The 56,574-nt window shown below is 72.7% G+C and carries 46 protein-coding genes, 2 tRNA genes and 1 pseudogene; 28 read left to right on the forward strand and 21 right to left on the reverse strand.

The window, feature by feature from the left end; all coding sequences use genetic code 11:
• The first annotated feature begins 284 nt into the window (after positions 1–284).
• Complete coding sequence (gene erm / locus ABD343_RS27075; protein ID WP_344531943.1) at positions 285–1,094, forward strand: ErmE/ErmH/ErmO/ErmR family 23S rRNA (adenine(2058)-N(6))-methyltransferase; 810 nt, start codon at positions 285–287, stop codon at positions 1,092–1,094.
• Here the strand turns inward: erm and tesB are convergent.
• The 3 genes from tesB to ABD343_RS27090 all read right to left on the reverse strand — a co-directional run bounded on the left by tesB (position 1,069) and on the right by ABD343_RS27090 (position 3,844).
• Positions 1,069–1,959, reverse strand: a complete 891-nt coding sequence (gene tesB, locus ABD343_RS27080) for an acyl-CoA thioesterase II (protein ID WP_344531944.1) — start codon at positions 1,957–1,959, stop codon at positions 1,069–1,071. The two genes, erm and tesB, sit on opposite strands and share 26 nt — an antisense overlap.
• A 20-nt stretch (positions 1,960–1,979) precedes the next feature.
• Positions 1,980–3,137 carry an acyl-CoA dehydrogenase family protein gene (locus ABD343_RS27085; protein ID WP_344531945.1) on the reverse strand — a complete coding sequence of 386 codons (1,158 nt, stop codon included), beginning with the start codon at positions 3,135–3,137 and terminating at the stop codon, positions 1,980–1,982.
• An 83-nt stretch (positions 3,138–3,220) separates the two neighbouring features.
• Positions 3,221–3,844: an SACE_7040 family transcriptional regulator gene (locus tag ABD343_RS27090; RefSeq protein WP_344531946.1), complete on the reverse strand. Its 624-nt coding sequence runs from the start codon at positions 3,842–3,844 to the stop codon at positions 3,221–3,223.
• Positions 3,845–3,988: 144 nt separating this feature from the next.
• Between ABD343_RS27090 and ABD343_RS27095 the strand changes: the two genes are divergently transcribed.
• The 5 genes from ABD343_RS27095 (at position 3,989) to ABD343_RS27115 (ending at position 11,089) form a co-directional block, all read left to right on the forward strand.
• A complete protein-coding gene (locus tag ABD343_RS27095; RefSeq protein ID WP_344531947.1) occupies positions 3,989–5,650 on the forward strand; it encodes a carboxyl transferase domain-containing protein in 1,662 nt (553 codons plus the stop codon).
• Between the two features lie 125 nt (positions 5,651–5,775).
• Positions 5,776–7,974 (forward strand): acetyl/propionyl/methylcrotonyl-CoA carboxylase subunit alpha, encoded by a 2,199-nt coding sequence (locus ABD343_RS27100; protein ID WP_344531948.1) that lies wholly within the window; start codon positions 5,776–5,778, stop codon positions 7,972–7,974.
• Positions 7,974–8,930, forward strand: coding sequence for a hydroxymethylglutaryl-CoA lyase (locus tag ABD343_RS27105; RefSeq protein WP_344531949.1), 957 nt, complete (start codon positions 7,974–7,976; stop codon positions 8,928–8,930). The genes ABD343_RS27100 and ABD343_RS27105 overlap by 1 nt, the downstream gene beginning before the upstream one ends.
• A gap of 2 nt (positions 8,931–8,932) precedes the next feature.
• Positions 8,933–10,099 (forward strand): acyl-CoA dehydrogenase family protein, encoded by a 1,167-nt coding sequence (locus tag ABD343_RS27110; RefSeq protein WP_344531950.1) that lies wholly within the window; start codon positions 8,933–8,935, stop codon positions 10,097–10,099.
• Between the two features lie 66 nt (positions 10,100–10,165).
• Entirely contained in the window at positions 10,166–11,089 is a 924-nt protein-coding gene (locus ABD343_RS27115) for a DUF4429 domain-containing protein (RefSeq protein WP_344531951.1), read from the forward strand.
• Positions 11,090–11,122: 33 nt separating this feature from the next.
• Here the strand turns inward: ABD343_RS27115 and ABD343_RS27120 are convergent, their stop codons facing one another.
• Positions 11,123–12,754 (reverse strand): beta-N-acetylhexosaminidase, encoded by a 1,632-nt coding sequence (locus ABD343_RS27120; protein WP_425578279.1) that lies wholly within the window; start codon positions 12,752–12,754, stop codon positions 11,123–11,125.
• 187 nt (positions 12,755–12,941) lie between these two features.
• Complete coding sequence (locus ABD343_RS27125) at positions 12,942–15,614, reverse strand: M4 family metallopeptidase (protein WP_344531952.1); 2,673 nt, start codon at positions 15,612–15,614, stop codon at positions 12,942–12,944.
• Between the two features lie 273 nt (positions 15,615–15,887).
• Between ABD343_RS27125 and ABD343_RS27130 the strand changes: the two genes are divergently transcribed.
• Both ABD343_RS27130 and glmS read left to right on the forward strand, forming a co-directional pair.
• Positions 15,888–16,166 carry a hypothetical protein gene (locus tag ABD343_RS27130; protein ID WP_344531953.1) on the forward strand — a complete coding sequence of 93 codons (279 nt, stop codon included), beginning with the start codon at positions 15,888–15,890 and terminating at the stop codon, positions 16,164–16,166.
• A gap of 93 nt (positions 16,167–16,259) precedes the next feature.
• Positions 16,260–18,083, forward strand: coding sequence for a glutamine--fructose-6-phosphate transaminase (isomerizing) (glmS, locus tag ABD343_RS27135; RefSeq protein ID WP_344531954.1), 1,824 nt, complete (start codon positions 16,260–16,262; stop codon positions 18,081–18,083).
• Positions 18,084–18,371: 288 nt separating this feature from the next.
• Here glmS and ABD343_RS27140 read toward each other — a convergent pair whose 3' ends face one another.
• Positions 18,372–18,893, reverse strand: a complete 522-nt coding sequence (locus ABD343_RS27140; RefSeq protein WP_344531955.1) for a universal stress protein — start codon at positions 18,891–18,893, stop codon at positions 18,372–18,374.
• A 551-nt stretch (positions 18,894–19,444) separates the two neighbouring features.
• Here ABD343_RS27140 and ABD343_RS27145 point away from each other — a divergent pair.
• The 4 genes from ABD343_RS27145 to ABD343_RS27160 all read left to right on the forward strand — a co-directional run bounded on the left by ABD343_RS27145 (position 19,445) and on the right by ABD343_RS27160 (position 22,387).
• The gene (locus ABD343_RS27145; protein ID WP_344531956.1) at positions 19,445–19,720 is read left to right on the forward strand and encodes a hypothetical protein; all 276 of its coding nucleotides are present in this window, start codon (positions 19,445–19,447) and stop codon (positions 19,718–19,720) included.
• Positions 19,721–20,141: 421 nt separating this feature from the next.
• The gene (locus ABD343_RS27150) at positions 20,142–21,578 is read left to right on the forward strand and encodes a helix-turn-helix domain-containing protein (protein ID WP_344531957.1); all 1,437 of its coding nucleotides are present in this window, start codon (positions 20,142–20,144) and stop codon (positions 21,576–21,578) included.
• 28 nt (positions 21,579–21,606) lie between these two features.
• Complete coding sequence (gene orn / locus ABD343_RS27155) at positions 21,607–22,212, forward strand: oligoribonuclease (RefSeq protein ID WP_344531958.1); 606 nt, start codon at positions 21,607–21,609, stop codon at positions 22,210–22,212.
• A gap of 102 nt (positions 22,213–22,314) precedes the next feature.
• A tRNA-His gene (locus ABD343_RS27160) sits at positions 22,315–22,387 on the forward strand.
• Positions 22,388–22,449: 62 nt separating this feature from the next.
• Here ABD343_RS27160 and ABD343_RS27165 read toward each other — a convergent pair.
• Positions 22,450–22,935 (reverse strand): SSI family serine proteinase inhibitor, encoded by a 486-nt coding sequence (locus ABD343_RS27165; protein ID WP_344531959.1) that lies wholly within the window; start codon positions 22,933–22,935, stop codon positions 22,450–22,452.
• A 126-nt stretch (positions 22,936–23,061) separates the two neighbouring features.
• Here ABD343_RS27165 and ABD343_RS27170 point away from each other — a divergent pair, with 126 nt between their 5' ends.
• Positions 23,062–23,619, forward strand: coding sequence for a DUF6069 family protein (locus ABD343_RS27170; protein ID WP_344531960.1), 558 nt, complete (start codon positions 23,062–23,064; stop codon positions 23,617–23,619).
• A gap of 28 nt (positions 23,620–23,647) precedes the next feature.
• Here the strand turns inward: ABD343_RS27170 and ABD343_RS27175 are convergent, their stop codons facing one another.
• Both ABD343_RS27175 and ABD343_RS27180 read right to left on the reverse strand, forming a co-directional pair.
• Positions 23,648–24,205, reverse strand: a complete 558-nt coding sequence (locus tag ABD343_RS27175; protein ID WP_344531961.1) for a M23 family metallopeptidase — start codon at positions 24,203–24,205, stop codon at positions 23,648–23,650.
• 84 nt (positions 24,206–24,289) lie between these two features.
• Positions 24,290–25,372, reverse strand: a complete 1,083-nt coding sequence (locus tag ABD343_RS27180; RefSeq protein ID WP_344531962.1) for a LacI family DNA-binding transcriptional regulator — start codon at positions 25,370–25,372, stop codon at positions 24,290–24,292.
• 190 nt (positions 25,373–25,562) lie between these two features.
• On the opposite strand from ABD343_RS27180, the gene ABD343_RS27185 reads away from it, so the two are divergent.
• The 4 genes from ABD343_RS27185 to ABD343_RS27200 are packed head-to-tail and all read left to right on the forward strand — an operon-like array spanning position 25,563 to position 30,310.
• Positions 25,563–26,906, forward strand: a complete 1,344-nt coding sequence (locus ABD343_RS27185) for an ABC transporter substrate-binding protein (RefSeq protein ID WP_344532264.1) — start codon at positions 25,563–25,565, stop codon at positions 26,904–26,906.
• A complete protein-coding gene (locus ABD343_RS27190; protein ID WP_344531963.1) occupies positions 26,887–27,930 on the forward strand; it encodes a carbohydrate ABC transporter permease in 1,044 nt (347 codons plus the stop codon). Before ABD343_RS27185 ends, ABD343_RS27190 begins: the two co-directional genes overlap by 20 nt.
• A gap of 55 nt (positions 27,931–27,985) precedes the next feature.
• Positions 27,986–28,822, forward strand: coding sequence for a carbohydrate ABC transporter permease (locus ABD343_RS27195; protein ID WP_344532265.1), 837 nt, complete (start codon positions 27,986–27,988; stop codon positions 28,820–28,822).
• 51 nt (positions 28,823–28,873) lie between these two features.
• A complete protein-coding gene (locus tag ABD343_RS27200) occupies positions 28,874–30,310 on the forward strand; it encodes a GH1 family beta-glucosidase (protein ID WP_344531964.1) in 1,437 nt (478 codons plus the stop codon).
• A 186-nt stretch (positions 30,311–30,496) separates the two neighbouring features.
• Here ABD343_RS27200 and ABD343_RS27205 read toward each other — a convergent pair.
• The 3 genes and pseudogenes from ABD343_RS27205 to ABD343_RS27215 all read right to left on the reverse strand — a co-directional run.
• A pseudogene (locus ABD343_RS27205) lies at positions 30,497–31,423 on the reverse strand (chitinase); the annotation flags it as partial.
• 264 nt (positions 31,424–31,687) lie between these two features.
• Complete coding sequence (locus tag ABD343_RS27210) at positions 31,688–33,076, reverse strand: HAMP domain-containing sensor histidine kinase (RefSeq protein ID WP_344531965.1); 1,389 nt, start codon at positions 33,074–33,076, stop codon at positions 31,688–31,690.
• Entirely contained in the window at positions 33,073–33,780 is a 708-nt protein-coding gene (locus ABD343_RS27215) for a response regulator transcription factor (RefSeq protein ID WP_344531966.1), read from the reverse strand. Before ABD343_RS27215 ends, ABD343_RS27210 begins: the two co-directional genes overlap by 4 nt.
• A gap of 50 nt (positions 33,781–33,830) precedes the next feature.
• On the opposite strand from ABD343_RS27215, the gene ABD343_RS27220 reads away from it, so the two are divergent.
• The gene (locus tag ABD343_RS27220; protein WP_344531967.1) at positions 33,831–34,406 is read left to right on the forward strand and encodes a hypothetical protein; all 576 of its coding nucleotides are present in this window, start codon (positions 33,831–33,833) and stop codon (positions 34,404–34,406) included.
• Here ABD343_RS27220 and ABD343_RS27225 read toward each other — a convergent pair.
• Positions 34,396–35,649, reverse strand: coding sequence for an MFS transporter (locus ABD343_RS27225; protein ID WP_344531968.1), 1,254 nt, complete (start codon positions 35,647–35,649; stop codon positions 34,396–34,398). The two genes, ABD343_RS27220 and ABD343_RS27225, sit on opposite strands and share 11 nt — an antisense overlap.
• Before the next feature lie 72 nt (positions 35,650–35,721).
• On the opposite strand from ABD343_RS27225, the gene ABD343_RS27230 reads away from it, so the two are divergent.
• Positions 35,722–36,564 carry a LysR family transcriptional regulator gene (locus tag ABD343_RS27230; RefSeq protein WP_344531969.1) on the forward strand — a complete coding sequence of 281 codons (843 nt, stop codon included), beginning with the start codon at positions 35,722–35,724 and terminating at the stop codon, positions 36,562–36,564.
• A 19-nt stretch (positions 36,565–36,583) separates the two neighbouring features.
• On the opposite strand, the gene ABD343_RS27235 is transcribed toward ABD343_RS27230, so the two are convergent.
• The gene (locus ABD343_RS27235) at positions 36,584–37,474 is read right to left on the reverse strand and encodes a spermidine synthase (RefSeq protein WP_344531970.1); all 891 of its coding nucleotides are present in this window, start codon (positions 37,472–37,474) and stop codon (positions 36,584–36,586) included.
• A 20-nt stretch (positions 37,475–37,494) separates the two neighbouring features.
• On the reverse strand, positions 37,495–37,989 hold the full coding sequence (locus ABD343_RS27240) for a hypothetical protein (protein WP_344531971.1): 495 nt from the start codon (positions 37,987–37,989) through the stop codon (positions 37,495–37,497).
• A 176-nt stretch (positions 37,990–38,165) separates the two neighbouring features.
• Here ABD343_RS27240 and ABD343_RS27245 point away from each other — a divergent pair, with 176 nt between their 5' ends.
• Positions 38,166–39,767, forward strand: coding sequence for an NsdA family TPR-like regulatory protein (locus ABD343_RS27245; protein WP_344531972.1), 1,602 nt, complete (start codon positions 38,166–38,168; stop codon positions 39,765–39,767).
• Between the two features lie 28 nt (positions 39,768–39,795).
• Here the strand turns inward: ABD343_RS27245 and ABD343_RS27250 are convergent, their stop codons facing one another.
• Positions 39,796–40,389: a histidine phosphatase family protein gene (locus ABD343_RS27250; protein WP_344531973.1), complete on the reverse strand. Its 594-nt coding sequence runs from the start codon at positions 40,387–40,389 to the stop codon at positions 39,796–39,798.
• Between the two features lie 185 nt (positions 40,390–40,574).
• Between ABD343_RS27250 and ABD343_RS27255 the strand changes: the two genes are divergently transcribed.
• The 5 genes from ABD343_RS27255 to ABD343_RS27280 all read left to right on the forward strand — a co-directional run bounded on the left by ABD343_RS27255 (position 40,575) and on the right by ABD343_RS27280 (position 46,485).
• Complete coding sequence (locus ABD343_RS27255) at positions 40,575–41,618, forward strand: phosphatase PAP2 family protein (protein ID WP_344531974.1); 1,044 nt, start codon at positions 40,575–40,577, stop codon at positions 41,616–41,618.
• Between the two features lie 1,382 nt (positions 41,619–43,000).
• The gene (locus ABD343_RS27265; protein ID WP_344531975.1) at positions 43,001–44,545 is read left to right on the forward strand and encodes a hypothetical protein; all 1,545 of its coding nucleotides are present in this window, start codon (positions 43,001–43,003) and stop codon (positions 44,543–44,545) included.
• Positions 44,542–45,891 (forward strand): AAA family ATPase, encoded by a 1,350-nt coding sequence (locus tag ABD343_RS27270; protein ID WP_344531976.1) that lies wholly within the window; start codon positions 44,542–44,544, stop codon positions 45,889–45,891. Before ABD343_RS27265 ends, ABD343_RS27270 begins: the two co-directional genes overlap by 4 nt.
• A 57-nt stretch (positions 45,892–45,948) precedes the next feature.
• Positions 45,949–46,323 carry a hypothetical protein gene (locus tag ABD343_RS27275; protein WP_344531977.1) on the forward strand — a complete coding sequence of 125 codons (375 nt, stop codon included), beginning with the start codon at positions 45,949–45,951 and terminating at the stop codon, positions 46,321–46,323.
• Positions 46,324–46,411: 88 nt separating this feature from the next.
• A tRNA-Lys gene (locus ABD343_RS27280) sits at positions 46,412–46,485 on the forward strand.
• Positions 46,486–46,577: 92 nt separating this feature from the next.
• On the opposite strand, the gene ABD343_RS27285 is transcribed toward ABD343_RS27280, so the two are convergent.
• A complete protein-coding gene (locus ABD343_RS27285; protein WP_425578280.1) occupies positions 46,578–47,837 on the reverse strand; it encodes a M6 family metalloprotease domain-containing protein in 1,260 nt (419 codons plus the stop codon).
• Positions 47,838–48,212: 375 nt separating this feature from the next.
• Between ABD343_RS27285 and ABD343_RS27290 the strand changes: the two genes are divergently transcribed.
• The gene (locus tag ABD343_RS27290; RefSeq protein WP_425578281.1) at positions 48,213–50,033 is read left to right on the forward strand and encodes a putative bifunctional diguanylate cyclase/phosphodiesterase; all 1,821 of its coding nucleotides are present in this window, start codon (positions 48,213–48,215) and stop codon (positions 50,031–50,033) included.
• A gap of 212 nt (positions 50,034–50,245) precedes the next feature.
• On the opposite strand, the gene ABD343_RS27295 is transcribed toward ABD343_RS27290, so the two are convergent.
• From ABD343_RS27295 to ABD343_RS27305, 3 genes are all read right to left on the reverse strand, one after another.
• Positions 50,246–51,304 carry an LLM class flavin-dependent oxidoreductase gene (locus ABD343_RS27295; RefSeq protein ID WP_344531980.1) on the reverse strand — a complete coding sequence of 353 codons (1,059 nt, stop codon included), beginning with the start codon at positions 51,302–51,304 and terminating at the stop codon, positions 50,246–50,248.
• 98 nt (positions 51,305–51,402) lie between these two features.
• Positions 51,403–52,146, reverse strand: a complete 744-nt coding sequence (locus ABD343_RS27300; protein WP_344531981.1) for a maleate cis-trans isomerase family protein — start codon at positions 52,144–52,146, stop codon at positions 51,403–51,405.
• A gap of 56 nt (positions 52,147–52,202) precedes the next feature.
• Positions 52,203–53,114 carry a maleate cis-trans isomerase family protein gene (locus tag ABD343_RS27305; protein ID WP_344531982.1) on the reverse strand — a complete coding sequence of 304 codons (912 nt, stop codon included), beginning with the start codon at positions 53,112–53,114 and terminating at the stop codon, positions 52,203–52,205.
• 288 nt (positions 53,115–53,402) lie between these two features.
• Between ABD343_RS27305 and ABD343_RS27310 the strand changes: the two genes are divergently transcribed.
• Both ABD343_RS27310 and ABD343_RS27315 read left to right on the forward strand, forming a co-directional pair.
• A complete protein-coding gene (locus ABD343_RS27310) occupies positions 53,403–54,401 on the forward strand; it encodes a D-2-hydroxyacid dehydrogenase (RefSeq protein ID WP_344531983.1) in 999 nt (332 codons plus the stop codon).
• On the forward strand, positions 54,401–55,813 hold the full coding sequence (locus tag ABD343_RS27315) for an amidase (protein ID WP_344531984.1): 1,413 nt from the start codon (positions 54,401–54,403) through the stop codon (positions 55,811–55,813). The genes ABD343_RS27310 and ABD343_RS27315 overlap by 1 nt, the downstream gene beginning before the upstream one ends.
• Positions 55,814–55,942: 129 nt before the next feature.
• On the opposite strand, the gene ABD343_RS27320 is transcribed toward ABD343_RS27315, so the two are convergent.
• Positions 55,943–56,464, reverse strand: a complete 522-nt coding sequence (locus ABD343_RS27320; protein WP_344531985.1) for a DUF3830 family protein — start codon at positions 56,462–56,464, stop codon at positions 55,943–55,945.
• Positions 56,465–56,574 lie beyond the last annotated feature (110 nt).

Genomic DNA, 56,574 nt, shown 5'->3' on the forward strand with positions numbered 1-56,574 from the left:
CGGCGGACGGTCGCGTGAAAAGAGTTTGCGGCGGACGGTGAACGCCCTTACGGTCACGCCCATGTCTGCATGTTTCGCGGCGTTCTCCGCGCTCACGCGTCTGCGTCAGGCCCCGGCCCTCCGCCAGGACGCCTGACCGTTCCTCCCGCCCGCTTCCCCGCGGGCCCCTTCTCACCACCTCATACGGCGATACGTCCTGCGCGCAGGGCCACCGATGTCTCCAGCGACTCGGGCAGGCCCTGGCTTCACGGCTCCGGCCTGTCCTCGATCAGAGGACCTCATCCGTGGCACGCCGCCGCAAGACGCTCTCCCAGAACTTCCTGAACAGCTCGTCCGCCGTCGACCTCGTCGTACGTCTCTCCGGGCTCGGCCCCCGCGACCTCGTGGTCGAACCGGGCGCGGGCGAGGGCACGCTCACCCGCGCCCTGGCCCGGCGCTGCCGCCGGGTCGTCGCCTATGAGCTCGACCCCGCGCTCGCCGCCCTGCTGCCCGAACGCACCCGGAGGTTCCCCAACATCCGTACGGTGCGCGGCGACTTCACCCGGGCGCGCCCGCCCCGCGAACCGTTCGCCGTCGTCGGCAACATCCCCTTCTCGCGGACCACGGACATCGTCCGCTGGTGCCTCCAGGCGCCGTCGATGACCTCGGCGACGCTGCTCACCCAGTGGGAGTTCGCCCGCAAACGCACCGGCGGGTACGGCCGCTGGACCCTGCTGACCGTACGGAGCTGGCCCGAGTACGAATGGCGGCTCCTGTCGCGCGTGGGGCGGCACCATTTCACGCCGGTGCCGCGTACGGACTCCGCGGTGCTCCGTATCGACCACAGGGCCGCTCCGCTGCTGCCGCGCGAAGCCCTGCCCGCCTACCGCGCCTTCACGGACCACGGGTTCACGGGTGTCGGGGGCTCGCTCTTCGCGACGCTCACCCGCCACCACCGCACACGGCGGGTCCGCGCGGCCTACACCTCGCTGGAACTCGACGAGTCCGCGCCCGTCGGACTGGTACGGCCCGACCAGTGGCTGGCCCTGTTCCGCGCCCTGGAGGGCGTGGAGGAACGGAAGGGCGGGTCTACGCCCGGTCGCGCGGCACCCTGACGACGCCCTCCTGGATGACGGAGACGACCAGCCGTCCGTCCCGGGTGAAGATGCGTCCCTTGCCGAGTCCCCGGCCGCCCTGCGCGGTCGGGGACTCCTGGTCGTACAGCAGCCATTCGTCCGCGCGGAACGGGCGGTGGAACCACATCGCGTGGTCCAGGCTCGCGCCCACCACATCGCCGACCGCCCAGCCGCCCCTGCCGTGCGCCAGCAGGATGGAGTCCAGGAGCGTCATGTCCGAGACGTAGGTGGCCAGGCAGATGTGGAGGGCCGGGTCGTCGAAGTCGCCGTCCAGCTTGCCGTTCGTACGGAACCACACCTGGGAGCGCGGCTCGCCCGGCCTGCCGACCCTGCCGAACGGGGGCTCCTCGACGTACCGCAGGTCCACCGCCTCGCGGGCCTTGAGCAGTCGCTCAGGCACCTGGGGATCGCGGAACAGGTCCGCGTAGCGCGGCAGGATCTCCTCGGCCGTCGGCAGCGTCTCCGGGTCCGGCGCCGCGGGCATCGGCTCCTGGTGCTCCAGCCCCTCCTCGTGGACCTGGAAGGACGCCGACAGATGGAAGATCGGCTGCCCGTGCTGGACGGCGACGACGCGGCGGGTGGTGAAGGAGCGGCCGTCGCGGATCCGGTCGACCGTGTAGACGATACGGGCGCCCGGGTCGCCGGGGCGCAGGAAGTACGCGTGCAGGGAGTGCGGCAGCCGTCCCTCGGGGACGGTGCGGCAGGCCGCGACGAGGGCCTGCGCCGCGACCTGTCCGCCGAAGACGCGGGGGACGACGGAGGCGCGGCTGTCGCCGCGGAAGATGTCCCGCTCGACCCGCTCCAGATCGAGTAGGGCGAGCAGGGACGTCAGTGCGTGGCTCATGGTGCTCAGGTCGTCCCGGCCTACAGGCCCATCGACTTCGCGACGATGGACCGCATGACCTCGCTGGTGCCGCCGTAGATGCGCGAGACACGGGTGTCCGCGTAGAGGCTGGCGATGGGGTACTCCAGCATGTAGCCGTAGCCGCCGTGGAGCTGGAGGCACCGGTCGATGACCTTGGCGGCCAGCTCGGTGGTGAACAGCTTCGCCGAGGCCGCGTCCGCCGGGGTCAGCTCGCCCGCGTCCAGCGCGTCGAGCGCGCGGTCGACGACGGCCTGCATGGCGTCGACGTCGGCCTTGCAGTCGGCGAGGACGAACTTGGTGTTCTGGAAGGAGGCGACCTCCTTGCCGAAGACCGTGCGCTCCTTGACGTACTCGTGCGCGAAGCGGACGGCGGCGGCCGACTGGGCGTACGCGCTGACCGCGATGCTGAGCCGCTCCTGGGGGAGGTTGTGCGTGAGGTACGAGAACGCCTTGCCCTCCTCGCCGAGGAGGTCCTCGACGGGCACCTTGACGTCGGTGAAGGAGAGTTCGGCCGTGTCCGAGGCGCGCAGCCCCAGCTTGTCGAGCTTGCGCCCGACCGCGTAGCCCTCGCTGCCGGTGTCCACGACGAGGATGGAGATGCCGCCGCGCCGGTCCTCGGGCGTGGGCGGTGCCGTACGGGCGCAGACCAGGACGCGGTCGGCCTGGACGCCGCCGGTGATGAACGTCTTGGCCCCGTTGAGCACGTAGTGCGTGCCGTCCTCGGAGAGCTTGGCCGTGGTCTTCATGCCCGCGAGGTCCGAGCCGGTGCCGGGCTCGGTCATGGCGATGGCCGTCATCATCTCGCCCGCCACGAAGGAGGGCAGCCAGCGCCGCTTCTGCTCCTCGTTCCCGTACTTGAGGATGTACGGCAGGCAGAGGGCGGTGTGGACGCTGGAGCCGCCGAAGCTGACGGCGGCCCGCGCGCACTCCTCGGCGATCACGGCGTTGAACTTGAAGCTCTCCTCGCCCGCGCCGCCGTACTCCTCGGGGACCTCGATGCCGAAGACGCCCAGCTCGCCGAGCTTCTTGTAGAGCTCCCGGGGGACGTATCCCTGCTCGGCCCACTGCGGGTAGTGAGGGGCCACCTCGGCCGCGATGAATTCGCGGATCGTCCGGCGGAACGCCTCGTGGTCCTCGTTGAACACCGTGCGACGCACAACTCGCCTCCCTGGATCCCGCTGCCCGGCAGCCCTCGTGGGCTAAGCGCTTGCTCAGCTCCTCGACTCAAGCTACCCAGGGGTCATACGGACTGTCCAGGGCCGGCGGCGGGCCCGGCCGCCGCCAGCGCCCCCCGCACGAGGCGGTGCAGCAACGCCGCGGTGGTCTCCCGGTCGGGCATCGCGGAGGGCCCGCTCAGATGCGGGGTCGAGTTGAGCAGCCCGAAGACCGTGTGCACCGAGACGCGGGCCTCCAGCTCCGTGAGGCCGGGATACATGGCCCGCACGGCGTCCACCCACAGCTCCACGTACTGCCGCTGGAGCTTGCGGACCTGCTTGCGGTCCTCCTCCTTGAGCCGGTCCAGCTCGCGGTCGTGGAGGGTGATCAGGGCGCGGTCGTCGAGCGCGAAGTCGATGTGCCCGTCGATGAGCGAGTCGAGCGCGTCCGCGGGCGGCAGACCGGCCGCCGCGGCCTCCTCGGTGCGCCGTCTCCCGCCCTCGTAGAGCCGCTCGCTGATGCCGACCAGCAGCTCGGCCAGCATCGCGTCCTTTCCGGCGAAGTGCCGGTAGAGCCCGGGGCCGCTGATGCCGACCGCCGCCCCTATCTCGTCGACCCCGACGCCATGGAAGCCGCGCTCGGCGAAGAGCCGAGCGGCCTCACGCAGAATCTGCTCGCGGCGCGTCAGCGCGGCCGTCCTGGTGCTCATGCGGACCATTCTAGACAGCCGCGTTAGTGAGCGTTAACCTGAAGGCGAGTGGTTAACGGTGACTAACTCGTCGGCCGGTCACGCCTGCCCTGCGGGCAGGGCCGTCCCGTCGGGCACGCACGTCGGGCAAGGGGGCTCAGCGGGATGAACGAGCAGACAGCGCACGCCACGTCGGCGCCCAGGCTGAAGACCGCCGTCGACCCCGCGTCCGAGGCCGCCCGGGCCCACGAGGCCGCGCACCGCGAGCTGGCGGCGACCCTGCGCGAGAAGCTGGCCCGCGCCCGGCTCGGCGGCGGCGAGCGCGCCCGCGCCCGGCACACCGCGCGCGGCAAGCTGCTGCCGCGCGAGCGGGTGGACGCGCTCCTCGACCCCGGCTCCCCCTTCCTGGAGCTGTCCCCCCTCGCGGCCGACGGGATGTACGAGGACGCGGCTCCGGCCGCCGGAGTGATCGCCGGCATCGGCAGGGTCGCGGGCCGCGAGGTCGTGATCGTGGCCAATGACGCCACGGTCAAGGGCGGCACCTATTACCCGATGACGGTCAAGAAGCACCTGCGCGCCCAGGAGATCGCGAAGGAGAACGCACTGCCGTGCGTCTATCTCGTCGACTCCGGCGGCGCCTTCCTCCCGATGCAGGACGAGGTCTTCCCCGACCGCGAGCACTTCGGCCGGATCTTCTACAACCAGGCGCGGCTCTCGGCCGCCGGCGTCCCGCAGATCGCCGCCGTCCTCGGCTCCTGCACGGCGGGCGGCGCCTATGTGCCCGCGATGAGCGACGAGGCCGTGATCGTGCGCGAGCAGGGCACGATCTTCCTCGGCGGCCCGCCGCTGGTGAAGGCCGCCACCGGCGAGGTCGTCACGGCCGAGGAGCTGGGCGGCGGCGAGGTGCACTCGCGGATCTCCGGCGTCACCGACCACCTCGCCGAGGACGACGCGCACGCCCTGCGGATCGTCCGCGACATCGTCGCCACCCTCCCCGCACCGCCGGGCGGCTCCGCGCTCCCCTGGCCGGTGACGGCCCCGGAGGAGCCCGCCGTCGACCCCGCGGGGCTGTACGGGGCGGTGCCGGTCGACTCCCGCACGCCGTACGACGTGCGGGAAGTCATCGCCCGCGTGGTGGACGGATCCCGCTTCCACGAGTTCAAGGAGGAGTACGGGACGACGCTCGTCACCGGCTTCGCCCGCATCCACGGCCACCCGGTCGGCATCGTGGCGAACAACGGCATCCTGTTCTCCGAATCCGCCCAGAAGGGCGCCCACTTCATCGAGCTGTGCGACCAGCGCGGCATCCCGCTCCTCTTCCTCCAGAACATCTCGGGCTTCATGGTCGGCAGGGATTACGAGGCGGGGGGCATCGCCAAGCACGGCGCCAAGATGGTCACCGCCGTGGCCTGCGCCCGGGTCCCCAAGCTGACGGTGGTCATCGGCGGTTCGTACGGCGCGGGGAACTACTCGATGTGCGGCCGGGCCTACAGCCCCCGCTTCCTCTGGATGTGGCCGAACGCGAAGATCTCCGTCATGGGCGGCGAGCAGGCCGCCTCGGTGCTCTCCACCGTCAAGCGGGACCAGTTGGAGGCGCGCGGCGAGGAGTGGAGCGCCGAGGAGGAAGAGGCCTTCCGCGCCCCGGTGCGTGCGCAGTACGAATCGCAGGGGAACGCGTATTACGCCACGGCCCGTCTCTGGGACGACGGCGTGATCGACCCCCTGGAGACCAGAGCGGTGCTGGGCCTCGCGCTCACCGCGTGCGCCCGCGCCCCGCTGCCGCACCGGGACCCGGACGCGCCGCGCTTCGGCGTCTTCCGGATGTGAGCCCGGCCCGACCCGGTCGGGCCAGGACAGCTCAAGACAGCTCAAGACGGCCGAGACGGCCGAGACGGCTCAAGAAGACCCTCAGACAACGACTCCAGGTGACCAGGCAGGCAGGAAGTGGGCTGATGTTCGACACCGTGCTGGTGGCCAACCGCGGTGAGATCGCGGTGCGCGTGATCCGTACGCTCCGGGCGCTCGGCATCCGCTCCGTGGCCGTGCACAGCGACGCGGACGCGGACGCCCGTCATGTGCGCGAGGCCGACACCTCGGTGCGGATCGGCCCCGCGGCGGCCTCCGAGAGCTATCTGTCGGCCGAGCGGCTGCTGGAGGCCGCGCGGCGGGGCGGCGCCCAGGCCGTCCACCCGGGATACGGGTTCCTCGCGGAGAACGCGCCCTTCGCGCGGGCCTGCGCCGACGCCGGGCTCGTCTTCGTCGGCCCGCCGGCCGACGCCATCGAGCTGATGGGCGACAAGATCCGCGCCAAGGAGACGGTCCGCGCGGCGGGCGTCCCGGTGGTCCCGGGCTCCGACGGCAGCGGCCTGACCGACGCCGAACTCACGGTGGCCGCACGGGAGACGGGCCTGCCCGTGCTGCTGAAGCCCTCGGCGGGCGGCGGCGGCAAGGGCATGCGGCTCGTGCGGGACGAGGCAGCGCTGCCGGACGAGATCGCGGCCGCCCGCCGCGAGGCGCGCGGCGCCTTCGGGGACGACACCCTGCTCGTCGAGCGCTGGATCGACCAGCCCCGGCACATCGAGATCCAGGTGCTGGCCGACGGGCACGGCGGCGTGGTGCACCTCGGCGAGCGCGAGTGCTCGCTCCAGCGCCGCCACCAGAAGATCATCGAGGAGGCCCCCAGCCCCCTGCTGGACGAGTCGACGCGCGCCGCGATGGGCGCCGCGGCGGTCGAGGCCGCACGGTCCTGCGGCTACCGGGGCGCGGGCACCGTCGAGTTCATCGTCCCGGGCGACGGCTCGGGGAGCTACTTCTTCATGGAGATGAACACCCGTCTCCAGGTCGAGCACCCCGTCACCGAGCTGATCACCGGGCTCGACCTGGTGGAGTGGCAGCTCCGCGTCGCGGCGGGCGAGCCGCTCGCCTTCGGCCAGGAGGCGATCACGCTGAACGGGCACGCGGTCGAGGCCCGTGTCTGCGCGGAGACGGCCCGGCTCAGCGGGGACCGGGTGGACTTCCTGCCGTCGGCGGGCCGCGTGCTCCTGCTGCGCGAGCCCGAGGGCGACGGCGTGCGGACGGACTCGGGCCTCACCGAGGGCACCGAGGTCGGGACGGTGTACGACCCGATGCTCTCCAAGGTCATCGCCTGGGCCCCGGACCGGGCCTCGGCGCTGCGCAAGCTGCGCGGCGCCCTCGCGGGGACCACGGTGCTCGGCGTGGACACCAACACGGCCTTCCTGCGCGGGCTGCTGGCCGTCCCCGAGGTCGTCTCCGGCGAGCTCGACACCGGCCTGGTCGACCGGGCGGCCCCGGACCTGGTCCGGCAGCACGTCCCGGACGAGGTGTACGCGACGGCGGCGCTGCTCCGGCAGTCGGCCCTGACCCCCTCCCCGGCCGGGGACGGCACGGGCTGGGTCAACCCGTTCGCGGAGCCCTCGGGCTGGCGCCTCGGCGGCGAACCGGCCTGGACGGTGCACCACTTCAAGGTCCCGGGCCACGAGCCGGTGGCCGTCCGGGTGCGCGCCCTCGGCGGGGGCGCGGCGGAGGTGAGCGTGGGCGGCGCCTCCCCGGTGTCGGCCCGGCTCGCCGAAGGGCCCCGCCCGCGCCTGGAGTTCGACGGCGTGACCCACACCTTCGACCGGGCGCCCTCGGACACGGGCTCCAGCACCGACTCAGGCTCAGGTCCCGGCACCGGCACCGGCACCGGCACCGGCACCGGCGTATGGCTGGGCCGGGACGGCGAGGCCTGGCACGTGGGGCCGTTCGACCCGGTGGAGGCCTCGCTGAGCGACGTCGCCGGGGCGCACGGGGCCGACGCGCTCACCGCGCCGATGCCCGGCACGGTCACGGTCGTCAAGGCGGCCGTGGGCGACCAGGTGTCGGCGGGACAGAGCCTCGTGGTCGTCGAGGCCATGAAGATGGAGCACGTCATCGCCGCGCCGCACGACGGGACCGTGATCGAGCTGGACGTCACGGCGGGCAGCACCGTCGCCATGGACCAGCTCCTGGCCGTCGTCGAGCCGCACGCGAAGGACGGCGGGAGCGGGGGCCCGAAGGGCGCGAAGGGCGCGAAGGGCGCGAAGGGCGCGAAGGGCGCGAAGGGCGCGAAGTGCGCGAAGGGCGCGAAGGGCGCGAAGGAGGCGCAGAGCTGATGGCAGCAGAGGGATTGCCGATGGTCTCCCCCCTGGAAGGCCTGCCGCCCCGGGTCCGTATCCACGAGGTCGGCCCCCGTGACGGCTTGCAGAACGAGAAGGCGGTCGTCCCCGTCGAGGTGAAGTCGGAGTTCATCCACCGCCTCGCCGAAGCGGGCCTGGGTACCATCGAGGCGACAAGCTTCGTGCACCCCAAGTGGGTCCCCCAGCTCGCGGACGCCGAGCGGCTCTATCCGCTCCTGGGCGATCTGCCGCGCGGGACCCGCCTCCCCGTCCTGGTGCCCAACGCGCGCGGGCTGGACAGGGCGCTGGAGCTGGGGGCCCGCGAGGTCGCCGTCTTCGCGAGCGCCACCGAGTCGTTCGCGCGGGCCAATCTCAACCGGACGGTGGACGAGGCGCTCGCGATGTTCGAGCCCGTGGTGGCCCGCGCCCGCGAGGAGAAGCTCACGGTGCGCGGCTATCTCTCGATGTGCTTCGGCGACCCGTGGGAGGGCCCCGTGCCCGTCGCGCAGGTCGTGCGCGTGTGCCGGGCCCTGTCCGACATGGGCTGCGACGAGCTGAGCCTCGGCGACACCATCGGCGTCGCCACCCCGGGCCACGTCACCGCGCTGCTGTCCGCGCTGCACGAGGCGGGCCTCCCCGCCCCGCGCCTCGCCGTCCACTTCCACGACACATACGGCCAGGCGCTGTCCAACACCCTGGCGGCGCTCCAGCACGGCGTCGCGACGGTGGACGCCTCGGCGGGTGGCCTCGGCGGCTGTCCGTACGCGAAGAGCGCCACCGGCAATCTCGCCACCGAGGATCTCGTCTGGATGCTCCACGGTCTCGGTATCGAGACCGGCGTCGACCTCGGCCGTCTGTGCGCCACAAGCGCCTGGATGGCCGGGCAACTGGGCCGCCCCAGCCCTTCCCGTACGGTCCGCGCCCTCACCGGCCCCTCCCACAAGGAGTCCTGATCATGGCCTTCGACCACCGCCTCTCCTCCGAGCACGAGGAACTGCGCCGCACCGTCGAGGAGTTCGCGCACGACGTCGTGGCCCCGAAGATCGGGGAGTTCTACGAGCGGCACGAGTTCCCGTACGAGATCGTCCGCCAGATGGGCAGCATGGGCCTCTTCGGCCTGCCCTTCCCCGAGGAGTACGGGGGCATGGGCGGCGACTATCTCGCCCTGTGCCTCGCCCTGGAGGAGCTGGCGCGGGTCGACTCGTCGGTGGCCATCACCCTGGAGGCCGGGGTCTCGCTCGGGGCCATGCCGCTGCATCTGTTCGGCACCGAGGAGCAGAAGCGGGAGTGGCTGCCGAGGCTGTGCTCCGGGGAGATCCTGGGCGCGTTCGGCCTCACCGAGCCGGGCTTCGGCTCCGACGCGGGCGGCACGGCGACGACGGCGGTGCGGGACGAGGCCACGGGCGAGTGGGTGATCAACGGCACCAAGGCCTTCATCACCAACTCCGGCACGGACATCACCGGCCTGGTCACCGTCACGGCGGTCACCGGCCGCAAGGAGGACGGCAGTCCGCTGATCTCCAGCATCATCGTGCCGTCCGGGACCCCGGGCTTCACCGTCGCCCCGGGATACTCGAAGGTGGGGTGGAACGCGTCGGACACCCACGAGCTGTCCTTCTCCGACGTCCGCGTCCCGGGGGAGAACCTGCTGGGCGAGGAGGGCCGCGGCTTCGCGCAGTTCCTCCGCATCCTCGACGAGGGCCGGATCGCGATCTCCGCGCTGGCGACGGGCCTGGCCCAGGGCTGCGTCGACGAGTCGGTGCGGTACGCCAACACCCGCGAGGCCTTCGGGCGGACCATCGGGACCAACCAGGCCATCCAGTTCAAGCTCGCCGACATGGAGATGCGGGCCCACACCTCGCGCCTCGCCTGGCGGGACGCCGCGTCGCGGATGCTGGCGGGCGAGCCGTTCAAGAAGCAGGCGGCGCTCGCCAAGCTGTACTCGTCGGAGAGCGCCGTGACCAACGCCCGCGAGGCCACCCAGATCCACGGGGGATACGGCTTCATGAACGAGTATCCGGTCGCCCGCATGTGGCGCGACTCCAAGATCCTGGAGATCGGCGAGGGCACGAGCGAGGTCCAGCGCATCCTGGTGGCCCGCGAGCTGGGCGTCGGGAGCTGAGAGAGCTGAAGGAGCTGAGTCTTTCTGGGGGATGACCCCCGCTCCCGCAGCCGAAATAATCAGGCTATGGCGGAAATCCTCCAACGCGCCGGGAGCTGGGCCTTCGACGGGGAGACGGTCCGGCTCGTCCCCGGCACCGACCGGAGCGTGCACCACCTGCGCAAGGCGCTCGGTGAAGTCGCCGTCCCGCTCCAGGCGGTGGCCGGTATCGCGTACGAGCCGGGCGGGAGAAAGGGAGGCAGGCTCCGGCTCCGGCTGCGCGACGGCGCGGACCCGCTCTCCCAGGTGGCCAGCGGCCGTCTGCCCGATGCCTCGGACCCGTATCAGCTCGCGGTCGAGAAGGACCGTACGGGCGTCGCCGAGTACGTCGTGGAGGAGGTGCGGAACGCGCTGCTGCTGGAGGAGGTGCCCGACACCCCCTGCGACCGCTATCTGCTGCCCGGCCCGTCCGTGCCGCTGACCGCCACCGGCACGGACGGCACGGTGACCTTCGACGGCGAGCGCATCCACATCGAGTGGAACTGGATCGCGGAGGAGAGCAAGACCTCCGGCGGCCCGCGCCGCCTCGCGCTCCAGGACCTCGCGGGCGTGGACTGGACCCCGGCCGCGGGCTGGGAGAACGGCAGCCTCCGCTTCCGTCCCCGCGGCACGCACCCCACGCTCAAGCCGCAGCACGACCCCAACTGCCTGCTGCTGTGGGGCGTGCGGCAGGCCCGCGAGACGGGTGGCTCCGTGCTGCTCGCCGCCGCCGTGGTCGCCCGGCTCCCCCATCCGCTCGCGCAGAGCGGCCAGGAGGAGCCGGCCGACGCCGTGCCGTCACCGCCGCCCGCACTGCTCAAGGGCGGCATCCCCGCTCCCGCGCCCGCCGAAGAGGCCGATCACGACGGCCTCCTGCGGCGGCTCCGCGAGCTGGGAGAGCTGCGCGCGAGCGGAGTGCTCACGGACGACGAGTTCAGGATGGCCAAGAAGGCGATCCTGGACCGTTTCTGACCGGGCCGCTTCCCGTCAGCGGCCGGCCGGCCCTCACTCGCCCGGCCACGGCACCTGCGGCGAGCGGTAGTAGTCCATGCCCAACTGGTCCCAGCGCGGCGCCTGCTGTGCCAGCCGCCCCTTGTACGCGTCCCAGTCGTGCGTGGCCCGCGGCGACCAGCCCAGCTCGGCGATGCCCGGGAGCCGGGGGAAGGTCATGTAGTCGAGGGGCTTGTTCTCGCCGAAGGTCTCCGACCACATGGGTGCCTCGACGCCCATCACCGAGTCGGCCGGGGCGCCCTCCAGATACGTCCCCGGGTCCCAGTCGTACGAGCGCTGCGCCTCGACGAACCCGGCCCACGAGAGGCCGTACGGCGTGTCCTTGGTGTACTTGTGGTCGATGTAGGCCCGGTCGGCGGGCGAGAGGATGAGCTTCGTGCCCTTCTTCGCGGCGTTCGCGACCTGGGCGCGCTCCTCGGCTGACGTGCCGTCGTAGCCCCAGTACTGGGCGATGGTGCCCTTGGCCGGGGACGCGGTGATCTGGTGCCAGCCGATGGCCTTCTTCCCGTACTTCGCGACGACCGGCTGCACCCGGTCCATGAACTTCACGAAGTCCTCGTGGCTCGTGGAGTGCGCCTCGTCGCCGCCGATGTGGAGGTACGGCCCGGGCGTCATCGCCGCCAGCTCGCGGATGACGTCGTCCACGAAGTCGTACGTACGCTCCAGCGGCACGCACAGCGAGCTGAAGCCGACCTCGGTGCCGGTGTAGAGCGGCGGGGCCTTGCCGTCGCAGTTCAGCTCGGCGTAGGAGGCGAGGGCCGCGTTGGTGTGGCCCGGCATGTCGATCTCGGGCACGACGGTCATGTGCCGGTCGGCGGCGTAGTCGAGGATCTCCTTGTAGTCGGCCTTGGTGTAGTAGCCGCCCTTGCCGCCGCCGACCTCGGTGCTGCCGCCGTACGTCGCCAGCTTCGGCCAGGAGTCGATGGCGATGCGCCAGCCCTGGTCGTCGGAGAGATGCAGGTGCAGCGTATTGATCTTGTAGAGGGCGAGCTGGTCGATCCAGCGCTTGACCTGGTCCTTCTCGAAGAAGTGCCGGGAGACGTCGAGCATCGCGGAGCGGTAGCCGTAGCGCGGCTTGTCGGTGATCGTGCCCCCGGCGAGCTGCCAGGGCCCGGGCCGCTCCGTCCGCGACTCGACCTCGGCGGGCAGGAGCTGCCGCAGGGTCTGTACGCCGTGGAAGAGGCCGGCCTTCTCGGGTGCCTTGATCACGGCGGCGCGCTTGCCGACCTCCAGCCGGTACCCCTCGTCGCCGAGCTTGGCGCCGCCCTCGCCCAGCCGGAGCTGGATGCCGTCCTTGCCGGGGCGGGTGGTGACGGGGAGGCGGTAGCCGGTGGACGGGCGGAGCAGCGCGGCCAGTTGCTCGCCGGTCGCCTGCGAGCCCTTGCTCACCCGGATGACGGTCTTCGCGGTGATCGTGTACGGCTCGCCCCCGGCGCGTACGGAAGCGGGCGCGGGGATGACCTGGTCCAGCGCCCTCGGCCCGCTGCCGGACGGAGCCCCGCTGTCGGTCGGAGCCCCGCTGCCGGACGGGGCGGAGTCTCCCCCGGTGTACGCGGAGGCGGCGGGAACGATGGTCACGGCGAGGAGCGAGGCGCAGATGAGGAGGAGCGGTCGGAATCTTCGCACGGAGTATCCCTTCGACGGGCCTGACGGGCCTGACGGGCCGATGCGGACCGGTGCCATGTCCCATGCCTCACGTGTCATGGGCCATGGGAATGACTGTTCGCATGGTGCACGCGAAGGCACCCGTGCCGGAAGAGGGCGGCGCGCCTGCGGGCTCGCGCCGCCCCCTCCTGGACCCGGAGTTCCTACGTCAGGCGCAGGACCCGGCCGGGGACCTGCGGGTCACCAGGTCCGTCTGGCCGCCCGTGCCGTCGATCCAGAGCACGCGCTTCCCCTCGTCGCCCGTCGCCGCGGTCTGCGTGCCGCGGTTGCAGGAGAGCCGTACGGGCTTCTCGCCGCCCCTGAACGGCACCTGGAAGAGCTTGCTCAGGTTCTCGTTGGCCCACTCCTGGCCGCCCTTGACGTCGATGTAGGTGACCGCCCTGTCGGTGGCCGTGAAGACCGTCGAGACCGGCGCGTACGGAGCGTCCGCCGGGATCACGTCCCTCACCTTCGGCCTGCCGCTCAGCGTGCCGGAGCGGATCGCGGTCTTCGCGCCCGCGGCCTGTGCGCGCTCGGTCCACAGGATCCGGTCGCCGGCCGTCTTCGTGTATCCGGCCAGCGGCGCCCTGTCGCCGTCCGTCTGCTTCGGCGGGTAGCGCACGGTGACCTTGCCGCGCTTGACGTCGTACGCGGTCGGCACGAAGACCGTGCCCTTCTCCGCCTTCCAGTACTCGGTCCACACGAGCGTGCCGTCGCGCAGGTCCACGCTCCACGCCTGGTGCCCGGCGGCCAGCTCGACCTTCTTCGCGGGCCTGCCCGCGCGCGAGAGGTAGACGTCGGAGACGCCGGTGGTCAGGTCGTAGCCGAGGAAGGCCACGTCACGGCCGTCGGCCACGATGTCCTGGGGCTGGACGGTGGTGGAGGAGAAGACGTTCCTCGGCTTCCCCTTGTCGAGGCGCCGGGTGAGCACGTCGTACGACTGGGCCCCGTCCCGTTCCCCGATCGCCATCCACGCCGCGTACGTCCCGTCGGTCGCCGGGAACTCGTGCCAGCGGCCGTCGTCGGGGCTCAGCCGCTTCGCCTCGCCGCCGCCCGTGGAACCGGTGTAGACGGAGGGCAGCTTCTCGCCGGTCGCGTCGGAGTTCGAGACGACGTACCGGCCGTCGCGGGCCGAGGGCGCGGCGAAGGTCGAGGTGATGTTCGGCAGCACGGTCTTCGAGTCGATGCCGAGGTGGTGTTCCCAGTCGCGGTGGATCATGTGGCCGTCGAAGGCGGCCGTCACCTTCTGGATGTCCTCCAGCGGGAGCCCCATCGCGTCGGCCGCCGCGACCATCGCGTTCCGCCCGTCCATGAAGCGGTCGAGCGGGGTCATGTACTCGGTGAGCGCCTTGTAGACCAGCTTGTCGGCGGTCGCCGGGTCGAGCTGCTCGCGGATGTCCCACAGGGCGCCGGAGTAGATCGTGGAGTTGAGGTGGACGCCGCCGGAGTCCTGGCCGACGGTGGCGCCTATGTAGTCGTCCATGGCGTTGCGCCCGTCGTTCAGATCGCGCAGGGCGCACTCTTTCGGCGTGCCCGTACGGCACAGGTCCTCGGCGAGCAGGCCCGCCTCGGGGTCGGACATGGGGGTGCCCTTGGCCTCGACGTCCATGGCGTTGCCGAAGTAGTCGGCTATCGCCTCGTTGATGGCGCCGGACTGGTTCATGTAGATCAGATTCGCGCTGCGCTCGATCACGCCGTGGGTCATCTCGTGCCCGGTGACGTCGAGCGCGGCGGCGAAGGAGTAGTAGTCGCCGCCACCGCCGTAGACCATCTTCTCGCCGTCCCAGAAGGCGTTGGCGAACGGCCGTCCGTTGGCCGTGACGTTGACGACGGAGGTCAGGGTGCCGCCCTTGCCGTCGATACCGTCGCGCCCGAGCCGCGACTTGTAGAAGTCGTACACCCGGGCGGAGTTGACGTGCGCGTTGACCGCCCCGGACTCGCCCGCCGAGGCCGGGTACTCGGCCGTCTTGTTCGGCACGGGGATCATGCCGTCCGGCATCTGCCCGAGGAACTCCCCGTAGTCCCGGCCCCCGGCGTCGTACGTGTCGACGCGCGCGCCGCGCGTCAGGTCCGACATCCGGTACGTGCCGTCGTCCTGCTTCGCCGCGTCGAAGGTCACCTTCGCGCCGCGTACGTCGGTCCCGGTGGCCTTCGCGGGCGTCTCCGCCTGCCGCGCGCTCTCGTGCTGGAGCGCGACGGCGCCGAGCCGGGCGTCGACGTACACCTCGCGGGCGACGGCCTCCCCGCCCGTGACGGCCCGTACGGTGTGGTGCCGCGCGAGCCGCCCCTTCTCTCCGGCCCCTCCGGCTCCTCCGGGCAGGACGACGAGCCCGTGGTCGCTCACCTCCGCCGCCGCCCGCTGCCGCGGGTCCTTGAGCGCCGTACGGGCGAGGGCCGCGCTCCGCTTCGCGGTGACGGTGGCCTTCGCGGGCGCGTCGAGCCGGGTGAAGTACGCCCCGCCCGCGCCGGTGACCTCGCGCTCGCCGCCCTTGCCCTTGAGGTGGACGAGGTAGTGGGCACCCAGCACGGGTATGCCGTGGTGCCGCTGCTGGAAGCGGACGGTGGAGCCCTCGGTGCCCAGCAGCGCGAGGTCCTTCTCGCCCGCCGCGACATGGAAGCGGTCCCGCTCCCCCGCGAGGTACGCGCGGGCGGCGTCCGCCGCGCTGCCGCCCGGAGCCGCGTCGGAGAGGCCGGTCACGAGGCGGGGCGCCGCCGTGCCCTGACCCGCGATCCGCTCGGGCACCGGGTCGGGCGGCGTGGCCGCGGCGTCGTCCGGCGGTCCGGCGAGCGCCTGCGGCGCCATCAGGGAAACGACGAGGGCCGCGGCGGCCCACGCCGCCACGGCCCTCGCTCTGCTGTGTCCCGGGGGACGTCTGGAACCTGACACGGGGCCTCCATGGAGGATGGATGGGACGCGTGCGTTGCCTGACGGCCCCACATCCTGGAGGGTCTAGACCTTTTGGTGAAGCCCGCGGACACGACTGAGGCGCCTCAGGTCCGGACCAGACCGAAAATGCACCCCGCGCTGACCCGAACTCACCGCAACCCGATCCGACCCTGCCCGGAATCGGGCAGATTTCTTGCGATCGGCGTCCCGACCCCGCAGTATCGATCCGTGCTCGAAGCCCGTACGCCCGTCCACGAGGACCTCATCGACCACCTGGTCCGCACCACGCCGCTCCAGCGCGGCGAGGCGGCCCGGGTCGTGCTCGACGTGCTGGCGTACTTCGACGAGACGACGACCGAGTTCGTCCGCCGCCGCCACCGCGAGATGCAGGCGAAGGGGCTGACGAACGCGGAGATCTTCGACCGCATCACGGAGGAGCTGCCGCATCGCGCCGTGGCGCCCCCGGAGCTCTCCCTGCGGCAGCTCCGCCGCATCGTCTACGGCTGACGGCCGGGCACCCACCAGCAGCGAACAGCGGCAGCAGCGACAACAGCGAAACCAGCGACAACAGCACCGACGGAGAGGCAGGCACGGGACAGCATGTGCGGAATCGTGGGATACATCGGGAAACGTGACACCGCACCTCTCCTCCTGGAGGGACTCCAGCGCCTGGAGTACCGGGGCTACGACTCGGCCGGTATCGCCATCCACGCGAGCGGGAAGACGACCCCGGGCCTCAAGACCGCCAAGACCAAGGGCCGCGTCCGCGACCTGGAGGACCGCCTCCCCAAGCGGTTCCAGGGCACGGCGGGCATCGCCCACACCCGCTGGGCCACCCACGGCGTCCCCAACGACGCCAACGCGCACCCGCACCTCGACGCCGCCGAACAGGTCGCCGTCGTCCACAACGGGATCATCGACAACGCCGCCGAGCTGCGCGCCAAGCTGGAGGCCGACGGCATCGCCCTCGCCTCGGACACCGACACCGAGGTACTCGCCCACCTCATCGGCCGCTCCGACGCCGAGACGCTGGAGGCCCGGGTCCAGGAGGCGCTGCGCCACATCGAGGGCACGTACGGCATCGCCGTGCTGCACGCCGACTTCCCCGACCGCATCGTCGTGGCCCGCAACGGCTCCCCGGTCGTCCTCGGCATAGGGGAGAAGGAGATGTTCGTCGCCTCGGACGTGGCGGCCCTCGTCTCGCACACCCGCCAGGTCGTCACCCTGGACGACGGCGAGATGGCCACCATCAAGGCGGGCGACTACCGCACCTACACGACCGAGGGCTCCCGCACCTCGTCCTCCCCCGAGACCGTCGAATACGCCGCCGAGTCCTACGACCTGGGCGGCCACGACACCTACATGCACAAGGAGATCGCCGAGCAGGCCGACGCCGTCGACCGCGTGCTGGCCGGGCGGATCGACGACCGGTTCGCCACCGTCCACCTCGGCGGCCTTAACCTCGACGCGCGCGAGGCCCGCGCCGTGCGCCGGGTGAAGATCCTCGGCTGCGGCACCTCGTACCACGCGGGCATGATCGGCGCCCAGATGATCGAGGAGCTGGCCCGCATCCCCGCGGACGCCGAGCCCGCCAGCGAGTTCCGCTACCGCAACCCGGTGGTGGACCCGGACACGCTGTACGTCGCCGTCTCCCAGTCCGGCGAGACGTACGACGCGCTCGCGGCCGTCCAGGAGCTGAAGCGCAAGGGCGCCCGGGTGCTCGGCGTGATCAACGTCGTGGGCTCGGCCATCGCCCGCGAGGCCGACGGCGGCGTGTACGTCCACGCGGGCCCGGAGGTCTGCGTCGTCTCCACCAAGTGCTTCACGAACACGGTCGTCGCCTTCGGCCTGCTCGCGCTGCACCTCGGCCGCATCCGCGACCTGTCGGTGAAGGACGGCAAGCGCATCATCGAGGGCCTGCGCAAGCTGCCGGGGCAGATCGCCGAGATCATGAAGCTGGAGCCGCAGATCGAGAAGCTGGCCCAGGAGTACGCCGAGGCCCGCTCGATGCTCTTCATCGGCCGGGTCCGCGGCTTCCCGGTCGCGCTGGAGGCCTCGCTCAAGCTCAAGGAGGTCTCGTACATCCACGCCGAGGCCTACCCGGCCTCCGAGCTGAAGCACGGCCCGCTCGCGCTCATCGAGCCCGCGATGCCGACCGTCGCGATCGTCCCGGACGACGATCTGCTGGAGAAGAACCGCGCGGCCCTGGAGGAGATCAAGGCCCGCAGCGGCCGCATCCTCGCCGTCGCGCACCAGGAGCAGGAGAAGGCCGACCGCACGATCGTCGTGCCGAAGAACGAGGACGAGCTGGACCCGATCCTCATGGGCATCCCGCTCCAGCTCCTCGCCTACCACACCGCACTGGCCCTCGGCCGGGACATCGACAAGCCCCGCAACCTGGCCAAGTCCGTGACCGTGGAGTGACGTTCGGGACGTGACGTCCCCACAGAACATGGGCGGGATCCCGCGCGGGCCACCAACCGCGCGGGATCCCGCCTCCCCTGTGCCGGCGTCGCCCATTACGCCGGCGGGTGAGCCGCCGTACGGGACCGTCACCTCCCGCCCGGCGGCACGCTGACTCTGTGCTTCCTGTATGCCCCTCACAAGCGCACAATCCACCCCTACGGCCGGGTAGGTTTATCGGCGGAGGGTGTGAACGGGGCGCTGCCCAGGGAGAGTTGACGCTGTCACGACAGATGCCAGGGGCAGCCGTCAGGGAACCACCACGACGGGCCGCTGCGCGCGCCGCGCCAGCCGCCCCGCGACCGAGCCGAAGATCCGGCCGACGAGCCCGTGGGTCGAGCCGACGACGATCGCGTCCGCCTCGTACTCCCTGCCGACCTCTTCCAGCTCGTGGCAGATGTCGCCGCCGCGCTCGACGAGGATCCAGGAGACCTCGGAGAGATGGTCGGCGCAGGCGAGCTCCAGCCCGAGCACCTCGGTGCGGTGGTCGGGGACGTCGACGAAGACGGGCGGCTCGCAGCCCGCCCACACGGTGGTGGGCAGCCGGTTGGCCACATGGACGATGATCAGGCCCGACCCCGAGCGGTACGCCATGCCGATGGCATAGGCCAGGGCCCGCTCGCTCGACATCGAACCGTCGAAGCCCACGACGACACCGTGCAGGAACGCGGGGTCGCAGGAGTGACGTGCCTCTTCCGCCGCCTCTGGCAGCGCCGTCGAATCGGCGACCTGCCTGCGGTCCGCTGGGTCAGGGATCTCGTGTCCAGCCATGTGTGTCTCGGCGAAGGGAGTCCTCTGTGCAGAGGGACGACGGACGGCTTGCTCTCTCTTCCGGCTCGCTTCGGGGTCTTCTCGGTGCCTCTGGGAATGACGACCGGGAATCGTCTTCCCAAGTCCCCTACCCCAAGGGTACGGCGGCACTCCCCACTTGCCCAGGGCATGAGAGGCGGTCACCGGACGCGCGCTGACCCCGGAGCATGCCTGAGCGCGGCGCGTATCGCAATGCCGCGTTACGCCCCTTACGCCCGCGAGAGGCCCTCAGCCGTACGGGTGCGCCGGGTGCCGCCGCATGGCCCACGCCCGCGTCAGGCCCCCTTGCGGCCCAGTGACCGGCACCTTCGGGGGGCGTTAGACACGGCGTGCCCGGCCCACCGCTCGCCCCCAGCGTTCCGTCCATCCCGACTACCGCACACACCGCACGTACGGCGTACGCCACACGGAGTGCACCCTCCGCACACACCCGGCCCACCCCCGGCCCCTCCTCCACCGGCGCCGCGCCCCGGCGCCGGGAGGCCGCCCCCTCGTCCGATCCGGTGGGCGACGTGGTGCGCTGGGCGGCCTTCAGCAGTGCGCTGGTCCCCGTGGTCCTGCTGGTGTGCGGCTCGTCCGTGGGGGGCGCGCTCGGCACGGCCGTGGGGCTCGCCGCCGTCACGACGGCCTGTCGTGCCCTCTTGCGCCAGTCGGAGCGCGGACAGGCACGGCTCGCCGGTGAGCAGGTCAGCCCGCACAGGGGCCGCCACAGCCGTACGGGAACCGGCGCCCACCGGGGCGGACGTCACCCGCACCAGCGAGGGGAAACAGCGCGCAGCCAGGCGTGACCATGCGTAGCTCGCGCCCCGGGGACCCCCTCTCATCACCGGCGTGCGCCCGCCGAGTGACCGGATCGCACAACTGATCCCCCGCGTTTTTCGGCCAACTTACGGCCGAGTCCCAGCCCTTGCCGCGCCCCTCCTCCAACCCCCTTGCCACCAGGGACGAAAGGAGCGCGACGCGGGTGTGCACCCTACGGTGACGGGGCAGAGAGGGCATGCGCACTTCCCAGCAGAGCCACAGAGTGAAACGCTTCGTGATCGAATGCTTCACGCCAAGTTGCCTTGTCGACATAGCGTCGGGTGCCGAACTTGCACCGCCACCCACATCCGACACAGTAGATTCGATCTTGGCTTTCGCTGCGGGGGAGAGCGGGGGAGATGTGCATGGACCGAGAGGAACACAACGATTGAGGGGGGCTTAGTTCCAATGAGCCAGGACTCCACGAACGGCCCAGTTGAGACGCGTAAGCTGGCCGCGCGCCGCCGGCGCGAGATCGTGGCGGTGTTGCTCTTCAGCGGTGGTCCCATCTTCGAGAGTTCCATCCCGCTCTCCGTCTTCGGAATCGACCGCCAGGACGCGGGAGTTCCCCGCTACCGGCTGCTGGTGTGCGCGGGTGAGGACGGACCGCTGCGTACGACGGGCGGGCTCCAGTTGAGCGCGCCGTTCGGACTCGAGGCGATCTCCCGTGCGGGCACGGTGGTCGTCCCCGCCTGGCGCTCCATCACCCAGCCGCCGCCGACCGCGGCGCTGGAGGCGCTCCGCCGCGCGCACGAGGAGGGGGCGCGCGTGATCGGACTGTGCACGGGCGCTTTCGTGCTCGCGGCGGCGGGCCTGCTCGACGGACGTCCCGCGACGACCCACTGGATGTACGCGCCGACGCTCGCCAAGCGTTACCCCGCGGTGCACGTCGATCCCCGTGAACTCTTCGTGGACGACGGCGACATCCTCACCTCGGCCGGAACGGCGGCGGGCATAGACCTGTGCCTGCACGTCGTCCGCACGGACCACGGCGCGGAGGCGGCGGGTGCCCTCGCCCGGCGCCTCGTCGTGCCGCCCCGGCGGGGCAACGGACAGGAGACCGGTGGCCACCCGCGCCACCTCGACCGCTCCTTACCAGAGGAGATCGGCGCCGACCCGCTCGCCGAGGTCGTCGCCTGGGCGCTGGAGCACCTGCATGAGCAGTTCGACGTCGAGACGCTCGCCGCGCGCGCGTACATGAGCCGTCGCACCTTCGACCGGCGCTTCCGCTCTCTTACTGGGAGCGCTCCACTGCAGTGGCTCATCACCCAGCGTGTGCTCCAGGCCCAGCGTCTGCTGGAGACCTCGGACTACTCGGTGGACGAGGTCGCGGGCCGGTGCGGTTTCCGCTCGCCCGTCGCGCTGCGCGGCCACTTCCGCCGCCAGCTCGGCGCCTCCCCCGCCGCCTACCGCGCGGCCTACCGCGCCAGGCGCCCGGAGGGTGACGACGGCGAGGACGCGGGGTCGCTGCGCCTGCCCGAGCAACACCCGGCCGGGACGCCGTACGCGGAGCCGGGCCCGGGCGGGTTCGCGGGCACCGCGGGGGCGGCGGGCGCACCGGGGGCACCGGGTGCCGCGAGCGCGATGGGCGGCGCCCGGGCCGAGACGGTGCGGGAGCAGCGGGATCCGCGCGGGGCACGCGATCCGCGTGATCACCGGGACCGCAGGGAGCACCGGGAGGGGCGCGAGCCACGGGATCACCGGGAGTACAGGGACGGGAGGGACGCCAGGGAAGTGCGGGACGTGAGGGACCGGGACCGGGACCAACGTCCGGAACCGGGCAAACCGGAATCGGACGTCTACGCCCCCAGGCTCCCGGGCCAGCGCGGGCGCGGTCAGGGCTGAGGATCCGGGGTCCCGTAGTGTGAGCCGCATGAACGATCGGATGGTGTGGATCGACTGCGAGATGACCGGGCTCTCGTTGTCCGAAGACGCGCTCGTCGAGGTGGCCGCGCTGGTCACGGACTCGGAGCTGAACGTGCTCGGTGACGGCGTGGACATCGTGATCCGCCCGCCCGCCAAGGCCCTGGCAGGCATGCCGGAGGTGGTGCGCGAGATGCACACCGCCTCCGGCCTGCTCGACGAGCTGGACGCCGGCACCACCCTGGCCGACGCGGAGGCCCGGGTCCTGGAGTACGTGCGCGAGTACGCCCCGGAGCCGGGCCGCGCCCCCCTGTGCGGCAACTCCGTCGGCACCGACCGCGGCTTCCTCGCCCGGGACATGGCGGAGCTGGAGGGGCACCTCCACTACCGCATCGTCGACGTCTCCTCGATCAAGGAGCTGGCCCGGCGCTGGTACCCGCGGGCGTACTACAACAGCCCGGAGAAGAACGGCAATCACCGCGCCCTCGCGGACATCCGCGAGTCGATCGCCGAGCTGCGGTACTACCGGGAGGCCGTCTTCGTGCCCCAGCCCGGCCCCGACTCGGACACCGCCAAGCGAATCGCCGCCCGGCACGTGCTCCCGCCTGCCGAGTAGCCACCGGAAACGTGTGAGCGAGCACCCTCCGAGACCCTGTACACTCGTGGAGGCCGATGCGGGGAGGAGTCCTTCGGGAAGCCTCCCTCAGCACGGGTCGTGGTGGTCGTAGCTCAGTTGGTAGAGCACCTGGTTGTGGTCCAGGATGTCGCGGGTTCAAGTCCCGTCGATCACCCTCGCAGCGAGGCCCCCGTTCCGGGAAGACCGGAGCGGGGGCCTCGTCGTTGTGCGGTGGCACTAGCGGCTGAGGTTGAAGACGCCGCTGCTCTGGGCGCTCGCCTCGCAGGAGTTCCGGTAGATGTGGGCGAAGATCCGGGCCGTGCTCTTCCAGAAGCCCTTGGCGACGACGGTCACGGGCTTGTCGACCATCGGGCACGCGAGCTGCTGGGCGGGCAGCATCGAGAACTGGCCTCCCGCGCGTTCCAGCAGGCGGCAGGCGTCCGCGGCGCGGGGATGAGTGCTCCCCGCGGTCGGCGAGCAGTTCAGCCGGGCCGAGGCGATGACCTTGCCCCCGGTGCCGACCCCCTCGTGCACCGTGATCTGGAATCTGCCGACGGAGCGCGCCTCGGCGGTGTCCTGCGAGGCGGCGGCCGGGGCGGTTGGGGCGACGGGGGTGGCGGTGGCGGGGGTGGCGGCGAGCAGGCCCGTACCGAGGGCCGCGGCGGCGAGGAGCGCGGGGGCGGCGAGGCGCCCGCGCGACGGGTTCAGTGAGGTTCTGTTCACAGAACCAGGCATTCCACACCTTTCGGGCAGAGTGGCTGGTTTCCCTCTATGGGGTGAGCGCGGATGCGGAGTGCGGGGTACCCACAGAGCCTGGGATTCCGGCTCCACGGCAGGAGGGCTCTCCCCATGCGCAGGAACACACCGGGCGGACAGGAACCGTACGACCCCTACGGACAGCCGTACGGACAGCAGCAGCCGTACGCACATGACCCGTACGCGCAGGATCCGTACGGGCAGGAGCCGTACGGGCAGGAGCCTCCGCGGCGGCCCCGGGTCTCCGCGGGGCGGCTGTGGGCGGGCGGCGTGGCCGTCGCGCTGGTGGCGGCGCTCGCCTCGGTGGTGGTGCTGCTGCTGGTGCGCGGGGTGCTGGGGTGGCCCGTCTTCGCGCCCGAGCGGGACGGCGCCCTGGTGGCCGCGACGGGCGGCTCGCTCGCGGCGGGCGCGGCCCTGGCGGCGCTGGCCGCGACCGCGCTGCTGCACCTGCTGATGGTGGCGACGCCGCAGCCCGAGCGGTTCCTCGCCTGGATCGTCGCGCTGGCCACGGCCGCCGTGATGCTGCAGCCCTTCACCTCGGACGCGTCGTGGGAGGCGAAGGCGGGGTCGGCGGTGGTCTACCTCGTGATCGGCATCGTCATCGGTTCGCTGCTGACGGCGGTCGGCCGCGGGGCCCGCAACGACGGCTGACCCCGCGGCCCGGTGTGCGTATCCGGTCTCAGAGCAGCCGTACGCCGTGCCGGGCGAGGTACCGGACGGGGTCGATGTCGGAGCCGTAACCGCGTTTGGCCCGCACCTCGAAGTGGAGGTGCGGGCCGGTGGAGCGTCCCGTGTTGCCGGAGCGGCCGAGCCAGGTGCCCGCCCTCACGGCCTTGCCGCGTTTCACCGCGATCGTCGAGAGGTGCGCGAAGAGGGTGTACTTCTTGTCGCTCATCCGGATCGTGACGGCCTTGCCGTAGTCGCCGGACCGTCCGGCGAAGACCACCGTGCCGGTGCCGACCGAGCGGACCGGCGTGCCGGTGGGGACGGCGAGGTCGATGCCGGTGTGGTGGCCGGCCGCCCAGTTGCCCTTGACGCCGTACGGCTGGGAGACGCGGGCCGCCTTGAGCACGGGCCGGGACCAGGCGCCGGGCGGGCCCGCGGGGGCCGCGGCGTCGTCACGCGTGGGGGTCGTCGGGCCGGCTGCCGCGGCCGGCGCGGCGAACCCTCCTATGAGCAGGGCTGCGGTCAGGGCTCCGCTCGCTATGCGGCGGTTCGCTGTCGCTGTACGAGCCATACCAGTGAAGCAAAGGGCACCGCGGGCCCCGCCGCACGTGGAGGCGACCGTCGGAGTGACGGGGGCCGGGCGTCCGACGGCGCGTCAGACCGACCCGCGGCACACCAGTTCCGTCGGCAGGACGCGGTGCAGCGGGTCGCCGTCCGCCGTCCCGTCCGCCCCCTCCGCGCCGGGCGGCGGCTCCGTCTTGCCGAGCAGTTCCAGCAGCATCCCGGCCATCTCCCGCCCGGTCTCCACTATCGGCTGGCGCACCGAGGTGAGCGGCGGGTCCATGTGCCGGGCCACGGCCGAGTCGTCGAAGCCGATCAGCGCCACGTCGTCCGGCACCCTCCGGCCCGCCTCGCGCAGGGCGATACGGGCGCCCGCCGCCATGACGTCCGAGGCGCAGAAGACGGCGTCGATCCCCGGGGCGCGCTCCAGCAGCACGCGCATCGCGGCGTGGCCGCCCTCCTCGGTGAAGTCCCCGTGCGCGACGAGGCGCTCCTCGGGCTCGCGGCCCGCGCCGCGCAGCGCGGAGCGGTACCCCTCCAGGCGGCACTGGGCCACGTACATGTCCGTGGACCCGGTGACGGTGGCGACCGTCGCGCGGCCGCGGGCGAGGAGGTGCTCCACGGCGGCGCGCGCCCCGCCGACGTTGTCGGAGTCGACGTACGGGACGGACTCGTCCGCCGAGCGGCGGCCGCCCAGCACGGCGGGCATGCCGCACTCCTCCAGCAGGTCGGGCAGCGGGTCGGCGGCGTGCAGGGAGACGAGCAGGACGCCGTCCACGCGGTGGGCGGAGGCGTACTGGGCGAACCGTTCCCTCTCGCGCTCGTTGCGCACCAGCGTCAGCAGGAGCTGCATGTCCGTCTCGGCCAGCGCGTCGCCGACGCCGTGCAGTATCCCGGAGAAGTACGGCTCGGCGAAGAAGCGGGTCTCGGGCTCGGGGACGACGAGGGCTATCGCGTCGGTGGACCCGGCGGCGAGGGCGCGGGCCACCCGGTTGGGCACATAGCCGAGTTCGGCGACGGCCGCCTCGACCGCGGCGCGGGTACGGTCGCTGACCCGCGGCGAGCCGTTGACCACCCGGGAGACCGTGCCCCGGCCGACGCCCGCGCGGCGGGCCACCTGCTCCAGCGTGGGCCCGGGACGGCGTCCCCCGCCGCGGCCGTCGCGCGCTGCTGCCATCGATGCCTCCCCGTTGCTCGTCTTCCGGCGCCGTGCCGGCGGGATCATTGAACTACACGTGGATCCGGGCGAGTTGCCGTCCGATGTCTTGACACCTTCGCGGGACCGCCGGATGCTTTCGACTCATGGTGATGGGAGCGCTCCCAATGTACCCCCACATACATAACCCGAACGTTGGGAGAACGCAATGATGCGTATTCGCGGTACAACGTCCTTTTCTCTACCGCCTCGTAGGCGTCTTCTCGCCGCAGGAGTCGCGGTCGTGCTCGTCGCGGCGCCCCTCGCGGGCTGCGCCGACGACGGCGGCTCGTCCTCCGGCGCGGGAAGCGGCGGCGGCGAGGGGAAGACGACGGTCTCCGTCGGCGTCTTCGGCGTCTTCGGCTACAAGCAGGCGGGGCTCTACAAGGAGTACGAGAAGCTCCACCCCGACATCTCCATCAAGGAGAACTCCACCGAGCGCAACGAGGACTACTACCCGGCGCTGCTCAACCACCTCGCGGCGGGCAGCGGGCTGAGCGACATCCAGGGCGTCGAGATCGGGAACATCAACGAATTAGCGACCGTCCAGTCCGACAAGTTCGTCGACCTCGGCAAGGCCAAGGGCGTGCGCAAGGGCGACTTCCTCGACTGGAAGTGGGACCAGGCCAAGGCGGAGGACGGCAAGATCATCGGGCTCGGCACCGACACGGGGCCGATGGCGATCTGCTACCGCAAGGACCTCTTCGAGAAGGCCGGTCTGCCGACCGACCGCGAGAAGGTCGGCAAGCTGTGGGCCGGCGACTGGTCGAAGTACGTCGAGACCGGCGAGAAGTACACGGACAAGGCCCCCAAGGGCACCGCCTTCACCGACAGCGCCGCCGGGCTCTACAACGGCGCCCTCGCCAGCCACACCAAGCAGTACTACGACGAGGACGGCACGCTCGTCTACAAGAAGAGCAAGGGCGTCAAGGAGTCCTGGGACCTGGCGATGCGCGCGGTCGAGGGCAAGATGACGGCCAAGCTCAAGCAGTTCGACAAGTCCTGGGACCAGGCGTACGCGAACGGCTCGTTCGCCAGCGTCATCTGCCCGTCCTGGATGCTCGCCTACATCCAGGAGAAGGCCGGCAAGGCGGGCAAGGGCAAGTGGGACGTGGCCGCGGCGCCCGAACCGGCCAACTGGGGCGGCTCGTTCCTCACCGTCCCGGAGAAGGCGAAGAACCGGGACGAGGCGATCAAGCTCGCGACCTGGCTGACGGCACCGGAACAGCAGGCCAAGGTCTTCGAGAAGATGGGCAACCTCCCCAGTTCCCAGCCCGCGCTCGACCTCCCGCAGGTCTCCGGCGCCGAGCACGCCTACTTCGACGGGGCGCCCATCGGGAAGATCTTCTCCGGCGCGGCCAAGGACGTGCCCGTCTCGATCCTGGGCCCCAAGGACCAGCTCATCAAGCAGCACATGAACGAGGTGGGGATCCTCCAGGTCGAACAGCAGGGCAAGTCGCCCGAGGAGGGCTGGGACGCGGCGGTGAAGAAGATCGATGACTCCGTCGAGGACTGAGACGACGGGGCCCCGGCCGCCCGTGGAGGACGGGCGGCCGGGAACGGCCCCCGGACGCGGGCGCCGGCGGGGCCCCCGGCGCGGACCGCGGGCGGCACGCGAGCCCGGCCCGCGGGCCCTGGCCCGGCGCAGCCGCCGCTACCGCCGGGACGCCAAGTGGAGCCCGTACGCGTTCATCGCGCCCTTCTTCCTCTTCTTCGCGGCCTTCGGGCTCTTCCCGCTGCTCTACACGGGCTGGGCCTCGCTGCACGCGGTCTCGCTGCACAGCCCGACCGAGATGGAGTGGGTGGGGCTGCGGAACTTCTCGCGGCTGCTGGAGGACGAGTTCTTCTGGAACGCGCTGCGCAACACCTTCACCATCGGCGTCCTCTCGACCGTGCCGCAGCTCGCGATGGCGCTGGGCCTGGCGCACCTGCTGCACTACCGGCTGCGGGGCAGTGCGTTCTTCCGGGTCGCGCTGCTCACCCCGTACGCCACGTCGGTGGCCGCGGCGACGCTCGTCTTCGCGCTGCTCTTCGGGCGCGACTACGGGATGATCAACTGGGCGCTCGGGCTCGTCGGCATCGACAACATCGACTGGGAGAACGGCACCTGGTCCTCGCAGATCGCGGTCTCCACCATCGTGGTCTGGCGCTGGACCGGCTACAACACGCTGATCTACCTCGCCGCGATGCAGGCCGTCCCCGATGACCTGTACGAGTCGGCGGCGCTCGACGGGGCCTCGCGCTGGCAGCAGTTCCGGCACGTGACCGTGCCCTCGCTGCGGCCGACGATCCTGTTCACCGTCGTCGTCTCCACGATCGGCGCGACCCAGCTCTTCGGCGAACCGCTGCTGTTCGGCGGCTCGCAGAACGGCGGGGGCTCGCACCAGTACCAGACCCTGGGCCTCTATCTGTACGAGCAGGGCTGGTTCAACTTCCATCTGGGCCGGGCCTCCGCGATCGCCTGGACCATGTTCCTGATCCTGATCGTGATCGGCCTGCTCAACTGGCTGATCGCCCGACGGCTCCAGAAGAGCCACTGAGGGGTCCGCCGTGCCGCACGTGAAGCGCCGTACGTCCCGTACGTCCACACCCCGTATGTCCCGTACGTCCACGTCCCGCCTGCGCGCGGGCCCGTTCGCCTACGCCGTCCTGGTCCTCGTCACTCTCGGCTCGCTCTTCCCGCTCGTATGGACCGCGATCGCCGCGTCCCGCGACAACGAGCGGCTGGCCGAGACCCCGCCGCCCTTCTGGTTCGGCGGCAACCTCTTCGCGAACATGAGCACCGCCTGGAACGACGCCAACATGGGCAAGGCCCTGCTCAACACCACGCTGGTGGCGGGGACGGTCGCGGCGAGCACCGTGCTCTTCGCGACGCTCGCCGGGTTCGCCTTCGCCAAGCTCCGCTTCCGCGCGAAGAACACCCTGCTGCTGCTGGTGATCGGCACGATGATGGTGCCGCCGCAGCTCAGCGTCGTCCCGCTGTTCATGGCCGTCGCGAAGCTGGAGTGGACCAATCAGCTCCAGGCCGTGATCCTGCCGATGATGGTGAGCGCCTTCGGCGTCTTCTTCATGCGGCAGTACCTGACGGCCGCCCTGCCCACCGAACTCGTCGAGGCCGCGCGGGTGGACGGGGCGCACAGCCTGCGCGTCGTCTGGCACGTGGTCTTCCCCGCGGCCCGGCCCGCGATGGCCGTCCTGGGCATGCTCACCTTCGTGATGGCCTGGAACGAGTTCTTCTGGCCGATCATCGCGCTCACCCAGGACAACCCGACCGTGCAGGTGGCCCTGACGGGACTCGGTAAGGGCTACATCCCGGACGAGTCCGTGATCATGGCGGGCGCGCTGCTGGGCACGCTGCCGCTGCTGCTCGCGTTCACCGTCTTCGGCAAGCAGATCGTCGGCGGCATCATGCAGGGCGCCGTCAAGGGCTGACCCCTCCTCCTTCTTCCCTCTCACCCCCTACGGCACTTCGGGAGCGCTTCCATGCCGACGCACAGCACAGCCTCGCCCGTACGGCGCCACTTCCCCGCGGACTTCCTCTGGGGCACGGCCACCGCCGCGCACCAGGTCGAGGGCGCGCGGGGAGAGGCCCGCCGGGCGCCCTCGATCTGGGACACCTTCGCGCGCGTCCCCGGCAAGGTCCACCAGGGCGACACCGGCGACCGCGCCTGCGAGCACCACCAGCGGTTCCGCGAGGACGTCGCACTGATGGCCGAACTCGGCGTCGGGGCCTACCGGTTCTCCGTCTCCTGGCCCCGCGTCCAGCCGACCGGCGCGGGCCCCGCCGTCCAGCGCGGGCTCGATTTCTACCGGGCACTCACCGACGAGCTGCTCGACAAGGGCATCCAGCCCTTCCTCACGCTCTACCACTGGGACCTGCCGCAGGAGCTGGAGGACGCCGGGGGCTGGCCCGCGCGGAACACCGCCGAGCGCTTCGCCGAGTACGCCCGCCTCGTCGCCGAGGCCCTCGGCGACCGCGTCGAGCACTGGACGACGCTCAACGAGCCCTGGTGCAGCGCCTTCCTCGGCTACGGCTCGGGCGTCCACGCCCCCGGCCGCACCGACCCGGTGGCGGCGCTGCGCGCGGCCCACCACCTCAACCTCGGGCACGGGCTCGCCGCCCAGGCCCTGCGCGCCGCGCTGCCCTCCCGGGCCCGGCTCATGGTCAGCCTCAACCCCGCGGTCGTACGCCCGCGCACGGAGTCGGAGGCCGACCGGGAGGCGGCCCGCCGCATCGACGCGCTGGCCACCCGGGTCTTCACGGGGCCGATGCTGCACGGGCGTTACGACGAGGACCTGGTCGCCGACACGGCCTCGCTGACCGACTGGAGCTGTGTCCGCGACGGGGACATGGCCGCGATCCGGCAGCGCCTGGACGGGCTCGGGCTGAACTACTACACGCCGTCCCTGGTCTCCGCGGTCCCGGACGGCGCCGCGGGGGCCGAGCGCCACGACGGCCACGGAGAGAGCGAGCACTCCCCCTGGCCCGGCGCCGACCGCGTGGCCTTCCACCAGCCCCCGGGCCCGCGCACGGAGATGGGCTGGGCCGTGGACCCGACCGGCCTGACCGATCTGCTGCTGCGCTTCCACCGCGAGGCGCCGGGGACGCCGCTCTACGTCACGGAGAACGGCGCCGCCTACGAGGACAAGCCCGACGACCGGGGCCGGGTCCACGACCCCGAGCGGATCGCGTACCTGCGCGGCCACCTCGACGCCGTGCGCCACGCCCGCGAGGAGGGCGCCGACGTCCGCGGCTACTTCCTCTGGTCGCTGCTGGACAACTACGAGTGGGCGTACGGCTACAGCCGCCGGTTCGGCGCCGTCCACGTCGACTTCGACACGCAGGTCCGTACGCCCAAGTCGAGCGCCCGCTGGTACGGGCGGGTCGCGGAAAGCGGTCGTATCCCCGAGGAGGGCTGAGCGGGGGCCCGGGGGAACGACCTCGGGCGGGGCGCGGCGGTGGTGTGGGGGGAAGGAAGCCCGTCGCGCCCCCGCCCGGTGGCCGGGCCGGGGGTTCGGGGGTCACTCCCGGCCCTGGAGGGTGACGGTCCGGCGGCTGCTACCGGACCGTCACCTGGTCCTGTCGCTCCTGTCGCTCCTCGTACGTCAGCCCGCGAGCGCCTTGGAGAACGTGAACGGCTTCTGCTCGATGCTGGAGCAGGTCGGGTCGGCCTCCTTCTTCGGGCCGCCGGGGCAGGCCTTGTCGCGGGTGCCGGACCACATCGAGACCCAGCCCATGCCCTTCTTGTCGGCGAACGCCTTGACCTGCTGGGCGTCCTGCGGCGTGAAGACCTCGACCGGGACGTCGTTGACGCCGATCATCGGGGTGATCGCGACGGTCTTCCACGCCTCGGCGCCGTCCGTGATCCCGAGGGCCTTCTTGACCTGCTTCTGGGTGGCGGTGGCCGCCTTGGTGGCGTAGGTGCCCATGTCACCGTCGTAGGACGGGCCGTAGTCCATGGCCATGATGTTCACGGCGCCGACCTTCACGCCGTTCTGCTTCGCGTTCTCCAGGAGCGCGACGCCCGGCTGGGTCAGGCCCTCGGGCATCACGGGCAGGGTGTACGAGACGTCGAGGCCCTTGTGCTTCTTCTGCAGCGCCGCGACGGCCTTCGCCCGCAGCGTGTTGGCCTTGGCGTCGGGAAGGGCCGCGCCCTCGATGTCCAGGTCGATCTTCTTCAGCTTGAAGGTGTCGATGACCTTCCCGTACGCCTTCTCCAGCTCACCGGCCGACTTGCAGGCGAGGGCCAGCTCCGAGCCGTTGGCGCCGCCGAAGGAGACGCGGACGTCGCCGCCCTTCGCGCGCAGCGCGGATATCTGCTTCGCGACGGGGTTGGCCTTGAGGTCCTGCGAGCCGCCCCACTTGGGGACGCAGCCGCCGTTCGCGCTCGTCACGAAGGCGAGGTTGTAGTTCTTGACGCCGGTCTTCTCCGCGCTCTCCAGCAGGTCGTAGGAGGGCTGGAGCGAGGTGTCGACGTACGGCGCGAAGGGCGTGCCCTTCTTCGCCTCTTCGCCCGCCGTCGCGTTGCCGGCGAGCAGGAAGGCCCCGCCCGCCACGACGGCCGCCGCGGCCGTACCGCTGATCAGTTTCACCCTGCGGCTCGTACGGCGGCGGTGTCCGGCGGTGTTCGTCATCGCGCTGCTGCCTCGTTCTGTGGGGGATGGGGGAACGAGCAGCACGCTAACGGCGCCCGGAGGCCCGGATTCCCCGCTTATGCCGCGCTTAAGGAAAGGGAAGGCCCCGCTTAGGACGGCTTCGCCGGGTGCCCCTTCGGGGCGACAGCCGGGCCGGAGACGTCACAGGGACGCTCGGCGGCGACGCATGCGGTGGCCGCCTCCTCGGGGACGGCCGGCCCGCGAGGGACGCAGCGCGAGCCAGACCCTCACCTCCGTACCGCCGAGGACCGACCGTCCCAGGCGGACGTCGCCGCCCGTGGACTCCGCGACGCGCCGCACGATGTCGAGGCCGAGCCCCGTCGAGCCCGGGCCGCCGTCGCCGTGGCCCCGGCGCAGCGCGGCGTCGGGGTCGGCGATGCCGGGCCCCGCGTCGGAGACGAGGACGATCACGGCGTCCTCCCCGTTGTGCAGGTCCAGCGAGAAGGCGGTGCCCTCGGGGGTGTGCCGGAAGACGTTGCCGAGCAACGCGTCGACGGCGGCGGTGAGTTCGGCCCGGGCGACCGGCACCCGTACGGGGCTCTCGACACCCGCCACGCGCGCCTCGCGGCCCTCGTCCTCGGCGAGCGCGGACCAGAAGGCCATGCGTTCCCGGATGACCTCGGCCGCGTCCGAGGCGGTGGTCACATCGGCGCCCGGGGACTGGGCGCGCTGGGCGCGGGCGGTGCGGATGATCGTGTCGACCTCGCCCTCCAACTGCGCGACGGCTTCCCGTGTCTGCTCGGCGGCGTCGCCCTCGCCGAGCGAGGCCGCGTTCAGCCGCAGCACGGTCAGCGGGGTGCGGAGCCGGTGCGAGAGGTCGGCGGCCAGCTCGCGCTCGTTGGCGAGGAGCTGGACGACCTGGTCGGCCATCGAGTTGAACGCGACGGCCGCCGAGCGCAGTTCCGTCGGCCCCTCCTCGGGCACGCGCACGCCGAGCTTGCCCTCGCCCAGGTCGTGCGCGGCTCCCGCGAGCTGTTCGGCGGGGCGGACCATACGGGTGCCGAGCCGGTCGGCGACCGCGACCGAGCCGACGATCAGCGCGAGGCCGACGCCCGCGAGCAGCACCCAGGAGGTCGCGACCCCGTTGGTGACCTCGTCGTCGGGCACGAACACCTCGACGACGGCGACCTTGCCGCCGCTCACGGCGGTGGGCTGGAGCAGCGCGTATCCCCCGTCGACGCGGACCTTGGAGGCGCGGCCGAGGCGCTGCGCCGCCGTGAGGGCCTCGCGGGAGGCGCGGGCGCGGCCGACCTCGACGGGCGGGTGCGAGCGCTTGCCGCGCTGGACGGCGGGGACGTGGACGGCGATCCGTCCGGCGCCGCCCGCCTGGGTGCTGGCGACGGCGAACTTGAGCTGCTGCCGGTCGGTGGTGATCGCCAGGGCGGGGCCGATCGCGGAGGCCTGCCGCTCGGCGTTGGAGAACGCCCGGTCCTGCGCGGTCTCCTTGACCACGAGCGCGAGGGGGATGGCGAAGGCGACCACGACCATGACGGTCACGGCGAGGCAGACCTTCACCAGTGCCCATCTCATCGCGGCGGCTCCGCCCGTGGGGGCTCCAGCTTCACCCCGACCCCGCGCAGCGTGTGGAGATACCGCGGGCTGGCGGCCGTCTCGCCCAGCTTCCGCCGCAGCCAGGAGAGATGGACGTCGATCGTCTGATCGTCCCCGTACGACTGCTGCCACACCTCGGCCAGCAGCTCCTTGCGCGGCACGACCACGCCGGGGCGGCGCGCGAGGAAGGCGAGGAGGTCGAACTCGCGCCGGGTCAGGTCCAGGGCCGCGCCCTCCAGCTCGGCCTGGCGCCGCAGCGGGTCGATGGCGAGCCCGCCGACGCGGATCACCCGGTCTCCCCCGCCCTCGCCGGGCGCGACCGTACGGGCGCGGCGCAGCACGGCCGCCATCCGCGCGGAGAGGTGTTCGACGGAGAAGGGCTTGACGAGATAGTCGTCCGCGCCCGCGTTGAGCAGGCGGACGATCTCCGTCTCGTCGTCGCGCGCGGTCGCGATGATCACCGGTACGTCGGTGATGCCGCGCAGCATCTTCAGCGCCTCGGCGCCGTCCAGATCGGGCAGTCCGAGATCGAGGATGACCACGTCGAACCCGACCTGCGCCACCTCGCGCAGCGCCTCCAGGGCCGTGCCCACGCTCCGGACGGTATGCGCCGCGTCGGTCAGATGCCGGATCAGGGCTGACCGTACGAACTGATCGTCCTCGACCACGAGCACACTTGCCATGCGCTGAACCGTACGTCATGCCCGTGACAGCCAACACTTAAGGTACTCGGGTGCGACGAGAGCTACGCCTGCGGCTGCTGCCCGCCGGAGCCTGGACCCTGGCGACCGGCGCCGCCGTCGCGCTCTCGTGGTTCGGGGTGCACACGGTGCTCTCCGGGACGGACTACGAGCCGCCGCGCGCCCTGCCCGTCTCGGACGCGACCTCGGCCACCGCCGAGCCCCGCTCGTCCTCCACGCACCGCCCGAAGCCCTCGCCGTCCTCCTCGCCCCCGTCGCGCGAGAAGCCGCCGGAGAAGTCCTCGAAGCCGCCGGAGCCCACGCCGACGAAGAAGCCGGGGAAGAGCCGGGAGCCCTCCCGTACCCCGAAGCCGGACCCGGAGCCCGAGCCGGGTCCCGGCGACGACGGCAAGGTGAAGGGCGCCACGGTCACGGGCGGCCGGGCCGTCTTCGACATGGGCGAGAAGTCGGCGACGCTCGTCTCCGCGACGCCCAACGCGGGCTGGGACATGCGGGTCTGGGACTCCCAGACGTGGATCCGGGTCACGTTCACCAAGGGCGACTCCTCGGCGACGGTCTTCTGCCGCTGGAACGACTCGGCGCCCCGCATCGAGACCTTCAGCGACTGACCTCCGAGGCGCCGCGCGAACCACCGCCGCGCGAACCGGCCGCGCGCGAACCGGCCGTGCGCGGGGCGTCACCGAGGGGCGTACCGGCGCGCGGGCGGCGCGAGAGCAGTCGGCCGGTCACCGCGGCGGCGAGACCGGCCGCGCCCGCCGCCACGAAGCCGCCCGCCGGTACGGACAGATCCACGGCGGCCCCGACGAACGGCGTCCCGAGCGCGAACCCCGCGGCCAGCGCCGAGGACTGCAGGCCCGTCGCCTCGCCGCGCACACCGGCGGGCGCCAGCCTGCTCACCGCGTCGGCCACCGTGGAGAGGGTCGGCGCGACGAGCAGCCCCGGCACCGCGACGGCCGCGCACAGCCAGGGCCCGTCGGGGGCCAGTCCGGCGGGGAGCGTCGCCAGCCCGAGCAGGGCGAGGAGCAGCCAGGTGGGCAGCGTCCTGGAGAGCCCGCCGTACACCAGTCCGCCGACGACGGACGTCACCCCGTACACGGCCACGACCCCGGCGGCCCAGGAGACTTGGCCCGCGTCCTCGAGGACGGCGACGATGGCCAGGTCCGTGCCGCCGAGCAGCATCGTCGTGCCGAACGCCATCACCAGTACGGCGATCATGCGCGGGCCCAGCCAGGCGCGGCGCCGGGGGCGCTCCTCCGTCCCCGCCGCCGCCTCGTCCGCGCCGCGCAGGGGCGGATCGAGCAGGGCGATCCCGAGGCCGCCCGCCACGATCGCGGCGCCGACGCCCCAGGCCACCGCGCCGGGGGACGTCTGTGCCACGCAGAGGATCACGAGCGGCGGGCCCACGATGTACGAGAGCTCGCCCTGCACCGACTCCAGCGCGAACGCGGGACGGCGCTGCCCCTCCGTCGTCATCGCGGCGATGGCCTGCCGGGTCACCGGCTGGGCCGGCACCATCAGCAGCCCCGCGGCGAGGGCGGCGGCCAGCAGCGGCCCGTACGGCAGGACCGGTACGGCCAGCCAGAACGCGGCCTGCGCGGCGACGGTGACGAGCATGACGGCGCGCAGGCCGCGCCGGTCGATCATGCGCCCCAGCAGCGGTCCGCCCAGCGCCAGCCCGGTGGTCAGCGCCGCCGCGACGCCTCCGGCCGCCGCGTAACTCAGGTCCAGCTTGAGGACGACGTAGAGGGTCAGCACCATCACGTCGGCCGTGATCGCGGCACGGGCGAGGAGCGAGACGCCCAGCAGCGAGGCCATCCCCGGCACGGCGAGCACCTGTCTGTATCCGGTCACGCACGTGACGCTAGGCCTTTCCCCGCGGCATAGGAACTGGTGAATTCGCTGGGACTCGCATAATGATTGGTTATGGCCAGAGATCTGGAGACCGCGCTGCTGCGGTCGTTCGTCACCGTCGTACGGGCGGGCAGCATCAGCCGTGCCGCGTCCGCGCTCGGCCAGACGCAGCCCGCGCTCAGCCAGCAGGTGCGCAAGCTGGAGAGCGCCGTCGGCCGCCCGCTGCTCCACCGCTCGCCGTCGGGCGTCACGCTGACGCGGACGGGCGAGGAGCTGCTGCCGTACGCCGAGCGCATCCTCGCCCTGTCCGCGCAGGCGCTCAGCGAGACCGGGCGGGTGCTCACCGGCCGCTGCGGCGTCGGACTGCTGGAGGACCTCGCCGCCTCCCAGCTCCCGCAGGCCCTCGCCGACCTCGCGCGGCTGCACCCGGGCGCGACGCTGGAGGTGCTGAGCTGCTCCCGGGCCGAGATGCGGGAGGCGTACGAGGCGGGCAGGGTCCAGCTCGTGCTCGACGAGATCCCGGACGTCCCCGCGCCGCCCCGCTGGACGGTGCGCCGCCCGCTGACCTGGGCGGTCGGCGCGGGCGTGAACGTGGCCGCCGACCCGCTGCCGGTGGTGCTGTTCTCGGAGACCTGCACCTGGCGGACGTCGGCGCTCGAAGCGCTGGAACGCGCGGACCGGCCCTGGCGCGTGACGTTCGAGAGCAACAGCCTGCTCGGCATCCTGGCCGCGGTGCGGGCCGGGCTCGGCATCGCCGCGCTCATGCCCGCCAACCTCGAACCGGCCATGGCCTGCCACACCCCGGACGCCCTGCCGACGCTCCCGGACGTCGAGCTCGGCCTCGCCCGGCACCCGCGCAGCGAGGGCGACCCGCTGATCGACGCCGTGGAGACCGCGCTGCGCCGCGCGCTCTGAGGGGAGGACGGGGCGGGCGTCAGCGGAAGGTGCCCTCCGGCGGCGCCGGGGACGCCACGGCCGAGGCGTCCGTCACCGGGCGGGCCCCGCCCGTGAACGCGTCCAGCGCGCGCCCGTGCTCGACCCGTCCCGGGTGGGGGTCCGAGGCGGTGCGCCGGGTGAGTTCGGCGACGGGGGGCTCGTCGTCGCCCGCGATCAGCACGCTGTTGCCGAACCGCCGCCCTCGCAGCACGGCCGGGTCGGCGAGCAGGCACAGCTCCCCGAACTCCGCGGCGGCGGTGGCGATCTGGGCCCGCAGATGACGCAGCGGCGGCCCGTCGGCGATGTTCGCCGCGTACCAGCCGCCGGGGCGCAGCACGCGCCGTACGGCCGCGAGGAACTCCACGGTGGTGAGGTGGGCCGGGGTCCGCGCCCCGCTGAACACGTCCGCGACGACGAGGTCGGCCCAGTGGGCGGGGAGCTTGCCGAGCCCGGCCCGCGCGTCGCCCTCGCGCACCCGGATCCGCCAGCCGCGCTCCAGCGGGAGGTGCTCGCGGACGAAGCGGGTGAGTTCGCCGTCGGCCTCGACGGCCTGCTGCTCGGAGCGGGGGCGCGTACGGGCGGTGTAGCGGGCGAGGGTGAGGGCGCCGCCGCCGAGGTGCAGCACCCGCAGGGGCCTGCCGGGCGGTGCGGCGAGGTCGATGAGGTGGCCGAGCCTGCGCTGATACTCGAAGCCGAGATGGGCGGGGTCGTCGAGGTCCACGTGGGACTGCGGGGCGCCGTCGAGCAGCAGCGTCCAGCCGCGGGGGCGGTCGGGGTCGGGCAGGAGCTGCGCGAGGCCGCCCGCCACCGGCGTGCTCAGCGGTTCCCGCGCGCCGCGCCCGCCGCGCCGCCTGCCGCCGTCGCTCGCGTCCTTCGCTCTGCCTGCCACACACCCAGTATCGGGCAGGGCTAGAGCCGCCGCCCCGCGGCCTCGATGGTGCGGGCGGCCTCGCCGAGCGCGGCGCGCAGTTCGGCGGGCTCGGTGGCGTGCGTGTAGGCGCCCTCCGGCGGTACGAGCCAGCCGGTGCCCGCGACGGGCGGCTCCTGCGTGGTGCCGGGGGCGGCGTGGGCGGCGCGCGTGTAGGTCTGCGTGCAGGCGCTGCCCGGCAGGTCCCAGCCGGCCGCCGTGCCGGGCGGCACGAGGAAGCCGAGGGTGTCGCCCGCGTGGTCGTGCAGCACGGGCCCGACGCCGTCGCGCAGCCGCAGGATGTCGACGGCCTCCAGCCCGTGCCGCGCGGGCACGGTCACCAGGTCGCACGGCGCCTCGGCGGGGCCGGGCGGTCCCGCCGGCTCGGCGGTGACGGGGGTGGGGGTGGTGGTCTGCTGAGCGGTCAGGGCAGTCGGGACGGTGGCCCGGGAGCCGCTGGCGGTGATGCCTGTGCCGATGCCTACGCCGGTGTCCAACAAGGGGGACCCCTCCTCCGCGGTGTCGCTATGACCAGTTCAACGCCTGTACCTGTCAACGGCTACGGCGGCGGTGATGTGCGTTGGATGGCGGTTCATGGCAGAACCCGGGTGAGATATCCCGTTTGTAGCCAAACCTGGAGTGGGCGGTACGTCACAGCCGGTACGTTTCCGGCATGGCGTCGTCACCCTCAACGTCACCAGGTCAGCACTCCCGCCCCAACACCGCGTTCCGCGCTCTTCGGGGGCGACTCTCGCCGGGCGAATTCGCCGCGGCCGTCCGCAGGTCGGCGCGGGAAATCGGCGAACAGGTCTCCTGCGACGCGCGGTACATCGGCCGGGTCGAGGCGGGCGAGATCCGGTGCCCCAACTACGCCTACGAGCGCGTGTTCCTGCACATGTTCCCCGGGTACTCGCTCGCGGACATGGGGTTCGCTCCTCGCGAGGCCGTCCGCGGTCGCGCGGCGCGCGTTCGTGGGGCGCGCGCCGAAAGCGGAGCGCCTCCCCAGTACCCGATGCGCTACGCCGATCCCGCCCCGCCGCCCCGCCGTTCCGTTGCCCCCGACGTCCCCGACGCCGTCAGCATCGCCAACGTCACCGACATCACCGCCTTCTACGACGCCTGCGACGTCGCGGACGGTTTCGGCCACCCCGAGGACCTCGACCTCCTCGGCGACCCCGATCCCGCCGACACCGCCTGTGCCGTCGAGGCCGCCAACCACCCGTACCGGCCCGAGAGTCCCGAGAAGCACGAGGAGAGCGACGTGCTACGTCGCGCGTTCATGACGGGCGGCCCGGCCGCCCTGGCAGCCGCCTCCCTCGGCGGCGCCCTCGCGGAGGCACCGCCCGCCTCCGCCGCCGCACCCGCCCCGGCCGCGACACGCGCCGGGGACTCCGAGGCCCGCGCCGTGGAGCAGGCCGTACGCCGGATCCGGGTGCTGGACGACCGGCACGGCGGTGCCGGGCTCTACCGGCGCGCGGGCGCGTCGCTGCGCGCCGCCTACGATCTGCTCGACGCCGGGACCCGGCGCCAGTCCGTCGCCGACCGGCTGCACGCGGGCGCGGGCGAACTGGCCATCTCCGTCGGCTGGCTGGCCCACGACTCGGGCCGGTACCACGACGCCCGTTCCCACTACGCCGAGGCGCTCGCCACCGCGCGGGTCGCCGGGAACCCGGCGCTGGAGGCGCACGCCTTCTGCAACTCCGCCTTCCTGGCGCGGGACGCGGGCCGCCCCCGGGAGGCCGTGCGCGCCGCGCAGGCCGGGCAGCAGGCCGCGAAGACCTTGGGCTCGCACCAGTTGCTGTCGCTGCTCGCGCTGCGCGAGGCGGGCGGCTGGGCCGGGCTCGGCGACCGCCCCGGCTGCCAGCAGGCGCTCAGCCGGGCCCAACAGCTCTTCTCCCGGGGGACGTCGGACGCCGACCCGGAGTGGATGACGTTCTTCGGCGAGGCCGAACTGGAGGGGCTGGAGGCCCAGTGCTGGTCGGCGCTGGGCGACTGGGAGCGCGCCGCCGAGCACGCCCGCCGGGCCGTCGCGCTGCAGAACCCCCATTTCACGCGCAACAAGGCCCTGTTCACCGCGGAACTGGCGGGCGACCTCGCCGCGCAGGGGCACGCGGACGAGGCGGCGGCGGCCGGTTCGCGGGCGCTGGACTTCCTGGGGCCCGTGCAGTCCACCCGTATCAGCAGAATGCTGGAGAACGCGGCGGGGCGGCTGCGCGCCTACCGCCGCGACCCCTCGGTGGCGGGCTTCCTCGCCCGGCACGCCGCCACGGCCTGAACGCCCGTTCGGGGGCGTGCCGTTCGCGTCAGTCCAGGTGCCCGGTGTCGTTCCAGCGTTCGATCGCGGGCTCGCCGTAGGCCCAGCCGAGGATCGAGAGCGAGGCCGGGTCCAGCCGCAGGCGCGCGGCGAACGCGGGCTCGTACCCCAGCCAGCGGGCGCCGAGCACGCGCAGGATGTGGCCGTGCGCGAAGACCAGCACGTCGCGGTCGGCGGAACGCGCCCACTCGACCACCTCGTCGGCCCGCGCGGCGACGTGCTCCAGCGGCTCGCCGTCCGCCACGCCGTCGCGCCAGATGAACCAGTCGTCGCCCGCGCGCTCCCTGATCCGCGCGGGCGTCAGACCCTCGTACGCGCCGTAGTCCCACTCCATCAGCGCGTCCCAGGACGTGGCGGAGCCGAAGCCCGCCAGCTCGCAGGTCTCGCGGGCGCGGGAGAGGGGACTGGTGCGCACCTCGACGCCCGGCAGCCCGTTCCACGGCGCGCGGTGCAGCCGCTCCCCGAGCAGCTTGGCCATCCGGCGGCCCTCGTCCAGCAGCGGGACGTCGGTCCTGCCGGTGTGCTGTCCGGTCATGGACCATTCGGTCTGGCCGTGCCGGACGAGCAGGATGCGCGGTGCCATGGAAACCTCTCGAATGGTGCGGAACGTCGCTCCCGTCCATTCTCGCTCAGATGTTCACCGAGCAACCTGGTGGGGCGCCCTCGCGTCTCTTTGCTCTGCATACGCTGTACGGTCACTCGCCGTCCACCGCGTCCCACAGTGGGCCACGAGCTGCCGAGCCACCAGGAGCTTGGGAGTGCGAAGAGATGCCGACACGAGCCCGTCCCCGCTGGTGGACCGAGCTGCCGCTGATCGCCGCCGTGTACGCGCTGTACTCGGCGGGACGGCTCCTCGCGCGCGGCGACGAGACCACTGCGGTCTCCCACGGACTGGCCCTGCTCCGACTGGAGCGGCGCCTCGGGATCGACGCCGAGACCCCGCTGAACCGGGCCTTCGTGGACCATTCCTGGCTCGGCGTCCCGGCCGATTTCGCCTACGCCTCGCTCCACTTCCTCGTCACCCCCCTCGTGCTGGCCTGGCTCTTCCGCCGGCACGCCGCGCACTACCGCTTCCTGCGCACGTGGCTGACCGTCTCCACCCTGATCGGCCTGGTGGGATTCACGCTGCTGCCCACCTGTCCCCCGCGCCTCCTGGACGTCGGACACGGCTTCACCGACACGATGGCGCTCTACAGCGACTACGGCTGGTGGGGCACCGAGGCCAGCGCCCCGCGCGGACTGGGCGGGCTGACGAACCAGTTCGCCGCGATGCCCAGCCTGCACGTGGGCTGGGCACTGTGGTGCGGGGCCGCGCTGTGGCGCCTCGGGCCGCGCGCGGCGTGGTGCCGCGCGCTGGCCGTGGCGTATCCGCTCGCCACCTGCCTCACGGTGCTGGGCACCGCCAACCACTACCTCCTGGACGCGGTCGCCGGAGCCGCCGTGATGGGCCTGGGCCTGCTGCTCACGGGCCCCCTGCTGCGCTGCTCCGGAGCCGTACGCGCCCGGGTGAGCGCGGCGGTCCCGGCCCGCCGTGAGAGGGCGGCGGGCGGCCGTACGGGCGGAACACGCCGGGCCGCCGACGGCTCCCCTGAGGCCTCGGCTGTCAGCGCCGGATGCCAGACTGCGGCGGGTATCGCACCCTCCCCCGAGGCCACAGCCGATGACCCACCTTCCGGGCAGCCCCAGCGGCCCCGACAGCACGAGCAGCACGAGCAGCACGACCGCCGCGCACGCCTCCCCCGGCAGCGCGACGGCACCGCTTCCGCCGCAGGCGGCGCGGGCGACGCGGACACCGCCCCCGCGCCTCGCTGAGCTGCGCGGCGGGCCCGCCGTGCCCCCGCGCCCGCTCGACGCCCGCGCGCTGGCGGCCCTCGCCGCGAACCCCGGCTGCCGCCGCCGCGCACTGCTGGACGGCGCGGGCGTGGACAAGGGCAGGCTGGCGGAGGCCCTGGGCTCACCCGCCCCGTTCGGCCAGTCGCAGTTCGCCTTCGTCCGGGGCAACGCGTTCGAGGCCCGCGTCAAGGCCGAGGGCGGCACGGAGCTGCTCGGCCTGCTGTGCGCCCGTGCGGGCGAGGAGCCTCCCCCAAGCTCTTCGAGCAGGGAGGTACCCCCGGCCGCCGACGCCGTCGCGCTGCCCGACCTGGCCGCCGACGGCCCCGCGGGGCGCGCGGAACGGACCCGGCTGGCGCTCGACGAGGCCGCCGGGGGCGGCGCGGGCACGGGCGGCTGGACGCTGATGGACCACCCGATGCTCTCGCTGGAGGTCGCGGGCTCGACGGCGTATCTGGAGCCCGACGCGCTCGCGGTGCACCCCGACGGGCGGGTGACCGTCATCGAGATCAAGTCCTTCCCGATCCTGGACGGTTCGGCCGACCCCGCGAAGGTCGGCGCCGCCGCGCGCCAGGCCGCCGTGTACGGGCTGGCGCTGACCGCGCGCGGGCACGCCGTCCGGGACCACGCGCTGCTGGTGTGCCCCCGCGACTTCTCCAACCACCCGGCGGCCGACCTGATCGACTTCCGTAAGCAGATGGCCACTACCCGGCGCCAGTTGGCCCGGCTCACCCGGGTCGAGGAGATCGCCGCCGCACTCCCCGAGGGCACGAGCTTCGCGCCGGACCGCCCCTCGGAGGAGCTGCGCTCGGCCGTCGAGTCGGTCCCGGCGGCGTACGCGCCCGAGTGCCTGGCCACCTGCGAGCTGGCCTTCCACTGCCGCGAACGGGCGCGCGACCGGGGCGCGGTCGAGGCGCTGGGCCGCGCGGTGCGCGGCGAACTCGGCGGCCTCGCGACGGTGGACGAGGTCCTCGCCGCGTCCTCCGGCGACGCAGGCCACGACGATCCTGCGTCCGCGGCACTGCGCCGCGCGGCGGAACTCCGGGCAGAAGCGCTCCGCTCATGAGGTGGCTGCACCCGGGCTGCCCCGCTGGGTACATCGCAGTCCGCGGCTTCGCCGGTGGTCGCTCGCGCAGTTCCCCGCGCCCCTTCGGGGCGCATCCGACGGGCCCCGTCAGGGGCGCGGGGAACTGCGCGACCAGCCACGGCGGCGCCGCAGCCTGCCGCGACACCGCAAGGGGCACCGTCCAGGGGCGCGGGGAACTGCGCGAGCGGCCACAGCACAGCCGCGGGCTGCGACGCGGCGGCCGGGGCAACCCGGTGGCAGCCCCGATGCCGGTTACGGCGGAGAGGAGGAGCGGGGCATGTCGTTGATCAGCGCCCTCGCGCGCATGGAGGCGGCCGCACAAGGCCGGGCCAGCCCGATGGCGACGGTTCGCCATCGGCACTTGGCCGAACGGCCGCTCGTTCTCGTGCCGTTGACGACGGCCGGCGAGACCGGCGCCCCGCTGGGCGCCATGGTGGGGACGGATCCGGAGAAGCCCGAGCTGTTCACCGTGGCGCAGCCGCGCGACCGCGATCTGCGGTTCGCGTTCCTCGCCCGGCTCGCCGACGCGACGCTCCCGCACCTGGAGTCCTGCCAGGACGAGGTCGAGCTGGTCGAGCGCAAGGAGACCGACCCCGAGTCCGGCAAGCGGGTGACCGTCCAGGCGGAGCTGTGCGCGGACGCGCCCCAGGTGCTCGTGCCGAGCGCGCCGGGCGTCGGCTTCGTACGGCTGCTGGGCCGCTCGATGCGGTTCCGCCGTACGGCGGAGGAGGCGCCCGACGAGGCGTACCCCGCGCCGCCCCGGGTCCCCCTGCTGGGCCGCTGGCTGACGCACTACGCCGAGCGCGCCCGCGTCCCCGGCTCCTCCCTGCTGCTGCCCATGACGGGGCTGCTGGCCCGGCACTGGGCGACGGGCCAGAGCCATCTGGAGGACCAGCACCTGGGCGCGCTGCTCGCCTGGATAGCGCCGCCGGAGGGCATGAGCGGCAAGGACGCGGCGCTCCACGCCGAGCTGGCGCGCGACGCGGCGGGCCAGCTCCTGCGCCCGCCCGCGGGGCCCGCCACCGACCCGGCGTTCGACAACCGGCTGCTGGCCCCTGCCGTCGCGCGGTACGACGCGAAGGTCCCGGGCGCGGCCGAGGAGCTGGAGGCGCTGATCGCCTCCCAGCTCCGGCCGGCCTGGGACGCGGTGTGGCAGGGCGTCGAGCTGCTGCGGGCCCTGCCGGAGGGCGAGCACGTGCCCGACCGCTGGCGCCGCGACCGGCAGTCGTACACCCACCACCGCGACCGGCTGCGCGCGGGCGAGCCCCCGCAGCCGCGCCGGGACGACGCGGTGACGGCGGCGCGCAAGCTCGCCATGCGCGAGCAGCGGCAGGCCGAGCTGGACGCGCAGGAGGCGCTCGACGATCCGCTGGTGATGGCGGCGCGGCGGCTCGCGGGCGAGGCGTTCACGGCCGAGGTCACGGACGTCGAGATGGCGTACTCGGACGGGAAGCGGCCCACCCCGCGCCCCCTCGTCACGGTCCGTACCGAGGACGCGCCGCTGCTCACGGAGGGCGCCAAGGTCCACCGCGCGCTGCCGGGCGGGGGCCAGCAGCAGGCCGGGGTGGCGGACGAGCCGGAGCCCGGCGTCCTGGTGCTGCGCCTCATGAACGGGATGGGGCGCGGCAAGGAGCCCGCGCCCGGCACCGTGCCCGAGCCCGGCGACCGGCTGTGCTGGACCCTCTTCGAGCACGCGCCGCGCGGCGGTCCGGGGCTGCCCGACCCGGAGGACACCCCCTGGACGCACGGCGGCCCGCCCGGCGAGGCGGCGATGACGACGCCCGAGGCGCCCGACCCCGTGACCGAGGAGGACACGCTGTGACGGCCGTGACGGAGCCGGAAGCGGCCCAGGGCCCCGGGGAGGCCGCGGCGCGGGCCACCGAGGCGATCCTGCGCGACACGCTGGAGGGCGCCCACCGGGGCGTCGTGGTCGACTCGCCGCCCGGCGCGGGCAAGTCCACGCTCGTGGTCCGCGCGGCCCGCGAGCTGGCCGCCTCGGGGCATCCCCTGATGGTGATCGCGCAGACGAACGCGCAGGTGGACGACCTGGTCGACCGCATCGCGACCGCCGACCCCGAGCTGCCGGTGGGGCGGCTGCACAGCAGCGACGCGCAGCCGTACGACCCGGTGCTCGACGGGCACCCCTCGGTGCGTACGTCCGCGAAGCCGGCCGACCTGGCGGGCCTGGACATCGTGGTCTCGACCGCGGCGAAGTGGGCGTGGGTCAAGCCAGGGGACCCGTGGCGCTACGCGATCGTGGACGAGGCGTACCAGATGCGTTCGGACGCGCTGCTCGCCGTCGCGGGGCTCTTCGAGCGGGCCCTGTTCGTGGGCGACCCGGGGCAGCTCGACCCGTTCAGCCAGGTGGGGGCCGAGCAGTGGGCGGGGCTGTCGTACGACCCGTCGGCGAGCGCCGTGAGCGCCCTGCTGTCGCACAACCCGGGCCTGCCCCAGCACCGGCTGCCCGTCTCCTGGCGGCTCCCCGCCTCGGCGGCGCCACTGGTCTCCGGCGCCTTCTACCCGTACACGCCGTTCCGCAGCGGCACCGGCCCCGGCGACCGGACCCTCGCCTTCGCGGCGCCCTCCGACGGCTCCCCCGCCGACCGGGTGCTGGACGAGGCGGCGGAGGCGGGCTGGGGCCTGCTGGAGCTGCCCGCGCGGCCCACACCGCGCACCGACCCGGAGGCGGTGGCGGCGGTCGCGGAGGTCGTACGGCGGATGCTGGAGCGCGAGGGCGCGGCGGTGAGCGAGCGGAGCGAGGAGCCGGTGCCGCTGACGGCGGCGCGGGTGGCGGTCGGCACGGCGCACCGGGACCAGGCGGCGGCCGTACGGGCGGAGCTGGCGGCGCGGGGCGTGGAGGGCGTCACCGTGGACACGGCCAACCGTCTCCAGGGACGGGAGTTCGACGTGACGGTGGTGCTGCACCCGCTGTCGGGGCGGCCGGACGCGACGGAGTTCCATCTGGAGACGGGGCGGCTGTGCGTGCTGGCCTCGCGGCACCGGCACGCGTGCGTGGTGGTGTGCCGCGCGGGCGTCGCGGAGCTGCTCGACGACCACCCCTCGACGGAGCCGGTCCAGCTCGGGGTCACGCTGCGCTCGCCGGACGGCTGGGAGGCCCACCAGTCCGTTCTCGCACACCTGTCCGAGCATGCCGTGCGCGTGCCGTAGCGCGGCCGGGCCCAGGGCGCACAATGGAGGGCGGCCCTCAACCCTGGAGGTATCTGTATGTCCGAGCCGCAACCGGCTCCCGGCGAGGCACCGCGTCACCGCCGTCCGGCTCCGCTGCTGTTCGAGCCCTCCGAGGCCCAGCCGGACGACGAGCACTTCTTCGGCCTGGAGTCGCTGGCGGACCCCCGCGAGCTGCTGGAGCGCTCCACCGAGCTGGTGCTGGCGTTCCGCGCGGCCGCCGACCGCGCGCAGGAGTACCAGGCGGTCGCGGCGGCCCAGCTCGCCGACCCCCGGCGCTTCGACCGGCTGACGGAGGCCGAGCTCGCCGAGCGGGGGCGGTGGACGGAGGACTACGCACGCAAGATGGTCGAGTTCGGCCGGGACCTGATCAAGGACCGCGCCCCGGAGGAGCAGCCTCCGCCCAAGACCTGAGCGGGTCCGCGCAGGTGGAGGCCGGGTCCGGGCGATATTCGATTTTTGCTGGAGCCGGTGGTGGTGCTAAGGTCTACGACGTCAGCAGGCGCCGTTAGCTCAGTTGGTTAGAGCAGCTGACTCTTAATCAGCGGGTCCGGGGTTCGAGTCCCTGACGGCGTACAGACAGAGTGAAGGCCTTCCGCGGAAGCGGAGGGCCTTCACTCGTTTCCGGCCGGCCCCGGCCGTTCCCGGTCAGCCCCGGCCAGCCCCCGTCAGCCTCGGGTGATCTTCACGTCCCAGCCCCCGTCGCCCGTGCGCCCCGTGACCTCGACCCGTACGGCGTCCCGCTCCAGGGAGAGGCTCTCGCCCACGCCGAGCGGCGCGTCGGCGAGCGGCGGGTGCACCGAGGTGCCGGCGCAGGCGCTGGTCCGGGGATGGCCGTCCAGCACCTCGACGGGCCCCTCCGTCGAGGCCGTGTCGCCGCGCACGCGGTAGAGCAGCACTCCCTCGGAGCACAGGCCCCGGTCGTTGCCCCGGTCGCCGCGCGCCTCGATGGCCAGGGCCTCGTTCTCGCCCGTACGCACCACCGCGAGCCGGGTGCCGTCGGCGCCCCGGCTGCCGTCCCGCGAGGGGGCGCTCAGGGTGCGGAGGGTGTGCATGGTGGTGCCCGGCGCGTCGGAGACGCAGTCGACGCTCTCCTCGTCCAGCCAGCCGAGCTTCCACTTGTGCCAGCCGAAGGGCTCGGGCGCGAGTCCGAACTGGCTGCCCATGAGGTCCCAGTCCCCCACCCGCGTGTCCCAGTCGGCCTTGCCGTCGGACGGGCGCTCGTAGAGGTCCGGCAGGTCGAAGACGTGTCCGGTCTCGTGCGCGAGGACGTGCCTGTCGGGCGGGCTCTGCTCGAAGACGGTGACCAGGCGGCGCACCTGGGTGCCGTCGACCTCGATGGGCTCGTCGAAGTTGACCACCTTCGTCGCGTCGGAGTTCACGCCCGGGGCGTCGGGGTCGGCGATCAGGTAGACGACGTCGTAGCGGGAGAAGTCCACATAGCGGTCGGCGGCGGTGACGGCATCGCGCATGTAGGCCGTACGCAGCCCGGAGTCCCAGTCGCGCTGTATCCCGTACGCCTCCGACGTGGTCGGCATCTCGATCCAGCGGTCCACGGGGTGGGGCCGGAGGGTGAGCTTTCCGTACGAGGCGCGGCGGAAGAAGTCGGTCGTGGCGGGGAAATGGTCGGCCGCTAGCTCGTCAGGGGTGGCCATAGGGGGCGCATCGGGGAAAGAAAGAAAGAGAAGGGCAGCGTCGAGCGTCCTGTCGGGGCGTGGATAGGAGGCATTCCAGGTGTCCAAACCCAGCGAGTGGTGCGCATCGGTGCGCGGCAGAGCGCACGACACGGACGCCGCCACAGATTTCATGGGCCCGGCGAACAGCGCCATGCCCATGAACGCGGTGAGGGCGGTGAGTACTGCGGCCAGCCGGTGGAGCCCACCCGGGCCCCACGGCCCCGCGCGACGGCTACGGCGCCACGCGGCCACCCCCTCGGGTATATGCGGCTGCGGCACGTCTCGACCTCACCGGATCAGGAATGCGGACCTTCCCCACACTGTCCCCATTCGGGGCGATTTGCACCGTTCCGGTAGGCCGGTCGAGTCAACCACAATATGACTACTCTTCGTAATGCTCGGTCGTAAGCGGTCACGGCGCTTTCAGCCCCGGTGCAGAAACGGTCACCCGCGTGCCCGTTGCCCCGGGGCCGGCGGGGAGGCGCTCGGAACCGACAGCGGAGACACTGGCTCCGCTCTTGCGCCAACCTCTATGATCGGCACATTTCCAGCGCGGATCCCTCCCGGGCTGCCCCCTGGCAGCCACCGGAGCGGTCCGCACGAGACGAGCCCCCCGCGGAGCGATCGGTGAACGGACCCCTCGAAGGACCGGGCAAGAACTCCGGCGACACCATCGGAACGCAACCGCAAACCATCACGGAAAGTAATCACAAGCGCTGGCGACGGCGAGTGCCGGGCGCACACGGCGAGCAGAGCGACTTCCGGGCGGCGTTCAACGCGGCACAGCTCGCCATGGCCATCGTCGACCGGGATGGCAGGGTGCTCACGGCCAACCGCGCGCTGGCCGCGCTCCTGGGCGCCGACCCGCGCAGGCTGGTCGCCCGCCCCATCGCGGAGCTGGCCGGGCTCGGCCTCGACGGCCGCGTCCGCAGCGCGTACCACGAGGCGCTCCAGGGCCGCACCGACCGGATGTCCTGCACCCGGCGACTGAAACACGCGGACGGCCACACGCTCTGGGCGGAGATCACCGTGACCCCCACGGCGCGCGGCGGCGAGGCGCTGCTGTCCATCGCGGACATCAGCGAGCGCCGCGACCTCCAGGAGCGGCTGCGCCATCTCCAGATGCACGACCCGGTGACGCGGCTCCCCAACCGCACGCTCTTCTTCGAGCGGCTGGCGACCGCGCTCTCCGACTCGGCCACCGGCAGAACGGGCATCTGCTACGTCGATCTCGACGGCTTCAAGGCGATCAACGACACCCTGGGCCACCGGGTCGGCGACACCCTGCTCGACGCGGTCGCGCAGCGCCTGACGCGGTGCGCCGAGGACGCCGGGTCCGTGGAGTGCGGCGGGCACCTGGTGGCGCGGCTGGGCGGCGACGAGTTCGCGCTGCTCGTCGAGTCGTCCACCGGCACCGAGCAGCTCACGGCGCTCGCGCAGTCGGTGCTCGCGGCGCTCCAGCGCCCGTTCGACCTCGCGGGCCAGCGGCTCGCGGTCTCGGCCAGCATCGGCGTCGTCGAGCGCGAGACCGAGGGCACCAGCCCGACGGAGCTGATGCAGGCCGCCGACACCACGCTGTACTGGGCGAAGGCCGACGGCAAGGCGCGCTGGACGCTCTTCGACCCCGAGCGGAACGCGCACCGGATGACCCGGCAGGCGCTCTCCAGCACCCTGCGACGGGCGGTGGAGCGCGGCGAGTTCGTGCTGGAGTACCAGCCGATCGTGGGCTTCGCCGACGACGCGATGCGCGGGGTCGAGGCCCTGGTCCGCTGGAAGCACCCGCGCTTCGGGATGCTCAGCCCCGACCGCTTCATCGGGCTGGCCGAGGAGAACGGGGCGATCGTGCCGCTCGGCCGCTGGGTCCTTGCGGAATCGTGCCGCCAGGCCGTGCGGTGGATGCGGGAACACCCGGGGCCGCCGCTCTATGTGAGCGTCAACGTGGCCGTGCGGCAGGTGTGGGACTCCGACCTCGTCCAGGACGTCGCGGACATCCTGGAGGAGACGGGCCTGCCGGCCGGGCTGCTCCAGCTCGAACTGACCGAGTCGGCCGTGATGGGCTCGGCGGGCCGCCCCCTCCAGGCGCTCCAGGCGCTCTCCGAGACGGGCGTCCGTATCGCGATCGACGACTTCGGTACGGGCTACTCCAACCTCGCCTATCTCAGCCGCCTGCCGGTGCGCGCGCTGAAGCTGGACGGCACGTTCGTCCGCGGCTTCCGCACGGCCCGGCACCAGAACCCGGCGGACGAGACGATCGTGACGGCCCTGGTCCAGCTCGCGCACAAGCTGGGGCTGACGGTCACGGCCGAGTGCGTCGAGGGTCCGGCCCAGGCCGAGCGGCTCCGCCGGATCGGCTGCGACACGGGCCAGGGCTGGCACTACGCCAAGCCGATGGAGGCCGACCGGATCTCGGACCTGCTCTCCTCTTACCGCGGGGCCCAGTCCGCGTAAGGGGGCCCCGCCGGTCCCGGGGGCGGGGTCCGCCCTGCCCTCGCGTGTGCGCTGCCGGGTGCGACACCTCGTGGCCGAGCGCGCATTCCCCGCGCCCCTGACGGGGCACGTTCGATGCGCCCTGAAAGGGGCGCGGGGAACTGCGCGACAAGCCACAGCGGCGTCGCACTCGGCAGCGGCGAGGCAGGGGCAGGCTCTGGGCCGCCCTCTCCTCAGAGGTCGTACGCCTCGGAGATCAGCTCGTACGAGCGGACCCGGGCGGAGGGGCTGTGCGCCTGGGCGGTCAGCATCAGCTCATCCGCACCGGTCCGCTTGACCAGGGCGTCGAGCCCCTCGCGGACCGCACTCGGCGTGCCGTAGGTGACGTTCGCCAGCCAGCTCTCGACGAACTCCCGCTCGGCGGAGCTGAAGGGGTACGCCTCGGCCTCCTCCGGAGTGGGGACCAGCCCGGGACGGCCGGTCCGCAGCCGCAGCATGCTCAGCGCGCCCGTCAGCACCTGGCGGCGCGCCTCCTTCTCGTCCTCGGCGGCGAGCGCGGAGGCGCCGATCAGCGCGTACGGCGCGTCCAGCACGGACGAGGGGCGGAACGTCTCGCGGTACAGCTCCAGGGCCGGGATCGTGTTGGCCGCGGAGAAGTGGTGCGCGAAGGCGAACGGCAGGCCGAGCTGCCCCGCGAGCTGCGCGCTGAACCCGGAGGAGCCCAGCAGCCAGATCGGCGGCCGGCCCTGCTTCTCGCCCTGCACCTTGCCGGGGACCGCGTGGATACGGGCGTACCGGTGGCCGTCGGGGAAGTCGTCGTCCAGGAAGCGGGTCAGCTCCGCGAGCTGCTGGGGGAAGTCCTCGGCGCCCTCGCGCAGCCGCTCGGTGCGCCGCAGGGCCGCGGCCGTCGCGCCGTCCGTTCCGGGCGCGCGGCCGAGGCCCAGGTCGACGCGGCCGGGGGCCAGCGCCTCCAGCGTGCCGAACTGCTCGGCGATCACCAGGGGCGCGTGGTTGGGCAGCATGACGCCGCCGGAGCCCAGCCGGACGCGCTCGGTGTGCGCGGCGAGGTGGGCGAGGATCACGGCGGGGGACGAGCTGGCGACGCCGGGCATCGAGTGGTGCTCGGCCACCCAGTACCGCGTGAAGCCCTTGCGCTCGGCGAGGCCCGCGAGCTCCACGGATGCCTTGAGGGCGTCCGTGGCGGTGAAGCCCTCGCCCACTGTCGCCAGGTCCAGGACGGAGAGGGGCACGGGGGCCGTTCCCCTGGCCTCGCCTCGTATGGGGTCGTTCACTGGTCGGCCTCGCCCTTCTCTCGCCGTCGGTCGTACGAGAGAGGTCAACGCGTCGGGGGCCGTTCCTCTTCCCGGAACGGCCCCCTCTGCGTCTCGGGTCAGGTGAAGAGCTTGCCCAGGGCCGGGCAGCTCACCGACTCGTCGAGGAGGCGCAGGCCCTCCCAGGCGGTGACCTGGTTCGCGGTGAGGACCGGCTTGCCCAGCTCCGCTTCGAGGGCCGGGATGTACGCCGCGGTGTGAAGGGCGGTGTCGGGGAGGAGGACCGCCTGCGCGTCCGGGTGGTCGCCGCCGCGGGCGAGCGCCAGGACCTCCTCCTCTCCCCAGGTGCCGACCTCGGCGGCGGTGATGATGCCGCTGCCGCGCATGGAGACGACCTCGGAGCCCGCCGCCTTGAGGAAGGCGGTGAACAGCTCGGCCACGTCCTCCGGGTACGTCGCGGCGATGGCGACGCGCTCGGCGCGCAGCGCCCGCACGGCCCCCGCGAAGGCGAAGGACGTGCTGGAGGCCGGGAGCCCCGCCGTGGACGACAGCTCGCGGACCTGCTCGTGGGCGCCGTCCCAGCCGAAGACGAAGCTCGCGCTGGTGCAGGCCCAGACGACCGCGTCGATCTCCTGGGACTTGACCTCCTCGACCTTCGCGGCGAGCCGCTTGGCGGAGCCCATCTCCAGCAGGGCGTCCACCCGATGGGCGTCCTCGCCGATGTCGGTATGGACGAGGGGCAGCCGGACGGAGGCACCTGCCTCCCCCAGGATGCGTTCCAGACGCGGGTAGTCGTCCTCGGCCGAGTACCCCGGGTACAGGAAGCCGATCGCGCGCGTCCGTGCCGCTGCCGCCTCTGCCATCTACTCCTCCTCCTGGTCGAACTGGTCCTGGGTGTGCGTGTGGATTCCCGGGCGGGTCATACCGGCGGCTGCCCGCCGGAGTCCCACTCGTCCCCGCCGGACGGCGGGTAGCCGAGGTCGGTGCCCTCCAGGGGGTCGCCGCTCTCCGTCCCGGCGCCCGCGAGCGCGGCCTCCGGCTCGGGCGGGGACGCCTGGGCGGGCGGCGAGGGGGCCATCGCGGCCGGGCCGCGTCTGGCGACCGGGTCGAGCAGGGCCTGGTACGGGCCGACTGCCTCCTTGCCGATGCCCCGCAGCGCGGCCCACATGGTGACCTGGTTCGCCGAGAGGACCGGCATCCGCAGCTCCGCCTCGAGCTGCGGGATCACGTCGTACGTCGGGAGGTTGGTGCAACTGATGAAGAGGGCGTCGGGGGCGCCGACGACCGCCTCCCTGGCCATGTCGACCACGTCGCGGTACGGCACGCGCCAGATCTCGCGGGTCAGCCCGAGGTAGCTCCGGCCGGTGATCTCGATGCCCGCCTCGCCGAGGAAGTCCTCCAGCGAGTCGGTGACGGACTTGGTGTAGGGGGTGACCAGGGCGATGCGGCGCGCGTCGATCTCCTGGAGCGCCGCGAGCATGGCTCCGGAGGTGGTCAGCGAGGGGATCTCGCCGGCCTGCTCCATCGCCGAGACCATGGCTTTCTCGCCGGCGGTGCCTCCTACGAAGCTGCCGGACGTACAGGCGTAGGCCACCGCTTCGGGGGCCACGGCGCACAGTGCCCGCACCGCTTCGCGGAGTGTCTCGTGCTCGCTGACGAGACGGGCGAGGTCGAGGCTGACCTCAACGGGCACAAAAGGGGTTCGCGTCAGGTGCAGGGACACGTCGTCCGGCACCCAGCGCCAGAGCTCTCGGTCGAGCGCGAAGTCGAACGGCGCGACGATTCCGACGCCGCGCTGCTGCAGCGGTCCACCAAGGAAGGAGACGTCCATTTTCGGGCCCCAAAAGAACGGAGGGGTGGCTGCTTGGCCGTAGCCAGAAGGCCCCTGAGTCAGACGGAGGTCAGAGGAATTACAAAGCCGGTCAGAAGCCGGGACGCCGGGACAGATGTCTTTGTTGACGAAGGTAGTTTGTGCTCCCTACCGTGGTCAATCCTCGGCCAATCGTTGCATCTGAGGGCCGATCCCGCCTTCGTCCCGCCTCCCTCCGTCTCGCTCGTCAAGTCTTCGTATAGCGCGCCACAGTCAACCGTCCCCACGTTTCGAAATGGTTTCCTGCCAATGTCCGAAACATGCGTCCTTGTCCTTGATGCCGAGCCGCTGCCGCGGCTCGACCGTCTCCAGGGTCGTGCCCGTGTGGTGCACGCCGACGAGAAGTCCCTCGCGAGCCAACTTGAGGCCGCCGATGTGCTGTTGGTCTGGGACTTCCTCTCCGACGCGGTCCGTGAGGCCTGGCCCGGCGACGGGCCCAGGCCGCGCTGGGTGCACACCCCGAGCGCGGGCGTGGACCGCCTGCTGCCCGAGCTGGCCGACGGCCGGGACACCGTCATTACGAATGCGCGGGGTGTCTTTGACCAGCCAATTGCCGAATACGTCGCGGGACTCGTGCTGGCCATGGCCAAGGATTTCCGTGGCACCTGGGAATTGCAACGCCAACGGCGGTGGCGGCACCGGGAGACATTTCGCGTGGGCGGCAGCCGCGCGGTGGTGGTCGGCTCGGGCCCCATTGGCCGGGCAATTGGCCGCACGTTGATGGCACTGGGTGTCAATGTGGACCTCGTCGGCCGTACGGCGCGGGACGGCGATCCGGAATTCGGCCGGGTGCACGCCACGGCCTCGCTGCACGGCCCCGACGGGCTGCTCGGCACCGCGGACTGGGTGGTGTGCGTGGCGCCGCTGACGGAGGAGTCGCGGGGGATGTTCGACGCTTCCGCGTTTGCTCGGATGAAGCCCGAGGCCCACTTCATCAATGTCGGCAGGGGGCAGCACGTCGTCGAGGCCGATCTCGTGGACGCGCTCCTCAAGCACCGGATCAAGGGCGCGGCCCTGGACGTCTTCGCCCAGGAGCCCCTCACCACCGACAGCGGCCTGTGGGACGTGCCGGGGCTGCTGGTCTCGCCGCACATGAGCGGGGACACCGTCGGCTGGCGCGACGACCTCGCGGAGCAGTTCCTCGACAACTTCGACCGTTGGGAGGCGGGCGAACCGCTGCTCAACGTCGTCGACAAGCACCTCGGCTACGTGCCGACGAAGCCCGCTTCCCACCCGGAGGTCTCGTGATGTCCGATCTCACCGCGCTCAGCGCGACACAGCTCGTCGAGGGGTACGAGGCGGGGTCCTTCAGCCCCGTCGAGGTGACCCGGGCGACGCTGGAGCGGGCCGCGGAGGCGGACGCGCGGGTGAACGCGTTCGTACGGATCGACGGTGACGAGGCCCTGGAGCAGGCCGCCGAGTCGGCCGGGCGCTGGCAGCGCGGCGAGCCCGCGGGCCCCGTGGACGGCGTGCCGGTCACGGTGAAGGACATCCTGCTCCAGCGCGGCGGCCCCACCTACCGGGGCTCGTGGGCGGTCTCCGACGCGGGCCCGTGGGACGAGGACGCCCCCTCGGTGGCGCGGCTGCGGGAGAGCGGCGCGGTGTTCCTGGGGAAGACCACGACGCCGGAGTTCGGCTGGAAGGGCGTGACGGACAGCCCCCGGCACGGCGCGACGGGCAATCCGTACGACCCCTCGCGTACAGCGGGCGGCTCCAGCGGGGGCAGTTCGGCGGCAGTCGCGCTGGGCGCGGGGCCCCTCTCGCTGGGCACCGACGGCGGGGGCTCGGTGCGGATCCCGGCCTCGTTCTCCGGGATCTTCGCGCTGAAGCCCACCTACGGCCGGGTGCCGATCTACCCGGCGAGCGCCTTCGGGACGCTGGCCCACGTCGGGCCGATGACGCGGGACGCCCAGGACGCGGCGCTGCTGATGGACGTGATCACGGGTCCCGACGCGCGCGACTGGTCGCAGCTCGGCCCGGCCCCGCACAGCTTCCGGGGCGCGCTGGCCGCGGGCGCCGAAGGGGTGCGCGGGCTGCGGATCGCCTTCTCCCCCGACTTCGGCGGCCGGGTGGCCGTCGAGCCGGAGGTCGCGGCGGCGGTGCGGCGCGCGGTGGAGCTGCTCACGGAGCTGGGCGCGACGGTCGAGGAGGCCGATCCGGGGTTCGAGGACCCGGTCGAGGCCTTCCACACCCTGTGGTTCAGCGGTGCGGCCCGCGTCACAGAGCATTTCAGCCAAGATCAGCGCGAGAGTCTCGATCCGGGCCTCCGGGAGATCTGCGAGGACGGCGCCTCGCGCAGCGCGCTGGACTATCTCGCGGCCGTCGACGTGCGGATGGCGCTCGGCAAGCTGATGGGCGCCTTCCACGAGACGTACGACCTGCTGGTGACCCCCACCATGCCCGGCACCGCCTTCGAGCTGGGGCGCGAGGTGCCGGAGGGGTCGGGGATGAAGCGGTGGACGGAGTGGACCCCGTTCTCCTATCCGTTCAACATGACGCAGCAGCCCGCCTCCTCGGTGCCCTGCGGGGTGGACGGGGCCGGGCTGCCGATCGGGGTCCAGCTCGTGGGTCCCCGGCACGCGGACGCGCTGGTGCTCGCCGCTTCCCACGCGCTCTTCGAGGCGGGCGCGGCCGACCGGGTGCCGCCGCCGATTTCCTGAGAGGCCGAGAGGCCGGAGAGGCCGGAGAGGCCGGAGAGACCGAGAGGCATTTCCGCGTACAGAAATGAATGAGGGTGCTGCCGCAGAATCCTGAAGGATTCCGCGGCAGCACCCTCGCATTCTCTTCCGTTACGCCCGGCGGAAGTTCAGGGATTCACCGAGAGCGCCCGCGCGCCAGAGGTCCTGGCACGCTTCTGCCATACGGTCGAGACCGTCGACGACCGTTCCCCAGACAATGCCGGGAACCCAGCCCGCGTCGCCGTTGATGAGCAGGTTGTTGCGCTCGTAGAAGAGCGCCAGATCGACGACCGTCTTGCGCTGCGCGTGCGCGGCCTGGCCGCCCTGCTGCTCGGCCGCGGCCTCATACCCGTAGGAGGCCGTGCTCAACTGCGTGTCGGTGAAGGTGAAATAGCAGAGGTCACCGGGGATGGGCGTGATGGTGGGATTCTCCAGCGGCGGCTCCTCGGGGGCGAAGGGCGGAATGAGGGCGTAGATCTCGTTACGCGCGTACTTCGCGTGGTAGACATCGCCCCCGAGCGGCAGTGCGTCCCACACCGCCGCGCAGGTGACCGGGGCCCGGTCGTCGAGGAGCTTTGCCGTGCAGCTCACTCCCCGCTTGTCCAACGACACTTCAATGAAGCGCTCAGCCATCGTGCCTCCGCACACTGGTTGGTCATTTGCCCGTCAATAGTGACGCAAAGGTCAGCCTCAGCACGACCCCGTAACGGCCGGAAAAGATCCGCATATCTTGAGTGAGTCTG

Source organism: Streptomyces albiaxialis (genome assembly GCF_039530985.1).
Classification (GTDB): Bacteria; Actinomycetota; Actinomycetes; order Streptomycetales; family Streptomycetaceae; genus Streptomyces; species Streptomyces albiaxialis.

Bases quoted from the DNA above. Each gene is read 5' to 3' on its own strand.
- ABD343_RS27275 (WP_344531977.1), top strand. From the start codon at position 45,949: ATGTCCGAGCCGCAACCGGCTCCCGGCGAGGCACCGCGTCACCGCCGT.
- ABD343_RS27315 (WP_344531984.1), top strand. From the start codon at position 54,401: ATGTCCGATCTCACCGCGCTCAGCGCGACACAGCTCGTCGAGGGGTAC.
- ABD343_RS27180 (WP_344531962.1), bottom strand. From the start codon at position 25,372: ATGGCAGCAGCGCGCGACGGCCGCGGCGGGGGACGCCGTCCCGGGCCC.
- ABD343_RS27185 (WP_344532264.1), top strand. From the start codon at position 25,563: ATGCGTATTCGCGGTACAACGTCCTTTTCTCTACCGCCTCGTAGGCGT.
- ABD343_RS27245 (WP_344531972.1), top strand. From the start codon at position 38,166: ATGGCGTCGTCACCCTCAACGTCACCAGGTCAGCACTCCCGCCCCAAC.
- ABD343_RS27175 (WP_344531961.1), bottom strand. From the start codon at position 24,205: ATGGCTCGTACAGCGACAGCGAACCGCCGCATAGCGAGCGGAGCCCTG.
- ABD343_RS27090 (WP_344531946.1), bottom strand. From the start codon at position 3,844: ATGAGCACCAGGACGGCCGCGCTGACGCGCCGCGAGCAGATTCTGCGT.
- ABD343_RS27100 (WP_344531948.1), top strand. From the start codon at position 5,776: ATGTTCGACACCGTGCTGGTGGCCAACCGCGGTGAGATCGCGGTGCGC.
- ABD343_RS27200 (WP_344531964.1), top strand. From the start codon at position 28,874: ATGCCGACGCACAGCACAGCCTCGCCCGTACGGCGCCACTTCCCCGCG.
- ABD343_RS27190 (WP_344531963.1), top strand. From the start codon at position 26,887: ATGACTCCGTCGAGGACTGAGACGACGGGGCCCCGGCCGCCCGTGGAG.
- ABD343_RS27110 (WP_344531950.1), top strand. From the start codon at position 8,933: ATGGCCTTCGACCACCGCCTCTCCTCCGAGCACGAGGAACTGCGCCGC.
- ABD343_RS27115 (WP_344531951.1), top strand. From the start codon at position 10,166: ATGGCGGAAATCCTCCAACGCGCCGGGAGCTGGGCCTTCGACGGGGAG.
- ABD343_RS27095 (WP_344531947.1), top strand. From the start codon at position 3,989: ATGAACGAGCAGACAGCGCACGCCACGTCGGCGCCCAGGCTGAAGACC.
- orn (WP_344531958.1), top strand. From the start codon at position 21,607: ATGAACGATCGGATGGTGTGGATCGACTGCGAGATGACCGGGCTCTCG.
- ABD343_RS27210 (WP_344531965.1), bottom strand. From the start codon at position 33,076: ATGAGATGGGCACTGGTGAAGGTCTGCCTCGCCGTGACCGTCATGGTC.
- glmS (WP_344531954.1), top strand. From the start codon at position 16,260: ATGTGCGGAATCGTGGGATACATCGGGAAACGTGACACCGCACCTCTC.
- ABD343_RS27170 (WP_344531960.1), top strand. From the start codon at position 23,062: ATGCGCAGGAACACACCGGGCGGACAGGAACCGTACGACCCCTACGGA.
- ABD343_RS27310 (WP_344531983.1), top strand. From the start codon at position 53,403: ATGTCCGAAACATGCGTCCTTGTCCTTGATGCCGAGCCGCTGCCGCGG.
- ABD343_RS27230 (WP_344531969.1), top strand. From the start codon at position 35,722: ATGGCCAGAGATCTGGAGACCGCGCTGCTGCGGTCGTTCGTCACCGTC.
- ABD343_RS27255 (WP_344531974.1), top strand. From the start codon at position 40,575: ATGCCGACACGAGCCCGTCCCCGCTGGTGGACCGAGCTGCCGCTGATC.
- ABD343_RS27140 (WP_344531955.1), bottom strand. From the start codon at position 18,893: ATGGCTGGACACGAGATCCCTGACCCAGCGGACCGCAGGCAGGTCGCC.
- ABD343_RS27250 (WP_344531973.1), bottom strand. From the start codon at position 40,389: ATGGCACCGCGCATCCTGCTCGTCCGGCACGGCCAGACCGAATGGTCC.
- ABD343_RS27150 (WP_344531957.1), top strand. From the start codon at position 20,142: ATGAGCCAGGACTCCACGAACGGCCCAGTTGAGACGCGTAAGCTGGCC.
- ABD343_RS27300 (WP_344531981.1), bottom strand. From the start codon at position 52,146: ATGGCAGAGGCGGCAGCGGCACGGACGCGCGCGATCGGCTTCCTGTAC.
- ABD343_RS27215 (WP_344531966.1), bottom strand. From the start codon at position 33,780: ATGGCAAGTGTGCTCGTGGTCGAGGACGATCAGTTCGTACGGTCAGCC.
- ABD343_RS27195 (WP_344532265.1), top strand. From the start codon at position 27,986: ATGTCCCGTACGTCCACGTCCCGCCTGCGCGCGGGCCCGTTCGCCTAC.
- ABD343_RS27320 (WP_344531985.1), bottom strand. From the start codon at position 56,464: ATGGCTGAGCGCTTCATTGAAGTGTCGTTGGACAAGCGGGGAGTGAGC.
- tesB (WP_344531944.1), bottom strand. From the start codon at position 1,959: ATGAGCCACGCACTGACGTCCCTGCTCGCCCTACTCGATCTGGAGCGG.
- ABD343_RS27305 (WP_344531982.1), bottom strand. From the start codon at position 53,114: ATGGACGTCTCCTTCCTTGGTGGACCGCTGCAGCAGCGCGGCGTCGGA.
- ABD343_RS27105 (WP_344531949.1), top strand. From the start codon at position 7,974: ATGGCAGCAGAGGGATTGCCGATGGTCTCCCCCCTGGAAGGCCTGCCG.
- ABD343_RS27265 (WP_344531975.1), top strand. From the start codon at position 43,001: ATGTCGTTGATCAGCGCCCTCGCGCGCATGGAGGCGGCCGCACAAGGC.